The organism is Streptomyces sp. Root1310 (genome assembly GCF_001426425.1).
Lineage (GTDB): Bacteria > Actinomycetota > Actinomycetes > Streptomycetales > Streptomycetaceae > Streptomyces.
The window spans coordinates 228,148-285,818 of record NZ_LMEQ01000003.1 but is presented as its reverse complement, the minus strand read 5'-3'; the positions used below and the strand labels follow the sequence as shown (position 1 = coordinate 285,818).

Below are 57,671 nucleotides of genomic sequence, written 5' to 3'. Positions count from 1 at the left end.
GCGACGGTCCCGTCGTGGTCCACTCCTGCGCCCCTGACGTCCCGTTCGCCCTGCTGCGCCGGGCCGGCGCGGCGGCGGTCTCCTTCGACTTCTCACTTCTCACCGAGCGTGACGACGACACGATCGGCGAGGCGGTCGAGGCGGGTACCCGGCTGTTCGCCGGTGTCGTGCCGGGCGTGGATGCCCCATTGTCGGACCCTGCCGGTAGCGTCATGGGTGTCAGGACGCTGTGGCGCAGGCTGGGGCTGCGACCGGGGCTGCTCACCGAGGCGGTCACGCTCACGCCGTCGTGCGGTCTCGCGGGAGCTTCCCCCGCGTACGCGCGCCAGGCCCTCGCGCACTGCGTCCGGGCGGCGAGATCCCTCGCGGACAACCCAGAGTAACGGGAGGACGACACGGTGGCCGGCGACAGGCAAGCGGAGACGACGGTGCCCAGCGAGGCACGGGAGAAGCACGCGCAGCTGGCTGAGCAGATCGAGGAGCACCGCTTCCGGTACTACGTGAAGGACGCTCCCGTCATCAGCGACGCGGAGTTCGACCGCCTGCTGCGCGCCCTGGAGGCACTGGAGGAGGAGTACGCCGAGCTGCGGACGCCCGACTCGCCGACCCAGAAGGTGGCCGGCGCGTACGCGACGGAGTTCACGGCGGTCCAGCACCGCGAGCGGATGCTGTCGCTCGACAACGCCTTCGACGACCTGGAACTCGCCGCCTGGGCCGAGCGCGTCCACAAGGACGTGGGCAGCTCCGCGTACCACTTCCTGTGCGAGCTCAAGGTCGACGGCCTCGCCGTCAACCTCACCTACGAGAACGGCCGTCTCACGCGCGCGGCGACCCGGGGCGACGGCCGCACGGGCGAGGACATCACGCCCAACGTGCGCACCATCGCGGAGATCCCCGACCGCCTCACCGGTGACGGGGTCCCGTCCCTGGTGGAGATCCGGGGCGAGGTCTACTTCCCGATGGAGAAGTTCGAGGAGCTGAACGCCCGTCTGGTCGAGGCGGGCGACAAGCCCTTCGCCAACCCGCGCAACGCGGCCGCCGGTTCACTGCGCCAGAAGGACCCGCGCGTCACCGCCTCGCGTCCGCTGCACATGGTCGTGCACGGCATCGGCGCACTGGAGGGCTACGAGGGCCTGGCCCGTCTCTCCGAGGCCTACGACCTGCTCGGCACCTGGGGCCTGCCCACCTCCCCGCACAACAAGGTGGTCGGGGACCTCGACGAGGTACGGGCGTTCATCGCGTACTACGGCGAGAACCGGCACTCGGTGGAGCACGAGATCGACGGCGTGGTCGTCAAGCTCGACGAGATCCGGCTGCAGGGGCGGCTCGGCTCCACCGCGCGTGCGCCGCGCTGGGCGATCGCGTACAAGTACGCGCCCGAGGAGGTCAACACCAAGCTCGTCAACATCCGCGTGGGTGTCGGCCGTACCGGCCGCGTGACGCCGTACGCCCAGGTCGAGCCGGTCACGGTGGCGGGCTCGGAGGTCGAGTTCGCCACCCTGCACAACCAGGAGGTCGTCAAGGCCAAGGGTGTCCTGATCGGCGACACCGTGGTGCTGCGCAAGGCCGGTGACGTGATCCCGGAGATCCTCGGTCCGGTCGCCGACCTGCGTGACGGCAGCGAGCGCGAGTTCGTGATGCCGTCGGAGTGCCCGGAGTGCGGGGCGGAGCTGCGGCCGATGAAGGAGGGCGACATCGATCTGCGGTGCCCCAACGCCCGTACCTGCCCTGCCCAGTTGCGTGAGCGGGTGTTCTACCTGGCCGGCCGCAGGGCGTTGGACATCGACCACTTCGGTTACGTCGCCGCGGCCGCGCTCACCCGTCCGCTGGAGCCGGCCGACCCGCCGCTGCGGGACGAGGGCGACCTCTTCGACCTCACCATCGACCGGCTGCTGCCCATCCGGGCGTACGTCCTCGACCAGGACAGCGGTCTGCCCAAGCGGGACCCGAAGACGGGCGAGGAGAAGATCGCCACGGTCTTCGCCAACCAGCAGGGCGAGCCGAAGAAGAACGCGCTCGCCATGCTGGAGACCATCGCGGCCGCCAAGGAACGCCCGCTGGCGCGCATCCTCACGGGCCTGTCGATCCGGCATGTCGGACCGGTCGCGGCGGAGGCGCTGGCCCGCGAGTTCCGCTCGATCGAGCGGATCGAGCAGGCCTCCGAGGAGGAGCTGGCGGCCACCGACGGGGTGGGCGCCATCATCGCGGCCTCGCTCAAGGAGTGGTTCGCGCAGGAGTGGCACCAGGAGATCCTGCGCAAGTGGCGGGCCGCCGGGGTCCGTATGGAGGAGGAGGGCTCCGGGGAGGACGAGGGACCGCGTCCCCTCGAAGGGCTGACGGTCGTCGTGACCGGCACCCTCGAGCACTTCACCCGGGACGGCGCCAAGGACGCCCTGCAGAACCAAGGGGCGAAAGTGACCGGTTCGGTTTCGAAGAAGACATCTTTCGTTGTTGTGGGTGACAATCCGGGATCGAAGTACGACAAGGCGATGCAGTTGAAGGTGCCGGTTCTGAACGAGGACGGCTTCACCGTCCTGCTGGAACAGGGACCCGAGGCGGCGGCCGAAGTGGCCCTTCCGACCGAGGAGTAGCGGCGAGTGGCGGTTGAAGGTCACCCGATCGGCGCATACCAGATGCATACGGGTGGCCGGGACGCATTCGGGCAACCGTCGACGACCGCTGCCCGTGGAAGCCTTCCGCGGCCTACTGTTGAGACGTGCGCCTGCCGTGCCCAGCTGCGGTCGGGGCACCTCCGTGCTCCGGGTGAGCAGGGGGAAGGGTTCTCCAACACGGCGCCGCCCGGGGTTGTCGGGCAACGGGCCGCGTGGCGTGGGCACCGCCGGCTGTGAGAGGGACGGGAATGGAACCGACCGAGAGCGCCGCCCCGGACGCACGGCTGCGCCGACGCCGGGTCGCCGGCGTCTGGTGGGGGAGCTGGTGGACGGCGCGCTCCGAACGGCCTCCGGGCGCGGAGGCCTACGTGCCGCACACCGCGCCGTACGCGACGCCGCATTCCGGTCCGGACCTCCGCGTCACCTCCGCCCCGCATCCCGGGATGCCCGACACCGAGGCCGACCGGCACCTGTCCTGGCCCGCGCTGCCCGCCTCGGTCGTCTCCGCGGCCGCCTTCGCCCTCGGCGCCGGCTTCTACCGCGCCTACACCGGCCACCACGCGCTGTTCCCGTCCGGCACGGCCGGCTGGGCCCTGGCCGTGCTGGCCGGCGTCATCGTCGGCCACCTGGTCCTGCTCGGCCGCGCCCGCTGGTGGGGCGGCACCGGCTCCGGCGCCGCGCTCACCCTCGCCGTCCTGCTGCTGTACGGCTGGGTGCCGGCCGGACTGGTCAGCCTCACCGTCGTCGTCCTGGTCGGCATAGCCCGGCGCCACCGCTGGCGGCAGGGCGTCCTGCACGGCGCGGTGGACATCGTCGGCATCGGCGCGGGCGCGCTGCTGCTGGCCGCCTGCGGACCGATACCGTCCGTGGAGCGGCCCTGGACCCCCGACAACTGGACGGTCTACACCGGCCCCCAGGTGGTCCTGGTGGCCGTCGCCTATCTCGCGGTCACCCGTGTACTCCTGTGGTACCTGCACACCCCGCGCGCCGGCGGACTGCCCACCGTCGCCCGCACGGCCCTGGTCAGGCAGGGCCTGGTCGCCGTCGCCCTGCTCGGCATCGCGCCGCTGATCTGCGTGGTGGCCGTGGCCAAGCCGATCCTGCTGCCGCTGTTCGCCATCCCGCTCATCGCCCTCGACTCCACCCTGTGGATGGCCCGCGCCCGCGCCGAGGAACAGCTGCGCGACCCGCTGACCGGGCTGCCCAACCGCCAGTGGCTGCTGGAGCGCATCTGGACCGCCCTGGACGACGCGGAGCGCATCGGCGCCCGGGCCGCCCTGATGCTGATCGACCTCGACCGCTTCCGCTCGGTCAACGACACCCTCGGTCATCTCGCCGGTGACCGGCTGCTGCTCCAGATAGCCGAGCGGCTGAAGCTCGCCCTGCCCCGCGGGGCGGAGGTCGCGCGGCTCGGCGGGGACGAGTTCGCCGTCTTACTCCCCGTCGCCGACTCCACGACCTCGGCGTCACGGATCGCCCGCGGGCTGGTCGCCGACCTCGGCTCGCCGCTCGACCTCGACGGCCTCACCCTCGTCCTGGAGGCCAGCGCCGGCGTCGCCGTCTTCCCCGACCACGCCCTCGACGCGGAGGGCATGCTGCGCCGGGCGGACGTGGCGATGTACCAGGCCAAGCGGGACCGCACGGGCGTGGAGGTGTACGAGTCCAAGCGCGACTCCAACACTCCCGACCGGCTCGGACTGCTGGGCGACCTGCGGCGGGCGCTCGACGCGCACGAGGTCGAACTGCACTACCAGCCGAAGGTCCGCTTCGACGGGCAGGTGGCGGGGCTGGAGGCGCTGGTCCGCTGGGTGCACCCGGAGCGCGGGAAGGTACCGCCGGACGAGTTCATAGCGATCGCCGAGTCGTCCGGGCTGATGCCCCATCTGACGGAGTACGTGCTGGACAGGGCGCTCGGCCAGGTCGCGCGGTGGCGGGCCCAGGGGCTGTACGTGCCGGTCGCGGTCAACGTCTCCCCGCGTGACGTGCACACCCCGGGCTTCGCCGGCTCCGTCGCGGCCCGGCTGGCCCGGCACGGAGTGCCCGCGGGAGCGCTCCAACTCGAGATAACGGAGCACGTCCTGCTGGAGGACCCGCAGCGTGCCGCGGACACGCTGAACGGGCTGACCGGGCACGGCGTGAAGATGTCGCTGGACGACTTCGGAACCGGCTACTCCTCCCTGGTGCACCTGCGCCGGCTCCCCGTGAGCGAGCTGAAGATCGACCGCTCCTTCGTGGCCCGGCTGGCCGTCGACGCCGAGGACGCCGAGATCGTGCGCTGCACGGTCGACCTCGCCCATTCGCTGGGGCTGCTGGTGGTGGCCGAGGGCGTCGAGGACGACGAGACCTGGGAGCGCCTGCGGGACCTGGGCTGCGACGCCGTACAGGGCTGGCTGGTGGCCGCGGCGATGCCCCCGGAGGAGACGACGGCCTGGCTGCGGGCCCGCGGCTCACGCGGCTGGCAGCGTCCCGCGGCGGCCCTCCCGGCAGCCGCGTCCGACGAGTAGCGGGCGCCCGGGCCCGCGCGTTCACCCCTCCGCCCGCTGCCGTGCGCCGAGCCTCGGCGAGCGCGCCGGAGCCGAGGGAGCCGGGGGGAACCCGGCAGGCGAGCCGAACCGTTTCACGGGTATGCCGCCCCGCACCCTAGGATTGGGCCAAACCACACACTCACTCACTCCACCCCAGAGGAACGCTGCATGCCTGGCATCACGCGCGAGGAGGTCGCCCACCTCGCCCGGCTGGCGCGTCTGGAGCTGAAGCCCGAAGAGCTCGAACACTTCGCGGGACAGCTGGACGACATCATCGGCGCGGTCGCCCGCGTCAGCGAGGTCGCCGACCAAGACGTACCGCCGACCTCGCACCCGCTCCCGCTGACGAACGTCATGCGGGCGGACGAGGTCCGTCCGTCGCTCACCCCCGAGCAGGCGCTCTCCGGCGCCCCGGCCCAGGAGCAGCAGCGTTTCAAGGTGCCGCAGATCCTGGGGGAGGACTAACCGCCATGACGGACAACGTCAACATCATCAAGCTCACGGCCGCCGAGACCGCCGCGAAGATCGCCTCCGGCGAGCTCACGGCCGTCCAGGTCACCGAGGCGCACCTGGCGCGCATCGAGGCCGTCGACGAGAAGGTCCACGCCTTCCTGCACGTCGACCGTGAGGGAGCGCTGGCCCAGGCCCGCGCCGTCGACGAGAAGCGGGAACGGGGCGAGAAGCTCGGCCCGCTGGCCGGCGTCCCGCTCGCGCTCAAGGACATCTTCACCACCGAGGGCATCCCGACGACCGTCGGTTCGAAGATCCTCGAGGGCTGGATCCCGCCGTACGACGCGACGCTCACCAAGCGGCTGAAGGCCGCCGACGTCGTCATCCTCGGCAAGACCAACATGGACGAGTTCGCCATGGGGTCGAGCACCGAGAACAGCGCCTACGGGCCGACCGGCAACCCCTGGGACCTCACCAAGATCCCCGGCGGTTCCGGTGGCGGTTCCTCCGCCGCGCTCGCCTCCTTCCAGGCGCCCCTGGCCATCGGCACCGACACCGGCGGCTCCATCCGCCAGCCGGCCTCCGTCACCGGCACGGTCGGTGTGAAGCCGACGTACGGCGCGGTCTCGCGGTACGGCATGGTCGCCTTCTCGTCCTCCCTCGACCAGGGCGGCCCCTGCGCCCGTACGGTCCTGGACGCGGCGCTGCTGCACGAGGTCATCGCCGGGCACGACCCGCTGGACTCCACGTCCATCGACGCGCCCGTCCCGCCGGTCGTCGAGGCCGCCCGCAACGGCAGCGTCGAGGGCATGCGCGTCGGTGTCGTGAAGCAGTTCCGCGGCGAGGGCTACCAGGCCGGCGTCATCCAGCGGTTCGACGAGTCCGTCGCGCTGCTGAAGGAGCTGGGCGCCGAGATCGTCGAACTGGACTGCCCGTCCTTCGACCTCGCCCTGTCGGCGTACTACCTGATCGCGCCGTCCGAGTGCTCGTCCAACCTGGCCCGCTTCGACGGCCTGCGCTACGGCCTGCGGGTCGGCGACGACGGCACCAACTCGGCGGAGGCGGTCACCTCCCTCACCCGTGAGGCGGGCTTCGGCCCCGAGGTCAAGCGCCGCATCATGCTCGGCACGTACGCCCTGAGCTCCGGCTACTACGACGCGTACTACGGCTCGGCCCAGAAGGTCCGCACGCTCATCACGCGGGACTTCGAGAAGGCCTTCGAGCAGGTCGACGTGATCGTGTCGCCCACGACGCCGACGACCGCCTTCGCGATCGGTGAGCGTGCCGACGACCCGATGGCGATGTACCTGGCCGACCTGTGCACCATCCCGACCAACCTCGCGGGCAACGCGGCCATGTCGCTGCCCTGCGGTCTCGCCCCGGAGGACAACCTCCCGGTCGGTCTCCAGATCATCGCCCCGGCGCTGAAGGACGACCGGCTGTACAAGGTCGGCGCCGCCGTCGAGGCCGCCTTCGTGGAAAGGTGGGGGCACCCGCTTCTCGAGGAGGCTCCGTCGCTGTGAGCGCACTGAACAAGGCCAAGGGCTTCAAGAAGTCCAAGTCCGGTACGTACCTGTCCATCGCCGGGACCGCCTTCGGCGCGTTCGGCGTCGCCAAGCGGCTGAAGAAGGCCCGCGCCGAGAAGGACACCCTGGTCCTGATCGACGCCACCGTGTCCGCCGTCGCCATCGTCACCGGACTCGCCATCCTCTACCGCGAGCTGAAGCGGCTGGGCGACGACGACGTCCTGCTGGGCTGAGAGGGAAGTTTCACCGTGACCACCACGACCGACCTGGTGTCGTACGAGGACGCGCTGGCGTCGTACGACCCCGTCATGGGCCTCGAGGTCCATGTCGAACTCGGCACCAAGACGAAGATGTTCTGCGGGTGCTCGACCGAGCTGGGCGCCGAGCCCAACTCGCAGACGTGCCCCACCTGCCTCGGCATGCCCGGCGCGCTTCCGGTCGTCAACGCGATCGGCATCGAGTCCGCGATCAAGATCGGTCTCGCGCTGAACTGCGAGATCGCCGAGTGGTGCCGCTTCGCCCGGAAGAACTACTTCTATCCGGACATGCCGAAGAACTTCCAGACCTCCCAGTACGACGAGCCCATCGCCTTCGACGGCTACCTCGACGTACAGCTGGAGGACGGCGAGACCTTCCGGGTGCAGATCGAGCGCGCCCACATGGAGGAGGACACCGGCAAGTCGCTGCACGTCGGCGGTGCCACCGGCCGTATCCACGGCGCGTCCCACTCTCTGCTGGACTACAACCGCGCCGGCATCCCGCTCATCGAGATCGTCACCAAGCCGATCGAGGGAGCGGGCGCGCGCGCCCCCGAGGTCGCCCGGGCGTACGTCCGTGAGCTGCGCGAGCTCATCAAGGCGCTCGGTGTCTCCGAGGCCCGGATGGAGCAGGGCCAGATGCGCTGCGACGTGAACCTCTCGCTGCGCCCGCACGGCCGGGAGAAGTTCGGCACCCGGTCCGAGACGAAGAACGTGAACTCCCTGCGGTCCGTGGAGCGCGCGGCCCGCTTCGAGATCCAGCGGCACGCCGCCGTGCTCGACGGCGGCGGCACGATCATCCAGGAGACCCGCCACTTCCACGAGGACACCGGGTCGACGACCTCGGGCCGCGTGAAGGAGGAGGCCGAGGACTACCGGTACTTCCCGGAGCCCGACCTGGTGCCGATCGCCCCGTCCCGTGAGTGGGTCGAGGAGATCCGGGGCGGTCTGCCGGAGCTGCCGCTGGCCCGCCGCAACCGGCTGCTCGCCGAGTGGGGCATCTCCGCCAACGACATGCAGTCGATCCTGAACGCCGGCGCGCTGGACCTGATCATCGCCTCCATCGACGCGGGCGCCGACGCGGCCTCCGCCCGCAAGTGGTGGATGGGCGAACTGGCGCGCAGCGCCAACGATTCGGGCGTCCCGCTCGACGAGCTGGCGATCACGCCGGACCAGGTCGCCCGGGTCACCGAGCTGGTGAGCAAGGGCGATCTGAACGACAAGCTGGCCCGTCAGGTCATCGAGGGCGTCCTCGCGGGCGAGGGCACCCCGGACGAGGTCGTCGAGAAGCGCGGTCTGAAGGTCGTCTCCGACGAGGGCGCGCTCACCACCGCCGTCGAGGAGGCCATCGCCGGCAACCCGGGCATCGCCGACAAGATCCGCGGCGGCAAGGTGGCCGCGGCCGGCGCCCTGGTCGGCGCGGTGATGAAGGCCACGCGCGGGCAGGCCGACGCGGCCCGCGTCAAGGAGCTGATCCTGGAGAAGCTGGGCGTCAGCGAGGGCTGAGCCCGCCGTTCTCCCCGCGCCCGGGGGGAGTGCGCCGCACCGGCGTATTCCCCCCGGGCGTCTCTCTTCTCAGCCCGACGCGCTACGCTCGCCCGCCATGAGGGCACGAACCGACTCCGACACGCAGGACGACATACACGACGGCCCGCGGGCCGGAACGGCCGGAACGACCGAAGCCGCCGACGCGGCCGAACCGGACGAAACGGACGACGACACCGACGGCGACGCGGACGAGGAGCACGGCACCGAGGACGCCCGGCGGGCCCGCTGGACGGCGATCGGCACCGGAGCGCTGCTCACCCTCGCCGGACTCGCGGCGTCCCTCCTGCGCCTCGGCGGTTCCGCCCCCGCCTTCGTCCCGGCGGCCTACGCCCTCGGCGCCGCCGTCTGTGCCCTCGCCGCCCTCCTGGGCTCCCGCGGCCGTACCCGGCGCGCGCTGTGGCTGCTGATCGCCGGGGTGATGGTGATGGCGATCGGCGACCAGGCCGACTGACACGTGCCCGAGTGACACGTGCTCGGCCGCTACGTGCTCGGCCACCACGTGCCCGAGTGGCATGTGCCCGGCCACCACGTGCCGACCGGCACGTGCCCGACCGCCACGTGCCCGGCCCACACGTACCCAGCCGACATGTGCCCGGCCGACACGTGGCCGACGAGGCCTGACACCGCGGCCGTTATTGTCCTGTGATCTGCCTCCCACTCCTGTGAAAAGCCCCACGAACGCGGCAAACGATCACATTCGCCTGTAAGAGTGGCCTCGCATCGCTCACACGTTCTTTGCGGGCTGTTCAGTTCAGGCACGACTGTTCCCGGTCAAAGATCCACAATTCACCCTCCGGGAGCACGTCAAGTGGCAGCCCTCGCACGCTGGTGTGTTCGCAACCGCCTCATGGTGGTGCTGATCTGGCTCCTCGCTCTCGGCGGCACCGCGACCGCCGCGCTCGCCGTCGGCTCCGCGTACTCCAACGACTACGAGGTCCCCGGCACCGAGTCCGACCGTGCCACCCGGCTGCTCACCGAGGGCTTCCCCGGCCTCGGCGGCGACAGCGACACCGTCGTCTGGCACACCGCCTCGGGCTCCGTCCGCGCCGCCGACGTCGAACAGAGCATGAACCGCGCGCTGGAGAAGATCGCCGACCTGCCCGGCGTGGCCTCCGTCGCCGGCCCCTACGACGACCAGGGCAGATCGCGGATCAGCGAGGACGGGCACACGGCGTACGCCACCGTCACCTTCGAGGACCGCGCCGAGGACATCGACGAGGCCGAGGCGCGGGCCGTCGTCGACGCCGCCGAAGCCGCCGCGAACGACGGCCTCCAGGTCGAGCTGGGCGGCTCCGCGATCGGCCTCACCGAGTCCTCCGGCGGGCATCTCGCCGAGGTCGTCGGCGTGGTCGTCGCCGCGGTCGTGCTGTTCCTCGCCTTCGGTTCGCTCGCCGCCTCCGCCCTGCCCATCGCCACCGCCCTGGTCGGCGTGGGCACCGCGTACGCGGGCATCGCGCTGCTCGGGCACGCCATGACGGTCGCCGACTTCGCGCCCATGCTCGGCCTGCTGGTCGGGCTCGGCGTCGGCATCGACTACGCGCTGTTCATCGTGACCAGACACCGGCGCGGACTGAAGCGGGGGCTCACGGTCCCCGAGGCCGCCGCGAGCGCCGTCGCCACCACCGGTCGCGCGGTCGTCTTCGCGGGCGCCACGGTCTGCATAGCCCTGCTCGGCATGCTGATCCTGCGGCTGAGCTTCCTCAACGGGGTGGCGATCGCCGCCTCCCTGACCGTGGCCCTGACGGTCGCCGCCTCCGTGACGCTGCTGCCCGCCCTGCTCTCCTTCGTCGGCATGCGCGCCCTCAGCCGCCGCGAACGCCGCCGGCTCGCCGAACACGGGCCCCAGCCGGAGCTGCCGACCGGGCTCGCCGCCCGCTGGTCGGCGTTCGTGGAGCGCCACCCGAAACTGCTCGGCGCGCTCGCCCTCGTCGTCATCGCGGTCCTCGCCGTCCCCACCCTCTCCCTCCGCCTGGGCACCTCCGACCAGGGCAACGGCCCCGAGTCGGCCACCACCCGGCAGGCCTACGACCTCCTGGCCGAGGGTTTCGGCCCCGGGGTGAACGGTCCGCTGACCCTGGTGACCCGCGTCGCGGGCGCCGAGGACCGGCTCGCCCTGGACAACCTCGACACCGCCCTGCGCGCCACCGAGGGCGTGGCCTCGGTGACGCCGGTGACCTTCGGCTCCGGCGGCCGCACCGCGTACCTCACCGTCGTCCCCGACTCCGCCCCGCAGTCGCAGCGCACCAGCGACCTCGTCGACCGGCTGCGCACCGAGGTGCTGCCCCGCGCCGAGACCGGTACCTCCCTCGACGTGCACGTCGGCGGGGTGACGGCCGGCTACGACGACTTCGCGGACGTCATCGTCGGCAAGCTGCCGCTGTTCGTCGGCGTCGTCATCGGCCTGGGCTGTCTGCTGCTCCTGCTCGCCTTCAGGTCCGTCGGGATACCGCTCAAGGCCGCCGTGATGAACGTGGCCGCCGTCGCCGCCGCCTTCGGGATCGTCGTGGCCGTGTTCCAGTGGGGCTGGGGCAGCGAACTGCTGGGGCTCGGCCGCGCCGGGCCCATCGAGCCCTTCCTGCCGGTGATCATGGTGTCGGTGCTGTTCGGTCTCTCGATGGACTACCAGGTCTTCCTGGTCAGCCGGATGTACGAGGAGTGGCTGGAGACCGGCGACAACCGGCGCGCCGTCCGGGTCGGCCTCGCGGAGACCAGCCGGGTGATCAACTCCGCGGCGGTCATCATGATCTCGGTCTTCCTCGCCTTCGTGCTCAGCGGCGACCGGGTGATCGCCATGTTCGGCATCGCGCTTGCCGCCGCCGTCGCCCTGGACGCCTTCGTTCTGCGGACGCTGCTGGTTCCCGCCCTCATGCACCTGCTCGGCAGTGCCAACTGGTGGCTGCCCCGCCGGCTCGACCGGCACCTGCCGCGGATCAGCATCGAGCCGCCCGAGTGCCGTGCCGCCCATGAGAGGCTCACCGAGGTAGTGGAGGCACTGGAGAAGGAGCGGCGGCCGGATGTACGCGATATCGCTGGGTGACGACGGAGCCGAACTGCGCCCGCTGGAGCCCTGGCACGCCGAGGAGTTCCTGGCGCACCTGGAGCGCGGCAGGGAGTTCATCAACCAGTACGTCCCCTTCGGCTCGAAGGCCACCGACGTGGCCACCGCGCGGGAGACGCTCCAGCGGTACGCCGACATGCGCGCCGCCGACACCGGCTCGCTGCACGGCCTGTGGCTGGACGGCACGCTCGTGGGCGGTGTGCTGTTCCTGAACTTCGACGCCGAGGACGCGAACTGCGAGGTCGGCTGCTGGCTGGAACCCGCCGGTACCGGGCGCGGTCTGGTCACCCGGGCCATGCGGGTGCTGATCGACTTCGCGGTGGAGCAGCGCGGCATCCAGCGGGTCGAATGGATCGCCTCCGCGGGCAACACCCCCAGCCTGGACGTCGCCCGCCGGCTGGGGATGACCCGCGACGGCGTCCGCAGGCAGTCGTACCCCTATCGTGGGGTGCGGCACGACCTCGAGGTGTGGTCCGTGCTCGCCCAGGAGTGGCGCGACGCACGAGCGCGCGGCGCTCACAACGATCATTAAGGGACCTCTCAGAGAGCGTCCGTACGGTGCGAGGTATGGGAACCAAGACTGTGGACGAGGCCGGCACGGAATCCGGTACCGAGGCGAAGCGCGACGAGGAGAAGGTGGACGTCACGAAGAACCGGGCAGCGGACGGGGCGACCGAGGCGGAGGCCGTCGAGGACGACACCGCCGACGCCACCGCCGACGAGACCGAGGACGGTGACGAGGTCCTCGCCGAGGAGGGCACCGACAAGGCGGAGGGCTCCACCGGCGTCGGCCAGGGCGCCGGCGCCGTGGTCTCCGCCGCGCTCGGCCTCGTGTCGCTCACCGGCGGCTGGATCGGCACCGTCGCCGCCGCCCGCGAGACGCTGGTCGGCCAGCTCCAGACCTCGTCGAGCGCCAGTGTGGCCACCCAGATCAAGGAGGTCTACGGCGACGCCTGGCAGACCACCGCGCTGTGGGCCGGCCTCTTCGCGCTGACCGCGCTGATCATCGGTGTGGTCGTGCTGGCCCGGCCCGCCTTCGGCGCCCCCGGCCGGCCGCAGGCCCCCTGGATCAAGTCCGTCTCCTGGGCCGGCGTCGCGCTCGGCGTCATCGGCCTGCTGCTGGCCGTACTCAAGTACACCGACGCCCTGCTCGGACTGCCGTCCGCGAGCTGAGTACCCGCAGGTCACGAGGGGTCTTAGACGACCGTGAGCCATTCACGGACGCCCTAAGGCCCCTCAGTCGCGTCTAAGGCGCCGTCCGCCGCCGAAGATGCGGAACTCTCCCGATGTGGCGGACCCCCCTGGGCGACGAAGGTTGAGGCATCGCGGAAAGCGAAGCCGGAACAACCGACCTCTCAGGGGACACAGAATGTACGAGTACGAACTTCAGCAGGCCCGTTCCGCCGAACTGCGCCGCCGGGCCGAGCACGAGCGACTGGCCCGCGAGGTGGTCCGCGGCCGCCGCGCCGCCCGCCGCGAATCCGCCGCACGCGCCGCCGAGCGGGCAAACGGCGGAGCCGGGAGCGAGTCGCATAGTCACCTCCTCGATCGGCTCCGGTTCGCCCGGCCGGCGTGAACGCGGGGGCGGGAGAGGGCGGCCGCACGGGGGTCGGCCGCCCTCCCACCGGGGCCCCGGCGATATCCGCTGGGCCGTCGTCCCACCCGCGTGCGATGCTCGCCCCCGTGGAGACCCGGTCCGTCAGCCCCGTCTTCGTCGGCCGCGCCGACGAGTTGCACACCCTGAACGACGCGCTCTCCCGCGCCGCCGCGGGAGAGCCACAGGCGCTGCTCATCGGCGGTGAGGCCGGGGTCGGCAAGACCAGACTCGTCGAGGAGTTCGCCGCGGCCGCCCACCGGGAGGGCGCCGTCGTCGCGCTCGGCGGCTGTGTCGAGATCGGCGCCGACGGACTCCCGTTCGCCCCGTTCTCCACCGCGCTGCGCGCCCTGCGCCGGGCCCTGCCGGACGAACTGGCCGCCGCCGCGGCCGGCCAGGAGGAGGAACTCGCCCGCCTGCTGCCCGAACTGCGGGAGAAGGCCCCCGGCCGACGCCACGACGAGGAGGGCATGGCCCGCCTCTTCGAACTCACCGCCCGCCTCCTGGAGCACGTCGCCACCGAGCGCACGGTCGTGGTCGCCCTGGAGGACCTGCACTGGGCCGACGCCTCCACCCGCCACCTGCTGTCCTACCTGCTGCGCACCCTGCGCACCGGCCGCCTCGTCGTCCTCGCCACCTACCGCGCCGACGACATCCACCGCCGCCATCCGCTGCGCCCCCTGCTCGCCGAACTCGACCGGCTGCGCACCGTCCAGCGCCTCGAACTCGCCCGCTTCACCCGTGACGAGGTGTGCCGCCAGGTCGCCGGCATCCTCGCCGCCGAACCCGAGTCCGCGCAGGTCGACGACATCTTCGAACGCTCCGACGGCAACGCCTTCTTCGTCGAGGAACTCGCCGTGGCGGCACACGAAGGCTGCTGCACCGGCCTCACCGACACCCTGCGCGACCTGCTGCTCGTCCGCGTCGAGGCACTGCCCGAGAGCGCCCAGAAAGTCGCCCGGATCATCGCCGAGGGCGGCTCCACCGTCGAGTACCGGCTGCTCGACGCCGTCGCCCGGCTCGCCGAGGACGACCTCGTCGAGGCACTGCGCGCCGCCCTCGGCGCCAACATCCTGCTCACCACCCCCGACGGCGACGGCTACCGGTTCCGCCACTCCCTGGTCCGCGAGGCCGTGAGCGACGATCTGCTCCCCGGCGAACGCGCCCGTCTCAACCGCCGCTACGCCGAGGCCCTCCAGGCCGATCCGGCCCTCGTCCCCGCCGACGAACGCGCCATGCGGCTGGCCAGCTACTGGTACCACGCCCACGACCCGGCGAAGGCGCTCCCCGCCGTCCTCGACGCCTCCGTCGAGGCCCGCCGCCGGCGCGCATACAGTGAGCAACTCCGTCTTCTGGAAAGGGCGATGGAGCTGTGGGAGACGGCTCCCGAGGACATCCGGGCCGCCCTGCGCCCCGTCGACTACACGGAGGCCTATCCCCCCTGCGGCTGCGATCCGGCCACCACACCGCTGCGCTACCTCGACCTGATGGCCGAGGCCGCCGTCGCCGGCCGATACTGCGGGGAACGCGAACGCGCCCTGAAGATCACCAAGCGGGCGCTGCGCCTGCTGGAGGACGAGGACGATCCGCTGCGCTCCGCCTGGTTCTGGGTGCAGCGCTCCCGGCTGACGCACTCGCTGGGCCGGGGCAGCGGCATCGAGGAACTGGCCACCGCCCAGGACCTCCTGCGCGGTCTGCCGCCCAACGAGGTGCACGCCGAGGTGCTCACCCACATCGCCTGCTGGTCCTTGGTCCACGCCCCCGGCCCCGACGCCTACGGGGCTGCCGAGCGGGCCGTGGAGTACGCCCGCCTGGTCGGTGCCCGCGAGATCGAGCTCGACGCCCGCCAGGTCCTCGGCGTCCTCATGGTCGACGCCGGCCACATCGAGGCGGGACTCGCCGAACTGCGCGAGGTCAGGGAACAGGCGCTCGCCGAAGGCACCCCCTCCGTCGCGCTGAACGCCTACGTCAACCTCCCCTCCGAGCTGGAGGCGGTCGGCCGCTCCCGGGAGGCCGTGCCGATCCTGGAGGAGGCCGTCGCCTTCGCCGAGCGGCACGGACCGCCCGACAGCGAGGCCTGGGTGTGGGGCAACCTCACCGAGTCGCTGTTCTCCCTGGGGCGCTGGGACGAGGCCGACCGTGCCTGCACCGCCGCCGGACGCGTGGGCCAGGGCGTGGCGGTCCGAGGTTTCCACGCCACCCTCCGCGCCGAACTCGCCCTCGCCCGCGGCGATCTCGCCGAGGTCGAGCGTCAACTGGCCAATGCGCACGGCTTCTTCGGCTCCCATGAACACGCCCCACAGAACCACCTGCCCCTGACCCGCCTCGCCATCGGACTCGCCGCGGCCCAGGGCCGCCCGCTGGACGCCCGTGCCCACCTCGCGGGCGCGCTCGAACGGGACTTCCGGCCCGGCACCCAGCGCTACGCCTGGCCCCTGCTGCTCGCCGCGGCCACCGCCGAGGGCGACGCCCGCGCGACCCCCGCCGCCGACCCCGGCCGCGCCGACCTCCTCGACCGCCTGCGGGCGGCCGCCCGCAGGCTCGCCACCATCGCCCCCGTCTGGCAGGCCCACGAACGCTGGGTCCGCGCGGAACTCCTGCGCGCCGAGGGCCGGACCGATCCGGAGGACTGGTCCGAGGTGGTCGCCGCCTTCGAGTGCCTGGAACGGCCCTACGACCTCGCCCGCACCCGGCACCGCCTGGCCGAGGCCCTTCTCTCCGCAGGCGGCGACGGCGAACGCGACCGGGCCGCTGAGCTGCTGCGTCTCGTCCACGCGGTCGCCGCGCACCTCGGCGCCCGCCCGCTCACCGAAGCCGTCACCCTGCTCGGCCGGCGTGCCCGTCTGTCCCTGACCCCCGCGGCGGGTCCGCCGGACATCCCGGCCGACCCCACCGACCCGCTGGCGACGCTGGGCCTGACCAGCCGGGAGCGCGATGTGCTGCGCCTGGTCTCGGCCGGCCGCACCAACCGGCAGATCGCCGAGGTGCTGTTCATCTCCCCGAAGACGGCGAGCGTCCATGTCTCGAACATCCTGTCCAAGCTCGACGTGTCGGGCCGCGGCGAGGCGGCGGCGGTGGCCCACCGGCTGGGGCTGTTCCCGCCGGGGGCCGAAGAACGGCTGATCGCGCGATAATGGGACAGGCCATCGAGGAGGAGCCGCACAGGCCACCGACCGTGATCCGGCCCGGCATGGGAGAACGATGTTCAACGCATTCGAGGACCTCTTCGCGCCGGGCCGCAAGCACACCCGGGACGAGCAGAACCGGCTGGAACTGACCCGGGAGGACGTCGGCGACGCCGATCCCGGGCACGGACCGATAGACCTGGCGTCCGGAAAGGTCGTGGTGCGCCCCTCCGAGCCCGCCGCGGAGGACGGGTGATGCCGCTCGGGTGACGCCGCTCAGCTCACCTGCAGCTCCAGGATCCGGTCGTCCCCCTCCTTCGGGTCACCCCGGCCGTCGGTGTTGCTGGTCGTGACCCAGAGCTTGTCGCCGCCCGCGGACACCACCGTGCGCAGCCGGCCGTAGTCGCCCTGGAGGAAGGCCTGCGGGTCCGCCGAGGCCGCCGTGCCCTTCAGCGGGACGCGCCACAGGCGCTGCCCCCTCAGCCCCGCCATCCAGATCGAGCCCTCGGCGTAGGCGATACCGCTGGGCGAGGCGTCGGCGGTGTGCCACTGGGCCGTCGGGTTCCGGAACTTCGTGTCCTCGGACCTGCCTTCGGCCGTCGGCCAGCCGTAGTCGCCGCCCGGCACGATCGCGTTCAGTTCGTCCCAGGTGTCCTGGCCGAACTCCGCGGCGAACAGGCGCTGCTTGGAATCCCAGGCCAGCCCCTGCACGTTGCGGTGTCCGTACGAGTACACCGCGGAGTCCGGGAACGGGTTGCCGGCGGCCGGTTCGCCCTCCGGGGTCAGCCGGAGGATCTTGCCGCCGAGGGACTTCCTGTCCTGGGCCAGGCCCCGGTCGCCGCTCTCGCCGGTGCCGACGTAGAGCAGCCGGTCGGGACCGAAGGCGATCCGGCCACCGTTGTGGATCATGCCCTTGGGTATGCCCTTGAAGAGGGTGTCGGGCGCCCCCAGCTGGTCGCCCGCGGGCCGCGCGGGGTCGTAGATCATCCGGACGACGCGGTTGTCCGAGGCCGAGGTGAAGTAGGCGTAGACCATGTGGTCCGACGCGTAGTCGGGGGAGAGGGCGAGGCCCAGCAGGCCGCCCTCGCCGGCCGCCGAGACCCCCGGCACCTCGCCCAGTTCGGTCTTCTTGCCCGTCTCCGCGTCGACCCGGGTGATCGTGCCCTCGTCGCGGGAGGCGACCAGGAGGCCGCCCTCGGGGAGGGGCGCGAGGCCCCAGGGCGTGTTCAGGCCCTCCGCGACCGTGCGCACCACCTTGACCGTGCCCTTCGCGGGCGGGGTCTCCTCGGCCGACGGGGAGACCTGGGCCGCCGTACTGCTCGGGGACGGACTGGCCGAGGCGCCCGAGGACCCCCCGGCGCCGGAGGAGCAGCCGCCCGTCACCAGCAGAGCACTCGCGGCCAACACGGCTGAAACAGCTCGACGTTGCACGATCATGGTCCCTTCGACACGGCGGTTCCTGCGGCGGGCTTCACCTGTCCTACGCCGTTCACGCCTCGCGGGTTCCCGATCCGGGCCATCGCGACCCGAAAGCGGGACTACTCCCACGATCCCTGTGCCCCGGGCAGCCCCGCCACCTCCGCCAGATCCTGCGGCGTCAGACGCAGGCCGGCCGCCGCCGCGTTCTCCGTCACCCAGCGTTCCCGCTTGGCGCCCGGTACCGGGATCACGTGCCGGCCCTGTGCCAGCACCCACGCCAGCGCCACCTGCGCGGCCGTCACGGTCTCGCCGTGCCGGGCGGCGACCCGGCGCAGACCGACGACGATCGGCTGGTTCGCGGCCATCATCTCGGCGGTGAAACGCGGGTGCCGGGCGCGCATGTCGTCCGGTTCGAAGCCCTGGCCGGGAGTGAGTGTGCCGGTGAGGAAGCCGTTGCCGAGCGGCATCGCCGCAAGGAAGCCCACGCCACGCGCCGCGCACCAGGGCAGCAGGCTCTCCAGCGCCTCGGGCGACCACACGGACAGCTCCGCCTCCACGGCGCTCACGGGGAAGACCTGCTGGACGCGCCGCAACTGGCGAATCGTTCCGTCGTACAGTCCACCGGAGCGGCGACCACCTCGGGCACCCACCGCGCACAGCCCCAGCGCCCGCACCTTGCCCGCCTGGACGAGCTCGGCCATCGCGCCCCAGGTCTCCTCGACCGGGACCTCGGGATCGGCCCGGTGCAGTTGGTAGAGGTCGATGACGTCCGTCTGGAGGCGCCGCAGCGAGGCGTCGCAGGCCCGCTTCACATACCCCGGCCGGCCGTTGGCCACGATGTGCTGCTCACCGACGAGCAGACCGACCTTCGTCGAGACGAACGCGTCCTCGCGCCGCTCCTTCAACGCCCGCCCCACCAGCAGCTCGTTGGTGAACGGGCCGTACATGTCGGCGGTGTCCAGCAGGGACGAGCCCTCGTCCAGCGCCCGGTGCACCGCCCGGAGCGACTCGTCGCCCCGCTGCCGCGACCCGCTGTACGCCCAGCTCATCGGCATGCACCCGAGACCGACGGCACCCGCTCCGAGCGCCCCCGCGCCGATCGTCCTGCGCTCCACCTGCCCGTGACCCTCCCTCTCCCGAGCCCCCAACCTAACCTCTGCACGCGCGCGTACCTGACATAGCCTCCTGAGCATGAGCGCTGACGTCTGGCTTCCCATCCCGCCGGAAGAGATCGAGGGCCTCCCGGAGGGGCCGAACTACCGCTTCTGGAACGGTGAGGAGGACTTTCCGGCGGACCCGGCCGACTGCGTCTTCTACGTCGTCCCCTACATGAAGCCCGCCGGCCTCGGGCAGCGGCCGCTGCCCGCGATGACGTCACTGGAGGTCGTGCAGACCCTGTCCGCCGGCATCGACCACGTGGTGCCCGCCCTCGCGTCGCTGCGTCCCGGCGTGCGGCTGTGCAACGCGCGGGGGGTGCACGAGGCGAGCACGGCCGAGCTCACCCTCGCCCTGGTCCTCGCGTCGCTGCGCGGGATCCCCGACTTCGTCCGGGCCCAGGACCGGGGGGAGTGGCTCAGCGGGTTCCGCCCCGCGCTCGCCGACAAGAACGTGCTCATCGTCGGGTACGGCTCCATCGGCTCCGCCATCGAGGACCGGCTCGTGCCCTTCGAGGTGGCGCGGGTGGCGCGCGTCGCGCGCTCCTGGCGCACGACGGCGCGCGGCCCCGTGCATCCGATCGCCGAACTTCCCGCCCTGCTCCCCGAAGCGGACGTCGTCATCCTGTGCACGCCCCTGAACGACAGCACCCTCGGCCTGGTGGACGCCGAATTCCTGGCCTGGATGAAGGACGGCGCGCTGCTCGTGAACGTGGCGCGCGGCGGGGTCGTCGACACCAAGGCCCTGCTCACCGAGGTGGAGAGCGGGCGCCTCACCGCGGCGCTGGACGTCACCGACCCCGAGCCCCTGCCCCCGGGCCACCCGTTGTGGAGCGCGCCGGGCGTCCTCGTCAGCCCGCACGTCGGCGGGCCCACCTCCGCCTTCCTGCCCCGCGCCGTGCGCCTGCTGGTGGACCAGTTGGGCCGCTTCGTGAACCGGGAGCCACTGCGCAACGTGATCCTCACTACGGGCGCGGCGAACGGATCGTGACGGCCGGGGCGCTCCTGTAGGCCGGCTCCAGCACCCTCCGCAGTCCTCCGGACGCGGTCCGTACCTCTTCCGGGCGCATATGCCGATGATCGTCACGCAGCGTAGAGGAACTATGTCCCTGAGTGACGAGTCTGGTGTATCGTCCCGACAGGGGCTACGCCGCGCACGTTCGGCGTCAGGGATGGACATTTCAGACTTGCGAGGGGGGCGACGGGCGATGCACGGCCTATGGACGAACGATCCGACGCGGCGGAACCGCCGGCGGCGACCCTGGCGCTCCACCACGCGCCGACACGGTCACGGCACTCACCCCGGCCATCGCCACCGGTGCGGCGGCCACGGCAGGCACGCGCCACCGGCGGTCCGGGACCCGAGGGATCCGGGAGTGACGCGGACCGGGAGGACCCGGTGAGTCCGCCGCCGACCTCCGCGCCCCTCCTCGACGGAGCGCTGCGCACGCGGCCCTCGACGGGGACACCGCGCACCGCGTCGCCGTCCACCGGCGGCTCCGGGACCAACCTGGTCCACCAACTGCTGCTTGCCCTTCTGTGCGCCGGATACGCCGTCGGTTCCGCGCTCGGCTGGGGCTCCGACCGACTCGCACTGATCATGGGCGACTTCGGGCTGACGGCGGCGGCGGGCACCGCCGCCGTCTCCTGCCTCCTCTACGCGCGCAGCCGCCGCGTCCGTTTTCGACCCGCCTGGCTGCTGTTCTCGATCTCGTCGGCGATGGCGGCCCTCGGCAACCTCGTCTGGGGCTGGTACGAGGTGGTCCTGGGGCGGCCCGTGCCCAGCCCCAGCTTCGCCGACCTGTTCTTCCTGTGCTTCGCGCCCCCCGCCATCGTGGGGCTGCTCGTGCTCGCCACCCGGCCCATGACGAAGGCGGGCTGGGTCTGCCTGGCCCTGGACGCCTGGCTGATCGCCGGCTCGCTGCTCACCCTCTCCTGGAGCCTCGCGCTCGCCCAGGCGGCGAAGTTCGACGGACCGAGCGTGGCGCACGCCGCGCTGTCGCTCGCGTACCCGCTGCTCGACATCGCCCTGGTGAGCATGGTGCTGGTGCTGCACTTCCGGCGCACGTCGGTGAACCGCACGGCGGTCAACACGGCCGTCGGCGCGCTCGCGCTGACCGTCATGTGCGACGCCCTGTTCACGTCGCCGCTGCTGCACAACAACTACCGCTCGGGCCAGCTCCTCGACGCGGGCTGGTTCGCGGGCTCGCTGCTCCTGGCGTACGCGCCCTGGGCCGCCTCCCGCCAGCAACGGTCGGCCGCGGATGAGGGGCACACGCGTGTGGTGCACGAACACGTACCCGGTCCGCGCCCCACAGGGCGCCGCCCCCAGGGGCCGTCGCGCACGGCGCCCGCCCGGACAGCCGCGCAGCGCCCCGACCAGACGCCTCCCCAGGGAGGCGATCACAGCCGGTTTCCGGCCACCCGGCCCATCACCGGCTCCCTGGCCGCCCTCACGCCCTACCTGGCCGCCGCCGTCTGCACCCTGGGCATCCTCTACAACGTCCTCAACGGCCGCAGTGTCGACCGCGTGGTGCTGCTGACCGGCGGCACGGTCGTGCTCGCCCTCGTGGTGCGCCAGGGGATCATGCTGCTCGACAACATCACCCTCACCCAGGAACTGGCGCAGAAGGAGAACCACTTCCGCTCCCTGGTGCAGGGCTCCAGCGACGTCATCATGATCGCCGCGCCCAGCGGCGTCCTGCGCTACGTCTCCCCGGCGGCGGCCGGGGTCTACGGCCGGCCTGCCGAGGACCTGGTGGGTTCGGAACTGGCCGACCTCATCCACCCCGAGGACCTGGGCTGCGTGGTGCACGAGGTGCGCCGCTTCCTCGCCGCCGTTCCCCTGGAGGAACCCACCACGCGCATCGAGTGCCGCTTCCGCTCCGGCGACGGCGGCTGGCTCAATGTCGAGTCGACCGTCAACCGCCATCACGGCGGCCTGATCTTCAACAGCCGGGACGTGACGGAGCGGGTGCGGCTCCAGGCGCAGCTCCAGCACAACGCCGAACACGACCCGCTCACCGACCTGCCCAACCGCGCGCTCTTCACCCGGCGCGTCCAGCAGGCCCTGTCCGGCCGCCGCAGTTCCGACCGGGGCCCCGCCCTGCGCAACACGGCCGTCCTCTTCATCGACCTGGACGGTTTCAAAGCCGTCAACGACACGATCGGCCACGCGGCCGGCGACGAACTGCTGGTCCAGGCCGCCCGCAGGCTCCAGGACGCGGTCCGCAAGGGGGACACCGCCTCCCGGCTGGGCGGCGACGAGTTCGCGGCCCTGATCGTCGGCGACGGCACCCGCGACCGTGCCGCCCGGGAACGCCACATAGTGGAACTCGCCGACCGCCTCAGGCTCACGCTGTCGCAGCCGTACCTCATCGACGGCAACGAGGTGCGGGTCGCCGCCTCCATCGGCGTCGCCTTCGCCGAAGCCGGTCTGGGCGCCGGTGAGCTGCTGCGCAACGCCGACCTCGCCATGTACCGCGCCAAGGCGGGCGGCAAGGGCCGGGTCGAGCTGTACAAGCCGCAGATGCAGCAGGACGTCGTACGCAAGGCGGAGCTGGCCACGCGGCTGCGCGCCGCGCTGCACGACGGCGAGTTCGCGCTGCTGCACCAGCCCGTGGTGCGTCTGGAGGACGGCCGGATCTCGTCGGTCGCCGCCCAGGCCCGCTGGCGCTCCTCGCAGGGCGTGCTCTTCACGCCCGCCGAGTTCCTGCGGGTCGCGGAGGACAGCGACAAGACGGCGGAGCTGGGGCGCTGGGTGCTGGAGGAGGCCGTCGAACAGGCCGCCGACCGGGCCGCGAGCGGGCTCACCCTGCCGGTGGTCGTGCGGGTGGGCGCCCGCCGGCTGCTGGACCGGTCGCTGCCGCTGGGCTCCGTGGAGGCGCTGCTCACCCGGCACGGGCTGCCGTCGGGGTCCCTCGTGGTGGAGCTGTCCGACACCGACCCGAGGGTGCCGCTGGACGAGCTGGAGCGCCGCCTGGGGGCGCTGCGGCGCCTCGGGGTGCGGATCGCCCTCGACGGCTTCGGCAGCGGCTACGCGGCCCTCACGGCGCTGCGCAGACTCCCCGTCGACATGCTCCGGCTGGACCGCTCGCTGGTCGAGGGGGTCGTCGAGTCCGCGCGGCTGCACAAGATCACCAGTGGGCTGCTGCGGATCGCCACCGACCTCGGGCTCCAGTCCGTCGCCGAGGGCGTGGATCTGCCCGAACAGGTGGTCGCCCTGCGCGCGATGGGCTGTACGCACGGCCAGGGGATGGCGTTCTCCGGGCCGCTCGACGAGTACCGGCTGCGCCGGGCCCTCGCGACCGGCCGCTATCCGGTGCCGCACGGGCCGGCCGAGCCCGCGTTCGCGGGCGGCGGCGCCGGGGTGTACACCAGTGGTGTCCACGCCGGTGGTGTCGCCGGCGGTGTCACGGCCGTCCTGGGGAGCGGAAGTGCCCTTCGCTCACATGCTGAGACTCCCGTCCCACCCACTTGACAGTCGGTGCGCGCCGGGGGGAGGGTCAATGCCATGCGCACCCGAATTCTCGTACTTGGAAAGCGCGTCGGCTGAAGTTGGTGACGCTCCGGACGGACCCGGAACTCCCAGCGACCCACACCCGGCGCGCTCCCCTCGCTTGCCTTTTGGCACGAGGGGTTTTTTGTTGCACAAAACCTGCCGCGGCCCCCGGGCCGCGGCTCTGAAAGACCCTGAGCAAGACCCTCAGTAAAACCCTCAGCATCGAGAAGAGAATGCCGATGACCGAGCAGGCCACCGGGGCCCATCCGCAGCCGCGGCCCCGATCCGGAGGACAGCACTCCGCGACCGTCGAGCACGTGACGGGTGCGCAGTCCCTCATCCGTTCTCTCGAGGAGGTCGGGGCCGAGACGGTATTCGGCATTCCCGGCGGCACGATCCTGCCCGCCTACGACCCGATGATGGACTCGACGAGGGTCCGCCACGTCCTGGTCCGGCACGAGCAAGGCGCGGGTCACGCGGCCACCGGATACGCGCAGGCCACCGGCCGGGTCGGCGTCTGCATGGCCACCTCGGGGCCGGGCGCCACCAACCTGGTGACCCCGATCGCCGACGCCCACATGGACTCGGTGCCGCTCGTGGCGATCACCGGCCAGGTGGCGTCGAAGGCGATCGGCACGGACGCCTTCCAGGAGGCGGACATCGTCGGCATCACCATGCCGATCACCAAGCACAGCTTCCTGGTCACCAAGGCCGAGGACATCCCCCGGGTGATCGCGCAGGCCTTCCACATCGCCTCCACCGGCCGCCCCGGCCCGGTCCTGGTCGACATCCCCAAGGACATCCTCCAGGCGAAGACGACGTTCTCCTGGCCGCCGGTCATGGACCTGCCCGGCTACCGCCCGGTGACCAAGCCGCACGCCAAGCAGATCCGCGAGGCCGCCAAGCTGATCACCGCCGCCAAGCGGCCGATCCTGTACGTCGGCGGCGGTGTCCTCAAGGCCGGCGCCACCGCCGAGCTGAAGGTCCTCGCCGAGCTGACCGGCGCGCCCGTCACCACCACGCTGATGGCACTGGGCGCGTTCCCCGACAGCCACCCGCAGCACCTGGGCATGCCGGGCATGCACGGCTCGGTGGCCGCCGTCACCGGTCTGCAGAAGGCCGACCTGATCGTCGCCCTCGGCGCCCGCTTCGACGACCGTGTCACGGGCAAGCTCGACAGCTTCGCGCCGCACGCCAAGATCGTCCACGCGGACATCGACCCGGCCGAGATCGGCAAGAACCGCGCCGCCGACGTGCCGATCGTGGGGGACGCCCGCGAGGTCATCGCCGACCTGATCCAGGCGGTGCAGAGGGAGCACAGCGAGGGCCAGCAGGGCGACTACACCGCCTGGTGGAAGGACCTCAGCCGCTGGCGCGAGACCTACCCGCTCGGCTACGACCAGCCCGCCGACGGCTCGCTCTCCCCGCAGCAGGTCATCGAGCGCGTCGGGCAGCTCGCCCCCGAGGGCACGATCTTCACCGCGGGCGTCGGCCAGCACCAGATGTGGGCCGCCCACTTCATCCAGTACGACAAGCCCGCCACCTGGCTGAACTCGGGCGGCGCGGGCACCATGGGCTACGCCGTTCCGGCCGCGATGGGCGCCAAGGCCGGCGCGCCCGCGCGGACCGTCTGGGCCATCGACGGCGACGGATGCTTCCAGATGACCAATCAGGAACTCACCACCTGCGCCCTGAACAACATCCCGATCAAGGTCGCCATCATCAACAACGGCGCCCTCGGCATGGTCCGCCAGTGGCAGACGCTGTTCTACAACCAGCGCTACTCCAACACCGTGCTGCACTCCGGCCCGAACGACGTCAACCCGGACGCCCGCGGTACCCGCGTCCCCGACTTCGTGAAGCTGTCGGAGGCCATGGGCTGCTACGCGATCCGCTGCGAGTCCCCGGACGACCTCGACAAGGTCATCGAGGAAGCCAACTCCATCAACGACCGCCCGGTCGTCGTCGACTTCATCGTCCACGAGGACGCGATGGTGTGGCCGATGGTCGCCGCCGGCACCTCCAACGACGAGATCCTGGCCGCCCGGGACGTCCGCCCCGACTTCGGCGACAACGAAGACGACTGAGCGAGAGAGACGTAAGAAGACATGTCCAAGCACACGCTCTCCGTCCTGGTGGAGAACAAGCCGGGCATCCTGGCCCGGATCGCAGCCCTGTTCTCCCGTCGGGGCTTCAACATCGACTCGCTCGCCGTCGGCGTCACCGAGCACGCCGACATCTCCCGGATCACGATCGTGGTGAGCGTCGACGCCCTGCCGCTGGAGCAGGTCACCAAGCAGCTCAACAAGCTCGTCGAGGTGCTGAAGATCGTCGAGCTGGAGCCGGGACAGGCCGTTCACCGCGAACTCGTTCTGGTGAAGGTGCGCGCCGACAACGAGACGCGCTCGCAGATCGTCGAGATCGTCCAGCTGTTCCGCGCCAAGACCGTCGACGTCTCCCCGGAGGCCGTGACCATCGAGGCCACCGGCAGCAACGACAAGCTGTCCGCCATGCTCAAGATGCTGGAACCGTACGGCATCAAGGAGCTGGTCCAGTCCGGCACGATCGCCATCGGCCGCGGTGCCCGTTCGATCACGGACCGGTCGCTGCGCTCCCTCGACCGGTCGGCGTAAGTACGTAACCGGTCTTCGTACGAACGGATCCGGGCGGCCGGTGATCACCGACCGCCCGTATACCGAGACCCCGAAACTTCCCTTCCGCTCGCCGTCATACGGTGGGAAGCAACACCTGCACTCAAGGAGAGAACCCAAAGTGGCCGAGCTGTTCTACGACGCCGACGCCGACCTGTCCATCATCCAGGGCCGCAAGGTCGCGGTCATCGGATACGGCAGCCAGGGCCACGCCCACGCCCTGTCGCTCCGTGACTCCGGTGTCGACGTCCGGGTCGGTCTGCACGAGGGCTCCAAGTCCAAGGCCAAGGCCGAGGAGCAGGGTCTGCGCGTGGTGACCCCCGCCGAGGCCGCCGCCGAGGCCGACGTCATCATGATCCTCATCCCGGACCCGATCCAGGCCCAGGTCTACGAGGAGTCCATCGCCCCGAACCTGAAGGACGGCGACGCGCTGTTCTTCGCCCACGGCTTCAACGTGCGCTTCGGCTTCATCAAGGCCCCGGCCGGCGTCGACGTCGCCCTGGTCGCCCCGAAGGGCCCGGGTCACCTGGTGCGCCGCCAGTACGAGGAGGGCCGCGGCGTCCCCGCGATCGCCGCCGTCGAGCAGGACGCGACCGGCAACGCCTTCGCGCTGGCCCTGTCCTACGCCAAGGGCATCGGCGGCACCCGCGCCGGCGTCATCAAGACGACCTTCACCGAGGAGACCGAGACCGACCTGTTCGGTGAGCAGGCCGTCCTGTGCGGTGGCACCTCCGCGCTGGTCAAGGCGGGCTTCGAGACCCTGGTCGAGGCCGGCTACCAGCCGGAGATCGCCTACTTCGAGTGCCTGCACGAGCTGAAGCTGATCGTGGACCTCATGTACGAGGGCGGCCTGGAGAAGATGCGCTGGAGCGTCTCCGAGACCGCCGAGTGGGGCGACTACATCACCGGCCCGCGCATCATCACCGACGCCACCAAGGCCGAGATGAAGCAGGTCCTCGCCGAGATCCAGGACGGCACCTTCGCCCAGAACTGGATGGACGAGTACCACAGCGGTCTGAAGAAGTACAACGAGTACAAGGACGCGGACTCCGAGCACCTGCTGGAGACCACCGGCAAGCAGCTGCGCAAGCTGATGAGCTGGGTGAACGAAGAGGCGTAAGGCCTCGGGGCGGGGGGCCGGAGCGGATCGCTCCGGCCCCGTTGTCCATCCCGTCCACCACGGACGGGTGATCCTTCCGCGGAGGCGTGAGGCGACCGCCGTCGCGGCACTAGACTGCTGCACTACATACGCGTCAGGCCCACAGCGTCGTGCGTCTTCCACGCGGCTAGCCCCTCCTCCGCCTGCGGCCGTCGGGACGGCCGTCCGCACGCTTTGGACTTGTGAGGACTCACGTGAGCTCGAAACCTGTCGTACTCATCGCTGAAGAGCTGTCGCCCGCGACCGTGGACGCGCTTGGCCCGGACTTCGAGATCCGGCACGCCAACGGAGCGGACCGAGCCGAACTGCTCCCGGCCATCGCCGATGTCGACGCGATCCTGATCCGCTCGGCCACCAAGGTGGACGCCGAGGCGATCGCCGCCGCGAAGAAACTGAAGGTCGTCGCACGAGCCGGCGTCGGCCTGGACAACGTCGACGTTCCCGCCGCCACCAAGGCCGGCGTGATGGTCGTCAACGCCCCCACCTCCAACATCGTGACCGCCGCCGAACTGGCCTGCGGTCTGCTGCTCGCCACCGCCCGCCACATTCCGCAGGCCAACGCCGCGCTGAAGAACGGCGAGTGGAAGCGCAGCAAGTACACGGGTGTCGAGCTGGCCGAGAAGACCCTCGGTGTCGTCGGCCTGGGCCGCATCGGCGCGCTCGTCGCGCAGCGCATGTCCGGCTTCGGCATGAAGGTCGTCGCGTACGACCCCTACATCCAGCCCGCCCGCGCCGCGCAGATGGGCGTGAAGGTCCTGTCGCTGGACGAGCTGCTCGAGGTCGCCGACTTCATCACCGTCCACCTGCCCAAGACCCCCGAGACGGTCGGTCTGATCGGCGACGAGGCGCTGCGCAAGGTCAAGCCGAGCGTGCGCATCGTCAACGCAGCGCGTGGCGGGATCGTCGACGAGGAGGCGCTGTACTCGGCGCTGAAGGAGGGCCGCGTCGCCGGCGCCGGCCTCGACGTGTACGCGAAGGAGCCCTGCACGGACTCCCCGCTCTTCGAGTTCGACCAGGTCGTGGCCACCCCGCACCTCGGCGCCTCGACCGACGAGGCCCAGGAGAAGGCCGGCATCGCGGTCGCGCGTTCGGTGCGTCTCGCCCTCGCGGGCGAGCTGGTGCCGGACGCGGTGAACGTCCAGGGCGGTGTCATCGCCGAGGACGTCAAGCCCGGGCTGCCCCTCGCCGAGCGCCTCGGCCGGATCTTCACCGCGCTCGCCGGTGAGGTCGCGGTCCGTCTCGACGTCGAGGTGTACGGCGAGATCACCCAGCACGACGTGAAGGTGCTGGAGCTGTCGGCCCTCAAGGGTGTCTTCGAGGACGTCGTCGACGAGACCGTCTCCTACGTCAACGCCCCGCTGTTCGCGCAGGAGCGTGGCGTCGAGGTGCGGCTGACCACCAGCTCCGAGTCGGCCGACCACCGCAACGTCGTCACCGTGCGCGGCACGCTCTCGGACGGCGAGGAGGTGTCGGTCTCCGGCACGCTGGCCGGTCCGAAGCACCTCCAGAAGATCGTCGCGGTCGGCGAGTACGACGTCGACCTCGCGCTCGCCGACCACATGGTCGTGCTCAAGTACGAGGACCGTCCGGGTGTCGTCGGTACCGTGGGCCGCATCTTCGGCGAGGCGGGCATCAACATCGCCGGCATGCAGGTCGCCCGGGCGGCTGTGGGTGGCGAGGCGCTGGCCGTTCTGACCGTCGACGACACGGTGCCCGCCGGGGTGCTGGCGGAGGTCGCCGAGGAGATCGGCGCGACGTCGGCTCGTGCGGTGAACCTCGTCTGAGGTTGCCGCACGGTCTGGGGGCTGCCGCCCCCGGGCCCCCGCTTCGGCCCTGAAGGGGCCTCGTCCTCGAACGCCGGACGGGCCGGATTTGGGGCCGGACGGGCTCGATTGCCGAGTTTGGCTCGAAAAGAGGAGCCGGGCGGGCTGGTGTGATCCAGCTCGCCCGGCTCCCTTTTTTTGCCTGGGTTCACTTGCCGTCGTCGACCCGGATCCGCCGCAGCGTGACCGAGGCCGCCGCCGCCGCTCCGGCGAGGAGGAGCGCCCCGGCGATCGCCGCGCCGTGCATTCCGTTGGTGAACGCCTCGCGTGCCGTCGTCGTCAGGGCGTCTCCCGTGCGCCCCGGGAGACGGTCCGCCACCGCCAGGGCGCCGCCGAGCGTCTCGCGGGCCTCGGCCGGGGCCGTGGCCGGGATGCCGTGGCGGTAGAGCGCCGTGCCGATGGAGCCGAGGACGGCCATGCCGAGGGCGCCGCCGAACTCGGTGCCGGTCTCCAGCAGGGCGGAGGCGGAGCCCGCCCGTTCCACCGGGGCCGCGCTCAGCGCCAGGTCCGTCATCTGGGACAGGACCATGACGATCCCGCAGGCCAGGACCGCGCAGGCGGTCAGCACGAGCCACATCGAGTCCGTACCGGCGAGGGCCAGCAGCGCGTAGCCGCTCGCGCCGATCGCGAAGCCGGCGGTGACCACGTAGGCGCGGTTGACGCCCTTCTGGACCAGGGAGGTCGCGACCGGGGCCGCGAGGCCGATCGGCACCGAGGGGAGCAGGGCCCACAGGGCCGCTTCCAGCGCGCTCCTGCCGAGGACCGACTGGAGGTACTGGGTGGTGAAGAACGCCGAGCCCAGCATGCCGAAGGCGGAGACCAGGTTGAGGGCGAGTGCGGGGGCGAAACCGTGGCCGCGGAACAGGGCCGGGGAGATCATCGGTGAGGCAGTGGTGCGCTGGCGGTGGACGAAGAGGGCCGCGAAGAGCAGACCGACGGTGACCGAGACGACGTACTCCACGTGCCAGCCCTCGGACGGGATCTCCTTCAGGCCGTAGATCACGGGCAGTACGGCGGCCATCGACAGCGGGACGCTCGGCCAGTCGAAGCGGCCGGGGGCCGGGTCGCGGGACTCCGGCAGCAGGGCCGGGCCGAGAACCAGCAGCAGGACCATCGCGGGCAGGTTGACCAGGAAGACCGAGCCCCACCAGAAGTACTGCACCAGCAGCCCGCTCATCACCGAGCCGAGCGCGATGCCGCCCGTCATCACCGCGGACCACAGCCCGATCGCCTTCGCGCGCTGGCCCGGGTCGGTGAACATCGTGCGGATCAGGGCCATCGTCGCCGGCATCAGGGTCGCGCCGCCGATGCCGAGGACCGCGCGGGCCGCGATCAGGGTCTCGGCGCTGTTGGCGTACGCGGCGGTCAGTGAGGCGGCGCCGAAGGCGGCGGCGCCGATCATCAGCAGCCTGCGGTGGCCGATGCGGTCGCCGAGTGAGCCCATCGTCATCAGCAGGCCGGCCAGCACGAAGGCGTAGATGTCGAAGATCCACAGCTGCTGGGTGCCGGTCGGCCCCAGGTCCGCGCTGATCGCCGGGATGGCGAAGTAGAGGACGGAGACGTCCATGGAGACCAGCAGGAGCGGAAGCATCAGTACGCCCAGCGCGGTCCATTCACGGCGGCCGGCGCGGCCTGCCGGAGGTGCGGGGGTGCTCGCCGGGTTCGTCGTGCCGGTCGCTTCGGTCGCTTCGGTCGCCTCGGCCGTGTCGGTCGCGTCGGTCGGGTTCGTCGAGTGGGTCATGACGGTGACTGTACGAGCGTCTTAAACGCTTGTCTAGAACGTTTGTATAAGTCACGCGTATAGGACGGTTGTATGGATCGGGGGTAGGGTGGCGGGCATGGGACACCGTGAGGATCTGCTCGAGGGCGCCAAGCGCTGCCTGCTGGAGAAGGGGTTCCTGCGTACGACCGCGCGGGACATCGTCAAGGAGTCGGGGACCAACCTGGCGTCCATCGGCTACCACTACGGATCGAAGGACGCGCTGCTGGTGCAGGCGTACGTCTCGTTGATCGAGGGCGCCGGCGACGAGTTCGACCCGGGGTGGGGCGCGGGGGGCGAGGTGACGGCGGCCGCCGGGTCGCTCGAGCGCTTCCAGGAGGTGTGGGCGAGCATCATCGGGTCGGTGCCGCGCACGCGGGCGATCTGGCTGCTGAGCTTCGAACTCATCGTGCAGGGCGACCGGCTCCCCGAGGTGCGCAAGCTGCTGGCCGCGGCCCAGGAGGAGGGCCGGTCGGGGATCGTGCCCATGTTCAACGGCGTCCCGGAGGACGAGCTCGACAAGGAGACCGTCGACACGGAGGGCCGCTTCTACCAGACCCTCCTCAACGGGCTCATGGTCCAGTGGCTCTTCGATCCGGACTCGGCCACCGACGCGGCCCAGCTCACCGAGGGGCTGCGCCGGGTGATCGCGGGCACCGCGAAGGGCTGACCCCGGCGGGTCGCCCGGGCGGGCCCCGGGAGGGGCTCAGGGCAGCCGGGCCGCCTTGAGCGTCATGTGCAGGAGCAGCCGGTGCTCGCCGTCGTCCAGGTCCAGGCCGGTCAGCTGTTCCACCCGGGAGAGCCGGTAGTAGAGGGTCTGCCGGTGGATGCCCAACTCGGCCGCCGTGCGGCCCGCTTGGCCGGCGCAGTCGAGGTACACCTCGGCGGTGCGGGCGAGTTCGTGGTGGGCGGGCGTCAACAGGGTGCGGACGGCGGGGTCCTGGGCGGTCTCCTGGGGCAGGGCGGTCAGCAGGCGGTAGGGGCCGATGGACGCCCATCGGGCGACCGGGCCAAGGCCGGGCTCCGCGAGCGCCGCCCGTGCCGACGCCGACGCCTCCTGCCAGGCGGCGCCGAGTTCCGCGAGGCCCGCCCGGCCGGCGGCCACTCCCGCGGCGGACCCTCCCGCCCGCTCCAGCAGCCGGGCCGCCGCCGTCGTCGCCGGGGTGAGGGTGTCCGTCGAGCGCAGGCGGACCAGCAGGGCCAGGGACTGGGACGCGGTGCCCCACGGAACGGTGCACAGCGCCGTCGCCCCCGGCAGCGTGCGCAGCGAGGGCGCGTCGTCCGGGTCCGCGGACGGCCAGGGCGTCACGCACACCACCGTGTGCGGGCCGTCCGCGCGGGCGCCGAGGGCGGTGCGCAGCTCCGCCACCGCCATGTCCCGCTGCCAGTCGGGCTGAGCGGTGAGCACCGCCCGCAGCTCCCGGGTGAGGTCCGCGCCGTGCTGGGCCTCGTCGGCGAGCAGGGCGCCGATCCGGCCGGTCACCTCCATCGCGGCCGCCAGCTGCGCGTCCGAGGGCCCGGGGTCGTCGTCGAGCAGCCAGACATAGCCGAGGACGACCCCCCGGTGCCGCACCGGGAGGCAGACGCGCCCGCGGTACACCCCGGCCTCCGGGGTCGGCGGGATCCGGACCGGGCCGGTCGCGCGGGTGATGCCGAAGCCCTCGAACCAGGTGCGGACGGCGGCCGTGGAGCGCCGCGTCAGGATCGAGCGGGTGCGCACCGGGTCCAGCGCCGACGCGTCCAGCTCGCCCTCGCTGTCGTAGGCGCCGAAGGCGATCAGCTCGAAATCCCGGTTCTCCAGGGTCGCGGGGGCGCCGAGCAGCTCGGAGATCTCGTCGACGAGCTCCTGGTGGTCACCCGTGTGGTCGGCCGTCACCCAGGCATTCTCCCGCATGCCCGCCTCCCCTTCATACATCTGTCTGAGATCCATGACGCGGATGCGTGACAGGTGTCGATGGCCCACGATCGGAGGGATCCTTAGGTTTCACGGTGGTTCTCCGTGCCGTTCCCCGATCGTCGGGCGACGGCCTCGTATGGGTTGGTATGTGGAGGTGCCCCGTGCTGGGTCCCGTGATTCTCGCCGCTTCGCGCAGCGACCGGATGCGACGTCTGATCTCGGCGGCCCCGGTGACGAAGCAGGTCGTGGACCGCTTCATCCCCGGTGAGACGGTCGACGACATCGTCCCGATCGTCGAGGAGCTCACCGCCTCCGGGCTGGAGCTGACGATGGACGTCGTCGGCGAGGACATCACCACTCCCGAGCAGGCCGCCGCCGCCCGGGACGCCTACCTGGCGCTGATCGACCGGCTCGCGGAGCTGGAGCTCGGCGAGCGGGTCGAGATGTCCGTCAAGCTGTCGATGTTCGGCCAGGCGCTGGACGGGGGCCATGAGCTGGCCCTCGCCAACGTGCGCCCGGTGGTCGAGGCCGCCGCGGCCATCGGCACCACCGTCACCCTCGACGCCGAGGACCACACCACCCTCGACTCGATGTTCGCCATCCACGAGGAGCTGCGGAAGGACTTCCCGCAGACCGGCTGTGTCATCCAGGCCTACCTCTTCCGCACCGAGGCCGACGCCCGCCGCCTCGCGGCGAGCGGCAGCCGGGTACGGCTCGTGAAGGGCGCGTACAAGGAGCCCGCCGAGGTCGCCCACCAGCAGAAGCACGAGATCGACAAGGCGTACGTCCGGATCCTGCGCACGCTGATGGAGGGCGAGGGGTACCCCATGATCGGGTCCCACGACCCGCGCCTCATCTCCATCGCGCAGGAGCTCGCCCGCAAGGCCGGGCGCAAGCTGGACGAGTACGAGTTCCAGATGCTGTACGGCATCCGCGGCGACGAGCACCTGCGGCTGGCCGCCGAGGGGCACCGCATGCGCGTCTACACCGCCTACGGCACCGACTGGTACGGCTACTTCATGCGCCGGCTCGCGGAGAAGCCGGCCAACCTGCGGTTCTTCGTCCGTTCGATGATCAGCAAGGGCTGAGCCCGCACCCCCCGCCAGAAACACCCGCTCAGAAGGAGTAACGGAAGACATGGACGCGGTAACCCAGGTCCCCACCCCCGTCAACGAGCCGGTGCACGGCTACGCCCCCGGCTCGCCGGAGCGCGCCCGGCTGGAGGCCAAGCTCAAGGAGCTGGCCGACAACCCGATCGACCTGCCCTGCACCATCGGCGGCGAGCGGCGGATGGGCGGCGGTGAGCGCTTCGACGTCGTGCAGCCGCACAACCACAAGGCCCGGCTCGGCACCTACGCCAACGCCACGCGCCAGGACGCCCAGGACGCCGTCGACGCGGCCCTCGCCGCCGCGCCCGCCTGGCGCGCGATGTCCTTCGACGACCGCGCCGCGATCATCCTGCGCGCCGCCGAACTGCTCGCCGGCCCCTGGCGCGAGACGCTCGCCGCCTCCACCATGCTCGGCCAGTCGAAGACCGCCCAGCAGGCGGAGATCGACTGTCCCTGCGAGCTGGTCGACTTCTGGCGCTTCAACGTGGCCTACGCCCGCCAGATCCTGGCCGAGCAGCCCCCGGCGAACTCCCCGGGTGTCTGGAACCGTCTCGACCACCGCCCGCTCGAGGGCTTCGTCTACGCGATCACGCCGTTCAACTTCACGGCCATCGCGGGCAACCTGCCGACCGCGCCCGCGCTGATGGGCAACGTCGTCGTGTGGAAGCCGTCGCCGACGCAGACGCACGCCGCGGTGCTGCTCATGCAGCTGCTGGAGGAGGCCGGGCTGCCCAAGGGCGTGATCAACCTGGTCACGGGTGACGGCCTGGAGGTCTCCGAGGTCGCCCTCAACCACCGTGACCTGGCCGGCATCCACTTCACCGGCTCGACGAAGACCTTCCAGTACCTGTGGAAGACGGTCGGCGCCAACATCGAGAAGTACCGCTCCTACCCGCGCCTGGTCGGCGAGACCGGCGGCAAGGACTTCGTCGTCGCCCACCCGAGCGCGGACCGCGCGGTCCTGAAGACCGCCCTCACCCGCGGCGCCTTCGAGTACCAGGGCCAGAAGTGCAGCGCGACCTCCCGCGCGTACATCCCGGCGTCGATCTGGAACTCCGGTTTCAAGGAGGAGTTCGCGGCCGAGGTCGACTACCTCACGATGGGTGACGTCACCGACCTGTCGAACTTCGTCGGCGCCGTCATCGACGAGCGTTCGTTCGCCAAGAACAAGGCGGCGATCGACCGTGCGAAGGCGGACCCGACCTGCACGATCGTCGCGGGCGGTTCCTACGACGACTCGGTCGGCTACTTCGTCCGCCCGACCGTCGTCGAGTGCACCGACCCGGCGAACGAGGTCTTCACGACCGAGTACTTCGGCCCGTTCCTCGCCGTGCACGTGTACGACGACAGCTCGGCCGAGGCGTACGACGAGATGCTGACGCAGATGGAGTCGGTGTCGGACTACGCGCTGACGGGCTCGGTCATCTCCGGCGACCGCGCGGCCGCCGCGTACACGATGGAGAAGCTGCGCTACGCGGCCGGCAACTTCTACATCAACGACAAGTCGACCGGCGCCGTCGTCGGCCAGCAGCCCTTCGGCGGCGGCCGCGCCTCCGGCACCAACGACAAGGCCGGCGCGCCGCAGAACCTGATGCGCTGGACCCTGACCCGCGCCATCAAGGAGACGCTGGTCGCGCCGACCGACTACGCGTACCCGCACATGGGCTGACGCGTCGTCGTACCGCGGGGGGAAGCGGGACGGAGGAAGGGGCCGGGCGGCTGCCCGGCCCCTTCCCGTTCTCCGTCGGCGGATGGGTCAGCGGGTGCCGGCGCGGCCGAGGAAGTCGCCGATCAGCGCGGCGATCTGGCCCGCGTGTGTCTCCAGGGCGAAGTGCCCGGTGGGCAGCAGGTGGACCTCCGCGCGGGGCAGGTCGCGGCGGAACGCGAGCGCGCCGGCCGGGACGAAGATCTCGTCGCCGGCTCCCCAGACCGCCAGCAACGGGACCTGGCTGGTGCGGAAGTACTCCTGGAAGGCCGGGTAGAGGGCGAAGTTGGAGCCGTAGTCGGAGATCAGGTCGAGCTGGATCTCCGGCTGGCCGGGCCGGGCCATGAGGGCCGCGTCGTGCTCGTAGGCGTCGGGGCTCACGAGTTCCCGCTGGTCCGGCGGAACCCCGTGCAGGTACTGCCACCTGATCCCTTCCGGGCTGCTGATCTCGCGCACCGGCGCCTCGGTCCGCGGGGTCCGCTCCGCGATCAGCGCCCGTACCGGGGCCCAGGCCTGGGCCCCGAGCCCCTCCTCGTAGGCGTTGCCGTTCTGCGTGATGATCGCGGTCACCCGGTCGGGATGGGCGAGGGCGAGGCGCAGGCCGATGGGGGAGCCGTAGTCCTGGATGTAGAGCGCGAACTCCTTCAGGCCCAGTTGCTCGGTGAACTCCCCGGTGACGGCCGCCAGTTCGTCGAAGGTGTACCGGAAGTCGGCGGGCGCCGCCGACCGGCCGAAGCCCAGGTGGTCGGGGGCGATGACGCGATGGCGGTCGGCGAGCAGCGGGATGAGGTCGCGGAACATGTGGGAGCTGCTCGGGAAGCCGTGCAGGAGCAGCAGGACCGGTGCGTCGGCCGGGCCCGCCTCCCGGTAGTACACCTCGTGGCCGCGGACGGTGGTGGTGCGGTGACGGACCTGGCGGTCGGCGTGGAGGGTCATGGCATGAGTGCACCATGCGATGACCTAACTGGTCAAGAGAGTTTTAAGGGTTAGGTGAGTGACGTACCAGGATCTTCCTCGTGTTCCCGCCGCGCAGCATCAGCAGGAACGCGTCCACGATCCGCTCGAACCCGTCCACCACCGTCTCGTCCAGCGCCAGGGCCCCGCTCAGCAGATGCGGTACGGCGAACTCGTACAGCTCCTCCTGGACGTGCAGGTGGTCGCGCACCAGGAAGCCCTCGACGCGCAGGCTCTTCTCCACGAGGTCGGCGTGGTCGAACACCACCGGCGGGGCGTCGGGCGTGTTGTACTGCCCGACCGTGCCGACGCGCACCACCCGCCCCCGCTCGCGCAGCGCGCCGATCGCCGCCCCGAGGTGTTCGCCGCCCACGTTGTCCACGAAGACGTCGACTCCGGCGGGGGCGGCCTTCGCCAGCAGATCGGCGACCGGGCCGTCGTGGTAGTCGAAGGCGGCGTCGTAGCCGACCTGCCGGGTCAGGTACCGCACCTTCTCCGCCGTGCCCGCGCTGCCGATCAGCCGGCCCGCCCCGAGCAGTCGCGCGAAGCGTCCCGTCGCCGTGCCGACCCCGCCCGCCGCCGCGGAGACGAACAGGTCCTCGCCCGCACGCAGCCGGGCGATGCGGGTCAGGCCGACGTAAGCCGTCAGGCCCGTGCCGCCGAGGATGCTCAAATACGCCGAGAGCGGCACCCCTTCGTACCGGGGGAGCCGTCTGACCTCCTCGGGGCGGACCACCGCGTGGGTGCGCCAGCCCCGGCGGTGGAAGACGATCTCGCCCTCGGGGAGCGCCACCGGATCGCGGGTGGCGATGATCCGGCCGAGCGAGCGTCCCTCCAGCGGGGCGTTCAACTCGAAGTCGCCGTCCATCATTTCGCGGTGGTAGGGGTCGACCGACCAGTAGAGGTTCTCCACCAGGGCGGTTCCCGGGGCCGGTTCGGGGACCGGTGACTCGGCGAAGCGGAAGTGGCCGGGAGTGGGGAAGCCGGTCGGACGGCCGGTCTGCTGCACGGTGAGCGCGGTGCTGGTCATGGGAGGGGACCGTAGGCAGGAATGCGGGCGGCGGGCAGAGGGTTGCGCTCATGGAACGGGCCGATCCATGAGTCGCCCTCATGGCAGCAGGTGGGAGCCTCGCGTGAGCGCAGTCGATCTTGCGCCGCAGGAGTTGCGGACTCTGGTGGCCGTCGCGGACGAGGGAGGCTTCTCGGCCGCCGCCGCCCGGCTCGGAACCACCCAGTCGGCCGTCTCGCACGCGGTGCGCGGGATCGAGGCCAAGGTGGGGGTCGTCCTGTTCGAGCGCGGCCGGTTCGGCGCCCGGCCCACCCCGGCCGGCGCCCGCGCCGTCGTCCACGCCCGGCGTGTGCTGCGGTTGCTCCAGGCCCTGGTCGCCGAGACGCGGGCGGCCGGGTCGGCGGCTGCCGGAGCCTGCCGGGTCGAAGGACCGTTGCGCATCGCGGCCTTCCGCAGCGCGGCCCTGTATCTGCTGCCGCCCGTCCTGGAGCGGCTGGCCGTACGGCATCCGGGGATCGAGGCGACCGTGACCGTCGTACGGGAGGTGGGTCCGGGGACGGCGGGCGCGGTGGCCGAGGGGCGGGCCGACCTCGGGATCGCCACCTTCGGCACCAGCGCGCCGATCCCACCGGAGCTGGTGGGGGACGTGCTGCTGGAGGAGCCGTACGCGCTGGTGCATCCGGCGGGCCACGCCGACCCGCGCTCCCTCCCGCTCGTCGACTGGACGGAGAACTGCTCGTGCTCCACGCGCGCGTGGTGGGGCGCGCAGGACTGGATCCCCGCGGCGACCGTCCGCGCCGAGGACGACGGCGCGGTGCTCTCGATGGTGGGCAGCGGTCTGGGGATGGCGATCATGCCCGCGCTCTCCCTCACCCGGACACCTCTCGGGACGGAGGTCACCGACCTCGGCCCGGAGCGGCCCACCCGTCGGGTCGGCTATGTCACGACCCCCGAGCTCGCCTCGACCGCGGCTGTCCGGGCACTCGTCCGGGAGTTGAGGTCCGCCGCGAAACCGCAGGTCGGCACCGGGTGACCCGGGGGGCCGTCTCAGATAGTAGGAAGTCCGAGTAATTGTAGAGACAGGCGCGTGCTCCTCCCTTAGCTTTGTAGGAGCCGAACGTCTCGCTCGACCAAGCGAATGGCGGTCGTGAGCCGGGCCCCGCGCAGGCAACCCCTGCGGCCCGCTCCCCGCCCCATCCGGCGTCTCGTAACCCCCTTCCGCACTCCCTGGAATTCGAAGGAGTCGATTTCTCATGGCCGAGACGACCGTCCGCCGCCGAGTCCGTCACATCTCCCGTACGAGCGAGTCCGACCGGAAGAACGCCGCAGCGGCGCTCCAGCGTGCCCTCGACCGCCGTGACAACGGCGGCGAGACCGGCCACTGAGCCGAGCCGCCCCGCAGTCCGGGAGCCGCACCCGCACGGGGTGCGGCGCGGGCCCCGAACGGGACTTCGGAACCCGCGCCGTACCCCGACCCCGCACGACACCGCAGGTCCGCGCCACCAGCCTCGCGCCGCGACTTCTCTGTCCGTATGGCGGACGCTCCATGTCATCCCCTGGGACGAGGAGTACGGTTCCCGTATGTCTCGCAGCCTCAATCTCGCAGTGATTCCCGGTGACGGCATCGGCCAGGAGGTCGTGGCCGAAGGTCTCAAGGTCCTCTCCGCCGTCCTCCCGCAGGATGTGAAGCTGGAGACCGAGGAGTACGACTTCGGCGCCCGGCGCTACCACGCCACCGGTGAGACCCTCACCGACGCGGACGCCGAGGCGCTCAAGCGGCATGACGCCATCCTGCTCGGCGCGATCGGCGACCCGAGCGTCCCCTCCGGTGTCCTGGAGCGGGGTTTCCTGCTCAAGCTGCGCTTCCTCTTCGACCACCACGTCAACCTGCGTCCCTCGAAGCTCCTCCCGGGTGTCGCCACCCCGCTGGCCGGCCAGCCCGAGATCGACTTCATCGTGGTCCGCGAGGGCACCGAGGGTCCGTACACCGGCAACGGCGGCACGATCCGCAAGGGCACCCCGCACGAGGTCGCCACCGAGGTCTCCGTGAACACGGCCTTCGGTGTCGAGCGCGTGGTCCGGGACGCCTTCGCCCGCGCCCAGGCCCGTCCCCGCAAGAAGCTCACGCTGGTCCACAAGAACAACGTGCTGGCCTTCGCCGGTCACCTGTGGACGAACGTCTTCAACCGGGTGGCCCAGGAGTTCCCCGACGTCACCACGGACTACATCCACGTGGACGCCGCGACGATCTACCTCGTCACGGACCCCGCGCGCTTCGACGTCATCGTCACCGACAACCTCTTCGGCGACATCATCACCGACCTCGCCGCGGCCGTCTCCGGCGGCATCGGCGTCGCCGCGAGCGGGAACATCAACCCGTCCGGCGAGTTCCCGTCCATGTTCGAGCCGGTGCACGGCTCGGCCCCGGACATCGCCGGACAGGGCAAGGCCGACCCCACCGCCACCGTCCTGTCCGTCGCCCTGCTGCTGCGCCACCTCGGCTACGACGCCGAGGCGGTCCGCATCGAGGAGGCCGTCTCCGTCGACCTGGAGGAGCGCGGCTCGCTGCCCGCGCGCAGCACCTCCGAGATCGGTGACGCGCTCGCCGTACGCGTAGCCGGCTGACCCCGCGCTGCGCGAAACCTTTCGAAGCCGCCGGGTCGCATCCGCACCCGGCGGCTTCCGCATGTCCCCCGCCGGGTGCCACCATCAACCCTGGGTCGCATTCACGCCGTTTTGGCCCTCGTCCGCCGCTTGCGATAATCGAACGCGGAGCCGCGGTATGAGGCAATGCTCGGACGTCCTAGCACCGGCCACTGGCCGTACGGGCGTGAGCGCGGCCCGTCACTACAACCGGTGAAGGACAACCACTCATGACGACGCCCACGATCGAGCTCAAGCCCTCCGCCAGCCCCACCTCCGCAGCCGAGCGGCAGGCGATCCTGGCGAACCCCGGGTTCGGCCGCCACTTCACCGACCACATGGTGACGATCAAGTGGACCGAGGGCCGCGGCTGGCACGACGGTCAGCTCGTTCCGTACGCGCCGATCCCCCTCGACCCGGCCACCAACGTCCTGCACTACGCGCAGGAGATCTTCGAGGGCCTGAAGGCGTACCGCCGCCCCGACGGGTCGGTCGCCACCTTCCGCCCGGACCAGAACGCCAAGCGTTTCCAGCGCTCGGCCCGTCGCCTGGCCATGCCCGAGCTGCCGGTCGAGACGTTCATCGAGGCGTGCGACGCGCTCGTCGGCCAGGACAAGGACTGGGTGCCCGCGCACGGCGGCGAGGAGTCCCTCTATCTGCGGCCCTTCATGATCGCGACCGAGGTCGGACTGGGCGTGAAGCCCGCCAACGAGTACCTGTTCCTGGTCATCGCCTCACCGGCCGGCGCCTACTTCCCCGGCGGCGTCAAGCCCGTCTCCATCTGGGTCTCCGAGGAGCACGTGCGGGCCGTCCCCGGTGGCATGGGCGACGCCAAGACGGGTGGCAACTACGCCGCCTCCCTGCTCGCCCAGGCCGAGGCCGCCGCCCAGGGCTGCGCCCAGGTCTGCTACCTCGACGCGGTCGAGCGCAAGTGGGTCGAGGAGCTCGGCGGCATGAACCTGTACTTCGTGTACGGCGACAAGATCGTCACGCCGTCGCTCACGGGCTCCATCCTGGAGGGCGTCACCCGTGACAGCCTCCTCACCGTCGCCCGCGACCTCGGCTACGAGGCCGAGGAGGGCCGGGTCTCGGTCGAGCAGTGGCAGCGCGACTCCGAGAGCGGCGCCCTCAAGGAGGTCTTCGCCTGCGGCACCGCCGCCGTGATCACCCCGGTCGGCACGGTCAAGCGCACCGCCGGTGAGTGGCAGCAGTCGGGCGGCGAGCCCGGCGAGGTCACCCTCAGGCTCCGCCGGGCCCTGCTGGACATCCAGCGCGGCACGGCCGAGGACAAGCACGGCTGGATGCACGAGCTGGGCTAGTCGCCGCCCGTTCGTCCAGGGACGCTCCCGCCGGGGTCATCCCCGCCAGGGCCGTCCCCCTCAGGGCCACTCCGTCACGGGCCATCCCGTCCAGGGCCATCCCGTCCGGGGTGGCCCTGTGGCGTTCTCGGAGCTCGCCCATTTTTGAGCAGTACTCAAAACTTTCCGGTGGCGTCTTCTGATCATCAAGGAGAGCGTTTAGAGTGCTGCTCAAAGAAAGGCGAGCGACATGCGACTCACCCCCACCGAACGGGACCGGCTGCTGCTCTTCGGCGCGGCCGAGCTGGCCCGGGCGAGAAGGGCCCGCGGGCTCCGGCTGAACGTCCCCGAGGCGACCGCGCTCATCGCGGACACGGTGTGCGAGGCCGCCCGTGACGGCGCCCGGCTCGCCGAGGCGATCGAACGTGCCCGGTCGGTCCTCGGCCCGGACGACGTGCTGCCGGGCGTCGCGGACGTCGTCACCGAGGTGCATGTCGAGGCCGTCTTCGACGACGGCTCGCGGCTCGCGGTCGTCGGCGACCCGATCGCCGGGGGCACGCTCGGGGACCGGGCGCCGGGAGCCCTCCTGCCGGGGCCCGAGCACGCCGAGCCCGAGGCGGCCGTACGGCTGACGGTCACGAACACGGCGACCGTGCCCGTCTCCGTCACCTCCCACTTCCACTTCTTCGAGGCCAACCCGCGGCTCGACTTCGTCCGGGAGACGGCCTACGGCATGCGGCTCGCCGTCCCCGCCGGGTCCTCCGTGCGCTTCGGGCCGGGGGAGTCGTTCGAGGTCGGGCTCGTGCCGATCGGGGGCGAGCGGATCGCGATCGGCTTCGCGGGCCTGGTCGACGGGCCGCTGGACGCTCCCGGCGCACGTGAGGAGGCCCTGCGCCGGGCCGCGGCCTGCGGGTACCTGGGGATCGCCGCCGCGGGGGAACCGATGAGCCGCGACGCGGAGGAAGGCACCCGATGAGCCGCCCCGGAGGCCACCCCGCAGAGGCCCGGCGCCTCACCCCCCACGAGTACGCCGCCACCCACGGCCCCCGGGCCGGCGACCGCGTCCGTCTCGGCGACTCGGGGCTCGTCATCCGCGTCGAGTCCGACGCCCAGCTGCACGGTGACGAGTTCCTGGCCGGCTTCGGCAAGACCGCCCGCGACGGGCTGCACCTCAAGGCCGCCGCCGTCCGCGAGACCTGTGACGTCGTGATCAGCAACGTCGTCGTGATCGACGCCGTGCAGGGGATCCGGAAGGTGTCGATCGGCATCCGCGAGGGCCGGATCCACGCGATCGGACGGGCCGGTAACCCCGACACCCTCGACGGGGTGGACGTCGTCGTCGGCACGGGCACGTCCATCGTGTCCGGCGAGGGGCTGATCGCCACCGCGGGCGCCGTCGACACCCACGTCCATCTGCTGTCGCCGCGGATCATGGAGGCCTCGCTGGCCTCCGGGGTGACCACGGTCGTCGGGCAGGAGTTCGGGCCCGTGTGGGGTGTCGGCGTCAACTCGCCCTGGGCGCTGCGGCACGCGTTCAACGCCTTCGACGCCTGGCCGGTCAACATCGGTTTCCTCGGCCGGGGTTCGTCGTCGTCCGCCGCCCCCCTGGTGGAGGCCCTCGCCGAAGGCGGCGCCTCGGGCTTCAAGGTGCACGAGGACATGGGCGCCCACACCCGGGCGCTGGACACGGCGTTGCGGGTCGCCGAGGAACACGACGTCCAGGTCGCCCTGCACAGCGACGGGTTGAACGAGTGCCTGTCGGTCGAGGACACCCTGAGGGTGCTGGAGGGCCGGACCATCCACGCCTTCCACATCGAGGGCTGCGGCGGCGGGCACGTACCGAACGTGCTGAAGATGGCGGGCGTCGCGAACGTCATCGGCTCCTCCACCAACCCCACCCTCCCCTACGGCCGGGACGCCGTCGCCGAGCACTACGGCATGATCGTCTCCGTCCACGACCTGAAGACCGATCTGCCCGGCGACGCCGCCATGGCCCGCGACCGGATCCGGGCCGGCACCATGGGCGCCGAGGACGTCCTGCACGACCTCGGCGCGATCGGCATCACCTCGTCCGACGCCCAGGGCATGGGCCGGGCGGGCGAGACGGTCCGCCGCACCTTCGCCATGGCCGGCAAGATGAAGGCCGAGTTCGGCGCCCCGGACGGCGAGCACGACAACGAGCGCGTCCTGCGCTACATCGCCAAGCTGACCGTCAATCCGGCCATCGCCCACGGCCTCGCGCACGAGATCGGCTCCCTCGAGGTCGGCAAGCTCGCCGACATCGTGCTGTGGCGCCCGGAGTACTTCGGAGCCAAGCCGCAGCTCGTGCTCAAGTCTGGCTTCCCGGCGTACGGCGTGACCGGCGACCCGAACGCGGCCACCGACACCTGCGAACCCCTGGTGCTCGGACCGCAGTTCGGGGCGTACGGGGCCACGCCCGCCGACATCTCGGTCGCCTTCGTCGCCCGTGCCGCCCTCGACCAGGGCGGCGACTCGATGCCGACCCGCCGCCGCAGGGTCGCCGTCCGCGGCACCCGCGGCATCGGCCCCGCCGACCTGCTCCGCAACTCCCGTACCGGAGCGGTCGACGTCGACCAGCGCACCGGCCTGGTCACCCTCGACGGCGAGCCGCTGCGCTCCGAGCCCGCCGAGTCCGTCTCCCTCGACCGCCTGTACTTCCTCTGAGGACCGCTGATGTCTGCTGCCGCCGACGGCTTCCGCATGCCCGCCGAGTGGGCCCCGCACGAGCGCACCTGGATGGCGTGGCCGGGCCCCAACCCCACCTTCGACGACCCCGGCGACCTGGCCGCCTCCCGGGCCGCCTGGGCCTCGGTCGCCCGCGCGGTCCACCGCTTCGAGCCGGTGACCGTGGTGTGCGGGCCCGGACAGTCGGCGGACGCCCGCGCGCTCCTCGGTCCGGGCGTCGACACGGTCGAGCGCGAGCTCGACGACGCCTGGATGCGGGACATCGGCCCCACGTTCCTGACCGGCTCGGACGGGCGGCTCGCCGCCGTCGACTGGACGTTCAACGGCTGGGGCGCCCAGGGCTGGGCCCGCTGGGAGCACGACGCGAAGATCGCCGCGTACGTCTCCGACCTCGCGGGGGCACGCAGTTACACCTCGAAGCTGGTCAACGAGGGCGGCGCCCTCCACGTCGACGGCGAGGGCACGGTCCTGCTGACGGAGACCGTCCAGCTCGGCCCGGAGCGCAATCCCGGGTGGACGCGGGAGGAGGCCGAGGCGGAGATCCACGCCATGCTCGGCACCCGCAAGGCGATCTGGCTGCCCCGCGGGCTCACCGGCGACTACCCTCCGCACGGCTTCGGCACCCTCGGCCACGTCGACATCGTCGCCGCCTTCGCCCGCCCGGGTGTCGTCGTGGCCCACCACCAGCCCGACCCGGCCCACCCCGACCACGAGGTGACGAAGGAGGTCATCGGGCTCCTGAAGGCGCAGACCGACGCGCGGGGCCGCCGTCTGGAGGTCGTCGAGGTCGCCGCCCCGACCGTCCTGGAGGCCGACGGCCACTGGGCCGACTACTCGTACATCAACCACTACCTCTGCAACGGCGGCGTCGTGCTCTGCGGCTTCGACGACCCGCGCGACGAGCTCGCGGCGGGCGTCTTCCGCCGCCTGTTCCCGGAGCGCGCGGTCACCCTGGTCGACGCCCGTACGATCTTCTCCGGCGGCGGTGGCATCCACTGCATCACCCAGCAGCAGCCGAGGGTCTGACATCCGGGAACGAGACAGCTCCGGGAACGGGACGGATCCGGGAACGAGACAAAAAAGGGGGGCCGGGAATGGCCGCAGCGGCACGGGCACGCAGGAACGCGCCACCCCGCGAGGACGTCCTGGCCGCCGCCATGGAGATGATCGCCGAGAGCGGTCTGGAGAAGCTCACCATGGCGGGGCTCGGCCGTGAGGTCGGGATGAGCAGCGGCCATCTCCTCTACTACTTCCACTCCAAGGACGAACTCCTGCTGCGCACCCTGGAATGGAGCGAGGGCCGGCTCGGCGCCGAGCGGGCCCGGCTGCTGGCCCGGGCGGCCCCCGCCCGCGAGCGCCTCGACGCCTATGTCGACCTGTACGTCCCCGACGGCCACCGCGACCCGCACTGGACGCTCTGGCTGGAGGTCTGGAACCGCTCGCAGAACGCCGCCGTCGACGCGGCCGCCCGGGACCGCCAGGCGGCCATCGAGGGCGCCTGGCACCGGGACCTGGTCGCCCTGCTGGCGGAAGGGGTGTCGCGGGGCGAGTTCCGGCGCGTGGACCCCGACCGGTTCGCGTCCCGGCTGCGCGCCCTCCTCGACGGCTTCTCCATCCATGTGGCCATCGGACTGCGGGGCACGGGCCGGGAACAGGTCCTCGGGCACGTCCGCGAATTCCTGGCCGAGAGCCTGCTCGTGGCGGCCTGAGCCGGCGGACACATGAGAACGCGCTGCTCGCATCCTGAGACAGTCGGTGAGCAATCGGACGGTCTGTGCCAGACTGCCGCCGTGCTCTCGTTCGCCATGATTATTGGCAGCAGGCGCGCCGGTCCGCAGTGACCGCTCCGTACGACCAGGTACGAGCGGCCATCGTCGTCCTCGACCCGCGCGCAGACCTCTCGCACCCGCGAGGGGTTTTTCGCTTTTCTGGCCCACCCACAGCCGGGAGCGAGAGCGCGAGGGAGCATGGGGGGTGGTGGAGCCGGTCATTCCGGTAACGACCGAGATCCGACACAGGAGCCTTCAGACCATGACCGAAACCAGCGAACCCGACGACTCGTTCCACGTCTTCGACACCACCCTGCGCGACGGCGCGCAGCGTGAGGGCATCAACCTCACCGTCGCCGACAAGCTGGCCATCGCCCGGCACCTGGACGACTTCGGCGTGGGCTTCATCGAGGGCGGCTGGCCGGGCGCCAACCCGCGGGACACCGAGTTCTTCGCCCGCGCCCAGGAGGAGATCGACTTCAAGCACGCCCAGCTGGTCGCCTTCGGCGCCACCCGCCGGGCAGGCGCGAAGGCCGCCGATGACCCGCAGGTCAGGGCGCTGCTGGAGTCGGGCGCCGGGGTGATCACGCTGGTCGCGAAGTCCCACGACCGGCACGTCGAGCTGGCTCTGCGCACGACGCTGGACGAGAACCTGGCGATGGTGAGCGACACGGTGTCGTTCCTGAAGGAGCAGGGCCGTCGGGTCTTCGTCGACTGCGAGCACTTCTTCGACGGCTACCGCGCCAACCCGGAGTACGCGAAGGCGGTCGTCCGGGCCGCCGCCGAGGCCGGCGCGGACGTGGTCGTCCTCTGCGACACCAACGGCGGCATGCTCCCGGCGCAGATCCAGGCGGTCGTCTCCACGGTCCTCGCCGACACCGGCGCCCGGCTCGGCATCCACGCCCAGGACGACACCGGCTGCGCCGTGGCGAACACCCTGGCCGCGGTGGACGCGGGCGCGACGCACGTCCAGTGCACGGCCAACGGCTACGGCGAGCGGGTCGGCAACGCGAACCTGTTCCCGGTGGTCGCGGCCCTGGAGCTGAAGTACGGCAAGAAGGTGCTGCCCGAGGGCCGGCTGCGCGAGATGACCCGCATCTCGCACGCGATCGCCGAGGTCGTCAACCTGACGCCGTCCACGCACCAGCCGTACGTGGGAGTCTCGGCCTTCGCCCACAAGGCCGGCCTGCACGCCTCGGCGATCAAGGTCGACCCGGACCTCTACCAGCACATCGACCCCGAGCAGGTCGGCAACACCATGCGGATGCTGGTGTCCGACATGGCCGGACGGGCGTCTGTCGAGCTCAAGGGCAAGGAGCTCGGTGTCGACCTCGGCGATGACCGTGAACTGGTCGGCCGGGTCGTGGAGCGGGTCAAGGAACGCGAGCTCAAGGGCTACACCTACGAGGCGGCGGACGCCTCCTTCGAGCTGCTCCTGCGGGCCGAGGTCGAGGGCCGGCCGCTGAAGTACTTCGAGGTCGAGTCCTGGCGGGCCATCGTCGAGGACCGCCCCGACGGCACCCACGCCAACGAGGCCACGGTCAAGCTGTGGGCCAAGGGCGAGCGCATCGTCGCCACGGCGGAGGGCAACGGCCCGGTCAACGCCCTGGACCGCTCCCTGCGCGTGGCGCTGGAGAAGATCTACCCCCAGCTGGCCAAGCTCGACCTGGTCGACTACAAGGTCCGCATCCTGGAGGGCGTCCACGGCACCCAGTCCACCACCCGCGTCCTGATCTCCACGACGGACGGCACGGGCGAGTGGTCCACGGTGGGCGTCGCGGAGAACGTGATCGCCGCCTCCTGGCAGGCCCTGGAGGACGCCTACACGTACGGCCTGCTGCGGGCCAAGGTGGAGCCCGCCGAGTAGAGGGCACCCGGCGGGAGCCCTCGGCGAGCCGTTCGGACTCGCCGGGGCCCCGCACCCGGCCGACGGCCCGGGACCCAGCACAGCCGCCACTGCCGGGCCCGGCTCGGCTGCCACTGCCGGGCCTGGCCCGGCCGCCACTGCTGGACCTACCGCAGCTGCCACTTCTGGTTGGCGGCGCCCGTGCACGCCCAGATCTGCGCCCGTGCCCCGTTCGCCGACGAGTTGTCCGTGACGTCGAGGCACTTGTTCGCGGCCGTGTTCACGACATCGCCGGTGCCGGCGTTGTACGACCACCGCTGGGCGCCGGTTCCGTTGCAGTCGTACAGCTGCACCTTCGCCCCGTCCGCCGTCGACGCCGAGGCCACGTCCAGGCACTTGCCGAGTGCCTGGACCGATCCGTCCGTCTGCACGGTCCACCGCTGCGCCGCCGAGCCGTTGCAGTCGTACAGCTGTACCGCCGTCCCGTTGGCGCTCGAACCACCGGCCACGTCAAGGCACTTGCCCGCGAGACCGGTGAAGGCTCCTGCCTGGGCGCCGCCGCCCGATGGCGTCCCCGACCAGGTGAAGGTCGCCGACGTGTTGCCCGGCAGCGTGTACGTCGCGTGCTGCGCGCCCCAGTTGATCGTCACCGTCTTCGCGGTCGACGCGTCGTTGAAGGCGATCAGCGCCTTGGAGCCGTCGGGGTTGCGCCATGCCACGTTCGGCACGGACGCCGACGCCGTCGACGCGATCCGCTGCGCGCCCGGCCGGACGAACTTCGTCAGGTGCCCCATCGTGTAGTACTCGATCGTGTAGTCGACGGTCCCGCTCGCCCCGTCCCCGTTGTGCACGGTGACCAGCCCGTCGCACGTCCCGCAGCCGCCGTTGTGCGGCCCCCGGTTCTGGTCCACGGCCAGCGACCACTTCGTCACCGACTTCGCCCAGTTGCGGGTGTAGTTCACGATGTCGAGCATGTCCTCGCGCTGCTGGTCGGCGATCCACGTCCCGCCGGAGTGCTCGGTGCCGAAGGCGTCCAGCTGCGGGTACAGGTTGTGCACCGACGTCTGCTTCGCCACGTCCCCGCCGTAACCGTGCCAGGCGATCCCGCCGAAGTTCGGGTGCGAGCGGACCGCCGCGTCGTCCACCGTCTGCGCCGCGTACGCGTCGTAGGTGTCCCAGTTCCAGTCGTGCGCCAGCACCTTCGTCGACAGCCCCGCCGCCGCCAGCTTCGGCAGCAGCTCGCTCTTCGTGAAGTACGCCAGTCCCGACGCGTTCCAGCTCATCGACGGGTAGCCCGAGCAGCACGTGGGCTCGTTCTGCGCCGTCACGTAGGCCACCGGTACGCCCTGGTCCCGGTACGCCTGGAGGTACTTCACGAAGTACGAGGCGTAGGCCCCGTAGTTCTCCGCCTTCAGCCAGCCCCCGTTGAGCTGCCCGCTGTCCTTCATCCAGGCGGGCGCCGTCCACGGCGACGCCATCACCGTCAGCGCCGGGTTCAGCTCCCGGGCCCGCCGGGTCAGCGGCACCACGTCCGCCAGATCGTGCGCGATCGAGAACTCCGACAGGTCGGCGTCCGTCTGGCCGGCCGGCACGTCGTCGTAGGTGTAGCCGAAGCGCGCGAGGTCCGAGCCGCCCATCGGATTGCGCAGGAACGACAGCCCGATGCCCTCGGTCGGCGAGAACAGCTTGCGCAGGGTCGCCTCCCGGGTCGCCGCGGACAGCGCCCCGCTGCCGTTCATCAGCCAGGCCGCGGTGTCGGTGAAGGACGCGCCGCCGCCGGTGAAGGTCTGGTACCCGGTGTTCTCGTCGACGGTGATGTTCTCGCCGCTGCCGCCGGCGCCCGCCTGGAAGGCGAAGGCGGGCTGGGCCTGAAGACCGCGGACCACGTGCCGCCCGCCGGCGTCGTCCGTGGTGGTGAGCCAGGCCGTGACCTGCTCGCCCGCCGCGTGCGCGGGCGCGACCGCCGCGGTGATCCCGGCGGAGGTGAGCAGACCGGCGAGGAGCAGCCGGAGGACGCGAGTGGATCTCCTCATGGAGCGCCGCCCTTTCGAAGGTGGGGGATGGGGGCGTGCGAGCCGTGAGTAAATGACGGCTTCCAGGTCGCGTCAAGGGGTTGCGTGTTCATCTGTCGAACGAACAACGGCCCTGATCCGGACGGGTGTTGCGGCCGTACCAGTTCCGGTGTGAAGTCTTGACGGCGCTACGGCCCACCAGTTAACTCACGGCGTGATCTAAGTCATGAGTGGACCACGAGAGTAGAGGGACGTCGCATGCGAAGAACCGCCCTGCTCGCCTCCGCCACCCTGCTGGCCGCACTGCTCCCGATGACCACCGCCGCGGGCGCGTCCGGCGCCGACGACCCCGACCCCGCACCCGTCCCCGTCGACCGCTTCGAGGGCGAGGTCCCCTTCGCGAGCCCGCCCGCCGAGGGACTCTTCACCTGGGGCGGCGACGGCGACGACGCGCCCGCCCTCGGGCTGACGTCCCGGGCGGACGCCCCCGAGGGCGGCAAGGTCCTCACCGGCAGCTACGACATCAGCGGCTACGGCGGCTTCACCCACGACTTCGCCTTCGCCGAGCCCGCCCACGACTGGTCCGCCCACCGGGGCATCCGCTTCTGGTGGGAGGGCCGCGACAACGGCAGGAAGATCGCCTTCGAGATCAAGGACGGCGGCGCGAACGGAGAGGCGTCCGAGCTCTGGACCACCTCATTCACGGACGACTGGACCGGCTGGAAACAGGTCGAGATCCCCTTCACCGACTTCACCTATCGCACGGACTACCAGCCCGTCGGCGGCATCGACCAGGTCCTCGGCCTCACCGAGACCTGGGGATACGCCCTCACCCTCCCGGTCGGCGTCAAGGGCGACTTCGCCATGGACGGCGTCGAGCTGTACGGCCGCGCGGACCAGTCGCTGCGCGCCGCCGTCACCACCGGCGCGGCCGTCTACCCGGTCGAGGAGGGCCGGGCGGCCGCCGTCGAGCTCACCGTCGCCACCACCGGCGCCGCTCCCCTCGGCGACCCCGTCACCGTCGCCTACGAGACCGCCGCTACTGGAACCGCCGAGCCGGGCAAGGACTACACGCCCGTCACCGGCACCGTCACCTTCCCGGCGGGCACCCCCTCGGGCGCCACCCGCACGGTCACGGTCCCCACGCTCAAGGACAAGCGGGCCGAGTCCGCCGAGACCGTCCCGCTCCGGCTGACCGTCACCGGCGCCAGGCCTCCGGCCGAGAACCCGCAGGTCGTGGTCGACGCGCACGGACTGCCGTACCTGAACGCGAAGTTGCCGGTGAAGAAGCGCGTCGCCGATCTCCTGTCACGGATGAGCCTCGCGGAGAAGGCCGGTCAGATGACCCAGGCCGAGCGCGGCGCGATCGGCACCGGCGCAGACATCGCCTCCTACGACCTCGGCTCGCTGCTCTCCGGCGGCGGCTCCACGCCGACGCCCAACACCGCCGACGCCTGGGCGAAGATGATCGACGGCTACCAGCTCCGGGCGCAGGCCACCCGGTTCCAGATCCCGCTGATCTACGGCGTGGACGCCGTGCACGGCCACAACAACCTGGTCGGCGCGACGGTCATGCCGCACAACATCGGCATCGGCGCCACCCGCGACCCCCGACTGGCCGAGCGCACCGGCGCGGTGACCGCCGCCGAGGTCCGGGCCACCGGCGTCCCCTGGGACTTCGCCCCCTGCCTGTGCGTGACCCGCGACGAACGCTGGGGCCGCTCGTACGAGTCCTTCGGCGAGGACCCGGCGCTCGTGGAGTCCATGGAGACGGTCGTCCAGGGCCTGCAGGGCGCCCGCGACGGCCGGGACCTCAAGGACGGCGACAAGGTCCTCGCCACCGCCAAGCACTTCGTCGGGGACGGCGGCACCGAGTACGGCTCCTCCACCACCGGCAGCTACACCATCGACCAGGGCGTCACCAAGGTCACCCGGCAGCAGCTGGAGGCCGTCCACCTCGCTCCGTACCGGACGGCGGTGGACCGGGGCGTCGGATCGGTGATGCCCTCGTACTCGTCGCTCGACATCCTCGGCGACGGCCGGGGCCCGGTGAAGATGCACGCCCGCGCCGACATGATCAACGGTGTGCTGAAGGGCCGGATGGGCTTCGACGGCTTCGTGATCAGCGACTGGAACGCCATCGACCAGCTCCCCGGCGACTACGCCTCCCGGGTCCGCGCGGCGGTGGACGCGGGCGTCGACATGATGATGGTGCCGTACTCGTACAAGGAGTTCACGGCGACCCTGATCGACGAGGCCGGGGCCGGGCGGATCACCGAGCGGCGGATCGACGACGCCGTCGCGCGCATCCTCACCCAGAAGTTCGCGCTGGGCCTCTTCGAGAAGCCGTACGCCGACACCGGCGGCGCGTCCGCCATCGGCTCCGCAGGGCACCGGGCCGTCGCCCGCCAGGCGGCCGCCGAGTCGCAGGTGCTGCTGAAGAACTCCGGCGGGGTCCTGCCGCTGAAGAAGAACCAGAAGGTGTACGTCGCCGGTTCCAACGCCGACGACATCGGCAACCAGACCGGCGGCTGGACCATCACCTGGCAGGGCGCCTCCGGCGACATCACGCGGGGCACGACGATCCTGGACGGGATGCGGAAGGCCGGCGGCGACGTCACCTACTCCCGGGACGCCTCGGCGTCGACGGCCGGGTACGACGTCGGTGTCGTGGTCGTCGGCGAGACCCCGTACGCCGAGGGCGTCGGCGACGTCGGCAACGGCAACGACCTGGAGCTGACGGCAGCCGACCGGGCGGCCGTGGACAAGGTGTGCGCCGCGATGAGATGCGCGGTGCTGATCGTGTCCGGGCGGCCCCAGCTGATCGGTGACCGGCTCGCCGGCATCGACGCGCTGGTGGCCTCCTGGCTGCCGGGCACCGAGGGCGACGGCGTGGCCGACGTCCTGTACGGCAGGCGGCCCTTCACCGGACAGCTTCCGGTGACCTGGCCGAAGACCCAGGCCCAGCTGCCGATCAACGTCGGCGACGCGGCGTACGACCCGCAGTTCCCCTACGGCTGGGGTCTGACGACGCTGAACCGAGTGCCGGAGGGCGGCGCGACGACCCTGAAGGGGCTGGGGGCCGCGGCCGCCGTCGCCGAGCGGGCCGGTGCCGACGAGGTGGGACGGGCGCTGGTCACGAAGGCCCGGCTCATCGTCCAGCGGAAGGTGGGCCAGGCCGTGACGGCGGCGGTCGCCAAGCCCTTCGCCGACGCGGACCACCTGCTGCTGACCGGCCGGTACGGAAAGGCGGTGGAGCGGCTGACGGCGGCGTACCGGGCCGCGGCCTAGCCACCGCGTTCCCGACCGCCCGAAAGGGCCGCTTTCGATGGCTTTCGGGTAGCTTCGAAGTATGAAGGTCGCTCTATCGACCCGAAGCTTCGCCGGACCGCTGATCGCACTGGCGCTCGCCGTCCTGACCGCTCTGGCGGTCCTGACGGCGGGCGCTCCGCGCGCTTCCGCGGCCACGAGCGTCTCGGCGATCGCCGCGTCCCTGCGCGAGAGCCCGGTCTACGTCGATCCGGAGGCCGCCGCCCAGCTGTCGCAGGCGGAGGCGCACGCCCTCCAGCAGCAGATCGAGGGCGCCGACAAGCCGCTGTTCATCGCCGTCCTGCCCGCCGGCTACCCCACGGCGGACCTCTTCACGGACCTGCGCACCGCCACCGGCGTGACCGGCCTGTACGCGATCCGCCTCGGTGACCGCTTCGACGCCCGCGCCGACTCCTCGGTCCTGTCCCGCACGGCCGTCCGCAACCTGGTCGCCAGTGTCCAGGGCGAGGACGACGCCCACACCCAGCTGACCGACTTCACCGACCGTGCCCTCGCGAACATGGGCGGCTCGGCGCCGAAGAGCTGGAGCTCCTCGGGCGGCGGTGACGGGATCTCCTCCACCGCGCTGATCACGGCGGGCGTGGTGCTGGTGGCGGGCGGCGCGGGCGCCTACACCCTCGTGCGGCGCAACCGCCGGCGGCACGCGGCGGAGCAGCGGGCCGCCCTCGACCGGCTGCGGGTCGTCGTGGACGAGGACATCACGGCCTTCGGCGAGGAACTCGACCGGCTGGACTTCCGCCCCTCGGAGCCCGGCGCCGACGACCCCATGCGCGCCGACTACGAACGCGCCCTGGACGCCTATGAGCAGGCGAAGTCGTTCATGGCGGCGGCGACCAGACCCGAGGACGTCCGCCCCGTCACCCAGGCGCTGGAGGACGGCCGCTTCGCCCTCGCGCAACTGGCCGCCCGCCGTGCCGGCCTGCCGCTGCCCGAGCGCCGGCCGCCGTGCTTCTTCGATCCCCGCCACGGTCCCTCGGTCACCGACGCCGGCTGGACGCCGCCCGGCGGGGCCACCCGCGAGGTCCCGGTCTGCGCCGCGGACGCGACCCGCCTGGCCGACGGCCGCGACCCGGTGATCCGCGAGGTCGACAGCGACTACGGCCGCCGCCCGTACTGGGAGGCCGGCCCCGCCTACGGCCCCTGGGCGGGCGGCTACTTCGGCGGCGGCCTCCTGCCCGGCCTCCTCGTCGGCACGATGCTCGGCGGCATCATGGCCGCCCCGTCCTACGCCTCCGACTACGGCAGCGGCTACGGCGACTTCGGCGGGGGGTACGACGGAGGCGACGTCTCGGGCGCCGACTTCGACCCCGGCGACTTCGGCGGCTTCGGCGGCGGGGGAGGGGACTTCGGCGGAGGCGGCGGGGGCGACTTCGGGGGCGGGTTCTGAAGCCCGGTCCGGCGCGGCCGGTTCAGCCGCGTAAGGCGTCGTGCCGAGCGGTCCCGGCGGCTGCCCTGCGGCGGCAGTCGGCGGCGGAGTCGGGTGCGCCCGCGCGGTCGTAGGCGTCGGCGGCGGCCGTCCACGCGGCCCCCGCGTCGTCGTCCCGCCCGACGGCGGCCAGCAGCGTGGCGACGTTCAGGTGCGTCTCCGCGACGCGGTACCAGTCGTCCACCTCGACGAGCAGGGTGGCGGCCCGCCGGAAGGCGGTCAGCGCGGCGCCGATCTGGCCCAGGTCTGCGAGCGCGGTCGCCAGGTTGTGCCAGGTGATGCCCTCCCACAGGGGGTTGCCCTGGTCGGCGTAGATCGAACGGGCCTGGAGAAAGGCCTTCTTGGCGTCGCGGTGGCGGCCGAGCGCGGCCAGCACCAGGCCCTCGCCGTTCCAGGTGTTCGCGACGCCGTCCTGGTCGCCGAGCTCCGCGAAGACGCGCCGGGCGCCGGTGAAGGCGGTGAGCGCCTCGGCGAACCGGCGGAGGTCGTACAGGGCGTTGCCGACGGCGCACGAGGCGGTGGCCGCGCCGTGCGGGACGCGCAGCTCCGTGTAGATCGCGAGTGCCTGCTGGGACGCGACGATCGCCTCGGCACGTCTGTCCAGCTTCATCAGCGCGTTGGCGTGGTGGGTCAGGGCCGACGCCTCGTGCATGCGGTCGCCGCACCGTACGGCGGCCTCCCGGGCGGCCCGGGTCACCGCCGCCGCGTCGCCGAGGTACCGGCGCTGCTGGAGGTAGCCGGACAGGCTCAGGCCCACCGCCACGACATGCTTCGCGCAGCCGGGCCGGTCGGTCCAGGCGGTGGCGCCCACGAGTCCCGCCCACTCGGCGTCCAGCCAGGCCAGCGCCGCCTCGCGGCCCTCGAACACCTCCTCGTCCGTCATCGCGGACCGGCTCGCCCTCCACTGGACGTCGGCGGCTCGGGCGTGGTGGGCGTAGTGGGCGAGCAACCGGGCGCGCGCGACGTCGTTGTCCCGCTCGGCCGCGGGGTCGCCCCGGCCGATGCCGAGGGCGTGGGCCCGCACCAGATCGTGCATCCGCCACCGGGTGCCGTCCGCGGACGGTGTCACGAGCGAGGCCGAGTCCAGGTCCTCCAGCAGTCTCAGCACGGCGGACTCGGTGAGGTCCGTCAGCACGGCGGCGGTCCGTGTGCTCACGTCGTTCACCGGCGCCTGCCCCAGCAGCCGGAACAGCCGCCGCTGGTCCGGGCCCAGCCGGGCACAGCTGACGTCGAACACCGATCGCAGATCACGTGCGCCGCCGGCGCCGTGGCTCAGGGTGCCCAGCAGGTCCTGGGCCTCCCGCAACTCCTCGACCAGCGCCGACACGGGACGGCGTCGACGGCGGCGCAGCTGTGCCGTCGTGACCAGCAGGGCGAGCGGCAGATGGCCGCAGAGCGCGCAGAGTTCCCGCAGGGCGTCGGGCTCACGGGCGGCCCGGTCGTCGTCCGGGTCGGTGTTCCGCAGCAGCCGCTCGACCAGGGCGACGGCCGCGTCGGGTGCCAGCTCGTCGAGCCGGACCAGCCGCGTGGGCAGCCAGTCCAGGGTGTCGCGCGAGGTCAGCAGGACGCGGTGCCGGCCCTCGCCGGGCAGGAGGGGTTCGATCTGGCCCGGGTCGGAGACGTTGTCGAGGACGACGAGCACCGGTTCCCGCCCGGCGAGCTGCGAGCGGTACAGCCCGTACTGGTCGGCGGGTGTGGCGGGCACGTCCGCGTCCCGTACGCCGAGCGCCCGGAGCAGGGACAGTACGGCCTGGTCCGCGGTCATCGGTGAGCTGTCGTATCCGCGCAGATCGACGAAGAGCGCGCCGCCCGGGAACCAGCCCCGCTCGCGGGCGGCATGGGCCGTGTGCACCGCGAGGGCCGTCTTGCCGATGCCGCCCAGACCGGCGACGGCGGAGATCAGTAAGGGTTCGCCGTCCGGTCCCGTACCGGGGCCGAGCGCGGCCAGCAGCTGCTCGACGGCGGTGTCACGCCCGGTGAAGGCGGCCGGCCGGACGGGCAGGGCTGCGGTCGCCGTGGGGGCGGGGCCATGGTGGTGGTGTTCCGCCATGCCGGTGACGGGGCCGTAGTAGGTCCCCCCGCTGAATCCGACGTGATCACCGCTCAGCACGCCCCGTATCAACCCCCGTGTCCGTGAAGAGACTTGACGGTTCAGGACGGTACCGCACCGCCACGGGCCCGGCACGCGTCGGTGCCGGGCCCGTGGTCGTACGACGGGGGGTGTGCGTCAGAGCGAGGCCGCCGCCGAGGCGATGGCCGAGGCGAAGGTGGAGACCTCGGAGTAGACGCCGGGGGCGTTGGCCCGGGCGCAGCCGATGCCCCAGCTCACGATGCCGACCTGGATCCAGGCGTTGTTGGCGTCCCGGCGGAACATCGGGCCGCCCGAGTCGCCCTGGCAGGTGTCGGTGCCGCCGGCCGCGTATCCGGCGCAGATCTCGTCACTGGCGACGAGGCCGCTGTAGCCGCTGTACGTGCGACAGGTCGCGTCACTCACGAACGGCACGGTGGCCTTGAGCAGGTAGCGCTGCTGGGCGCCCCCCTCGGAGGCCGAACCCCAGCCGGCGATGGTGAAGGTGCCGGTGTTGTACTGCGTGGTGGTGGCGATCTTCAGGGTGGACTGGGTGGTGATGGGCGAGGCGAGCTTGATGAGCGCCCAGTCCTTGCCGTTGCCGTTGTAGCCGGGGGCCCGGTACACGTAGGTCGACTTCACCTGGACCCGGCCGGTGGTGGACTGGAGGTCCACGACGCCGGCGGTGGCGGTGATGCTGGTGTTGGCGCCGGTCCCGCTGACGCAGTGCGCGGCGGT

Annotated in this window: 43 protein-coding genes (2 of these 43 only partly in view); 34 read left to right on the top strand and 9 right to left on the bottom strand. The window is 71.8% G+C overall.

Annotation, left to right across the window (positions count from 1 at the left end; translation table 11 throughout):
- The 14 genes from ASD48_RS12310 to ASD48_RS12245 form a co-directional block, all read left to right on the top strand.
- A protein-coding gene (locus ASD48_RS12310) for a methionine synthase (RefSeq protein ID WP_057601588.1) crosses the window boundary here: on the top strand, positions 1-383 show its final stretch. It extends 619 nt beyond the left edge of the window; 383 of the gene's 1,002 nt are visible here — the last part of the coding sequence; the start codon falls outside the window, past its left edge; its stop codon occupies positions 381-383.
- Positions 384-398: 15 nt separating this feature from the next.
- Positions 399-2,591 carry an NAD-dependent DNA ligase LigA gene (gene ligA / locus ASD48_RS12305; protein ID WP_057601587.1) on the top strand — a complete coding sequence of 731 codons (2,193 nt, stop codon included), beginning with the start codon at positions 399-401 and terminating at the stop codon, positions 2,589-2,591.
- Between the two features lie 269 nt (positions 2,592-2,860).
- Positions 2,861-5,116, top strand: coding sequence for a bifunctional diguanylate cyclase/phosphodiesterase (locus tag ASD48_RS12300; protein ID WP_057601586.1), 2,256 nt, complete (start codon positions 2,861-2,863; stop codon positions 5,114-5,116).
- Between the two features lie 189 nt (positions 5,117-5,305).
- Positions 5,306-5,602 carry an Asp-tRNA(Asn)/Glu-tRNA(Gln) amidotransferase subunit GatC gene (gene gatC / locus ASD48_RS12295; RefSeq protein ID WP_007384860.1) on the top strand — a complete coding sequence of 99 codons (297 nt, stop codon included), beginning with the start codon at positions 5,306-5,308 and terminating at the stop codon, positions 5,600-5,602.
- Positions 5,603-5,607: 5 nt separating this feature from the next.
- A complete protein-coding gene (gene gatA, locus ASD48_RS12290) occupies positions 5,608-7,110 on the top strand; it encodes an Asp-tRNA(Asn)/Glu-tRNA(Gln) amidotransferase subunit GatA (RefSeq protein WP_057601585.1) in 1,503 nt (500 codons plus the stop codon).
- A complete protein-coding gene (locus ASD48_RS12285) occupies positions 7,107-7,346 on the top strand; it encodes a hypothetical protein (RefSeq protein WP_020131415.1) in 240 nt (79 codons plus the stop codon). The genes gatA and ASD48_RS12285 overlap by 4 nt, the downstream gene beginning before the upstream one ends.
- Positions 7,347-7,361: 15 nt before the next feature.
- On the top strand, positions 7,362-8,876 hold the full coding sequence (gene gatB, locus ASD48_RS12280; protein WP_057601584.1) for an Asp-tRNA(Asn)/Glu-tRNA(Gln) amidotransferase subunit GatB: 1,515 nt from the start codon (positions 7,362-7,364) through the stop codon (positions 8,874-8,876).
- A 97-nt stretch (positions 8,877-8,973) separates the two neighbouring features.
- On the top strand, positions 8,974-9,369 hold the full coding sequence (locus ASD48_RS12275; protein WP_057601583.1) for a hypothetical protein: 396 nt from the start codon (positions 8,974-8,976) through the stop codon (positions 9,367-9,369).
- Between the two features lie 357 nt (positions 9,370-9,726).
- On the top strand, positions 9,727-11,955 hold the full coding sequence (locus tag ASD48_RS12270) for an MMPL family transporter (RefSeq protein ID WP_057601582.1): 2,229 nt from the start codon (positions 9,727-9,729) through the stop codon (positions 11,953-11,955).
- Positions 11,933-12,508 (top strand): GNAT family protein, encoded by a 576-nt coding sequence (locus ASD48_RS12265; RefSeq protein WP_057601581.1) that lies wholly within the window; start codon positions 11,933-11,935, stop codon positions 12,506-12,508. Before ASD48_RS12270 ends, ASD48_RS12265 begins: the two co-directional genes overlap by 23 nt.
- A 35-nt stretch (positions 12,509-12,543) precedes the next feature.
- Positions 12,544-13,149 carry a hypothetical protein gene (locus tag ASD48_RS12260; RefSeq protein ID WP_057601580.1) on the top strand — a complete coding sequence of 202 codons (606 nt, stop codon included), beginning with the start codon at positions 12,544-12,546 and terminating at the stop codon, positions 13,147-13,149.
- 196 nt (positions 13,150-13,345) lie between these two features.
- Positions 13,346-13,552 (top strand): hypothetical protein, encoded by a 207-nt coding sequence (locus ASD48_RS12255; RefSeq protein WP_057601579.1) that lies wholly within the window; start codon positions 13,346-13,348, stop codon positions 13,550-13,552.
- 95 nt (positions 13,553-13,647) lie between these two features.
- Positions 13,648-16,704: a helix-turn-helix transcriptional regulator gene (locus ASD48_RS12250; protein WP_057601578.1), complete on the top strand. Its 3,057-nt coding sequence runs from the start codon at positions 13,648-13,650 to the stop codon at positions 16,702-16,704.
- 67 nt (positions 16,705-16,771) lie between these two features.
- A complete protein-coding gene (locus tag ASD48_RS12245) occupies positions 16,772-16,951 on the top strand; it encodes a DUF6191 domain-containing protein (RefSeq protein WP_057601577.1) in 180 nt (59 codons plus the stop codon).
- 20 nt (positions 16,952-16,971) lie between these two features.
- Here the strand turns inward: ASD48_RS12245 and ASD48_RS12240 are convergent, their stop codons facing one another.
- Together ASD48_RS12240 and ASD48_RS12235 are read right to left on the bottom strand one after the other, a co-directional pair.
- Positions 16,972-18,132: a PQQ-dependent sugar dehydrogenase gene (locus ASD48_RS12240; protein ID WP_057601576.1), complete on the bottom strand. Its 1,161-nt coding sequence runs from the start codon at positions 18,130-18,132 to the stop codon at positions 16,972-16,974.
- A gap of 101 nt (positions 18,133-18,233) precedes the next feature.
- The gene (locus tag ASD48_RS12235; protein ID WP_057601575.1) at positions 18,234-19,229 is read right to left on the bottom strand and encodes an aldo/keto reductase; all 996 of its coding nucleotides are present in this window, start codon (positions 19,227-19,229) and stop codon (positions 18,234-18,236) included.
- Positions 19,230-19,305: 76 nt separating this feature from the next.
- Between ASD48_RS12235 and ASD48_RS12230 the strand changes: the two genes are divergently transcribed.
- The 6 genes from ASD48_RS12230 to serA all read left to right on the top strand — a co-directional run bounded on the left by ASD48_RS12230 (position 19,306) and on the right by serA (position 29,363).
- A complete protein-coding gene (locus ASD48_RS12230; protein WP_057601574.1) occupies positions 19,306-20,259 on the top strand; it encodes a 2-hydroxyacid dehydrogenase in 954 nt (317 codons plus the stop codon).
- Positions 20,260-20,667: 408 nt separating this feature from the next.
- Positions 20,668-23,748, top strand: coding sequence for an EAL domain-containing protein (locus tag ASD48_RS12225; protein ID WP_057601573.1), 3,081 nt, complete (start codon positions 20,668-20,670; stop codon positions 23,746-23,748).
- Positions 23,749-24,008: 260 nt separating this feature from the next.
- Positions 24,009-25,856 carry an acetolactate synthase large subunit gene (locus ASD48_RS12220; protein ID WP_107104301.1) on the top strand — a complete coding sequence of 616 codons (1,848 nt, stop codon included), beginning with the start codon at positions 24,009-24,011 and terminating at the stop codon, positions 25,854-25,856.
- A 21-nt stretch (positions 25,857-25,877) separates the two neighbouring features.
- Entirely contained in the window at positions 25,878-26,402 is a 525-nt protein-coding gene (gene ilvN, locus ASD48_RS12215; RefSeq protein WP_057601571.1) for an acetolactate synthase small subunit, read from the top strand.
- Between the two features lie 139 nt (positions 26,403-26,541).
- Positions 26,542-27,540: a ketol-acid reductoisomerase gene (ilvC, locus tag ASD48_RS12210; RefSeq protein ID WP_057601570.1), complete on the top strand. Its 999-nt coding sequence runs from the start codon at positions 26,542-26,544 to the stop codon at positions 27,538-27,540.
- Between the two features lie 233 nt (positions 27,541-27,773).
- Positions 27,774-29,363 (top strand): phosphoglycerate dehydrogenase, encoded by a 1,590-nt coding sequence (gene serA / locus ASD48_RS12205; RefSeq protein WP_057601569.1) that lies wholly within the window; start codon positions 27,774-27,776, stop codon positions 29,361-29,363.
- Between the two features lie 187 nt (positions 29,364-29,550).
- Here the strand turns inward: serA and ASD48_RS12200 are convergent, their stop codons facing one another.
- Positions 29,551-30,993, bottom strand: a complete 1,443-nt coding sequence (locus tag ASD48_RS12200; RefSeq protein WP_242432578.1) for an MFS transporter — start codon at positions 30,991-30,993, stop codon at positions 29,551-29,553.
- 247 nt (positions 30,994-31,240) lie between these two features.
- Here ASD48_RS12200 and ASD48_RS12195 point away from each other — a divergent pair, with 247 nt between their 5' ends.
- A complete protein-coding gene (locus ASD48_RS12195; protein WP_057601644.1) occupies positions 31,241-31,831 on the top strand; it encodes a TetR/AcrR family transcriptional regulator in 591 nt (196 codons plus the stop codon).
- 36 nt (positions 31,832-31,867) lie between these two features.
- Here ASD48_RS12195 and ASD48_RS12190 read toward each other — a convergent pair whose 3' ends face one another.
- Positions 31,868-33,055 carry a helix-turn-helix domain-containing protein gene (locus tag ASD48_RS12190; protein ID WP_057601567.1) on the bottom strand — a complete coding sequence of 396 codons (1,188 nt, stop codon included), beginning with the start codon at positions 33,053-33,055 and terminating at the stop codon, positions 31,868-31,870.
- Between the two features lie 164 nt (positions 33,056-33,219).
- Between ASD48_RS12190 and ASD48_RS12185 the strand changes: the two genes are divergently transcribed.
- Positions 33,220-34,146: a proline dehydrogenase family protein gene (locus ASD48_RS12185; protein WP_057601566.1), complete on the top strand. Its 927-nt coding sequence runs from the start codon at positions 33,220-33,222 to the stop codon at positions 34,144-34,146.
- Positions 34,147-34,195: 49 nt separating this feature from the next.
- Positions 34,196-35,836: an L-glutamate gamma-semialdehyde dehydrogenase gene (pruA, locus tag ASD48_RS12180; protein WP_057601565.1), complete on the top strand. Its 1,641-nt coding sequence runs from the start codon at positions 34,196-34,198 to the stop codon at positions 35,834-35,836.
- 87 nt (positions 35,837-35,923) lie between these two features.
- On the opposite strand, the gene ASD48_RS12175 is transcribed toward pruA, so the two are convergent.
- Together ASD48_RS12175 and ASD48_RS12170 are read right to left on the bottom strand one after the other, a co-directional pair.
- Positions 35,924-36,808: an alpha/beta hydrolase gene (locus tag ASD48_RS12175; protein WP_057601564.1), complete on the bottom strand. Its 885-nt coding sequence runs from the start codon at positions 36,806-36,808 to the stop codon at positions 35,924-35,926.
- Between the two features lie 43 nt (positions 36,809-36,851).
- Positions 36,852-37,856 carry an NADP-dependent oxidoreductase gene (locus ASD48_RS12170; RefSeq protein WP_057601563.1) on the bottom strand — a complete coding sequence of 335 codons (1,005 nt, stop codon included), beginning with the start codon at positions 37,854-37,856 and terminating at the stop codon, positions 36,852-36,854.
- Between the two features lie 103 nt (positions 37,857-37,959).
- On the opposite strand from ASD48_RS12170, the gene ASD48_RS12165 reads away from it, so the two are divergent.
- From ASD48_RS12165 to cimA, 9 genes are all read left to right on the top strand, one after another.
- Positions 37,960-38,868, top strand: a complete 909-nt coding sequence (locus ASD48_RS12165) for a LysR family transcriptional regulator (protein ID WP_057601562.1) — start codon at positions 37,960-37,962, stop codon at positions 38,866-38,868.
- A gap of 220 nt (positions 38,869-39,088) precedes the next feature.
- On the top strand, positions 39,089-39,220 hold the full coding sequence (locus tag ASD48_RS45950) for a hypothetical protein (RefSeq protein ID WP_099935881.1): 132 nt from the start codon (positions 39,089-39,091) through the stop codon (positions 39,218-39,220).
- A 196-nt stretch (positions 39,221-39,416) separates the two neighbouring features.
- Positions 39,417-40,460: a 3-isopropylmalate dehydrogenase gene (locus ASD48_RS12160; protein ID WP_057601561.1), complete on the top strand. Its 1,044-nt coding sequence runs from the start codon at positions 39,417-39,419 to the stop codon at positions 40,458-40,460.
- Between the two features lie 248 nt (positions 40,461-40,708).
- A complete protein-coding gene (locus tag ASD48_RS12155) occupies positions 40,709-41,797 on the top strand; it encodes a branched-chain amino acid aminotransferase (protein WP_057601560.1) in 1,089 nt (362 codons plus the stop codon).
- 229 nt (positions 41,798-42,026) lie between these two features.
- Complete coding sequence (gene ureA / locus ASD48_RS12150; RefSeq protein ID WP_057601559.1) at positions 42,027-42,752, top strand: urease subunit gamma; 726 nt, start codon at positions 42,027-42,029, stop codon at positions 42,750-42,752.
- Positions 42,749-44,461: an urease subunit alpha gene (locus tag ASD48_RS12145; RefSeq protein WP_057601558.1), complete on the top strand. Its 1,713-nt coding sequence runs from the start codon at positions 42,749-42,751 to the stop codon at positions 44,459-44,461. Before ureA ends, ASD48_RS12145 begins: the two co-directional genes overlap by 4 nt.
- Before the next feature lie 9 nt (positions 44,462-44,470).
- On the top strand, positions 44,471-45,508 hold the full coding sequence (locus tag ASD48_RS12140) for an agmatine deiminase family protein (protein WP_199875763.1): 1,038 nt from the start codon (positions 44,471-44,473) through the stop codon (positions 45,506-45,508).
- A 68-nt stretch (positions 45,509-45,576) separates the two neighbouring features.
- On the top strand, positions 45,577-46,191 hold the full coding sequence (locus tag ASD48_RS12135) for a TetR/AcrR family transcriptional regulator (RefSeq protein WP_057601556.1): 615 nt from the start codon (positions 45,577-45,579) through the stop codon (positions 46,189-46,191).
- A gap of 322 nt (positions 46,192-46,513) precedes the next feature.
- Complete coding sequence (cimA, locus tag ASD48_RS12130; RefSeq protein WP_057601555.1) at positions 46,514-48,118, top strand: citramalate synthase; 1,605 nt, start codon at positions 46,514-46,516, stop codon at positions 48,116-48,118.
- A 146-nt stretch (positions 48,119-48,264) separates the two neighbouring features.
- On the opposite strand, the gene ASD48_RS12125 is transcribed toward cimA, so the two are convergent.
- Positions 48,265-50,130: a lectin gene (locus ASD48_RS12125; RefSeq protein WP_057601554.1), complete on the bottom strand. Its 1,866-nt coding sequence runs from the start codon at positions 50,128-50,130 to the stop codon at positions 48,265-48,267.
- 237 nt (positions 50,131-50,367) lie between these two features.
- On the opposite strand from ASD48_RS12125, the gene ASD48_RS12120 reads away from it, so the two are divergent.
- Both ASD48_RS12120 and ASD48_RS12115 read left to right on the top strand, forming a co-directional pair.
- The gene (locus ASD48_RS12120) at positions 50,368-53,400 is read left to right on the top strand and encodes a glycoside hydrolase family 3 N-terminal domain-containing protein (protein ID WP_057601553.1); all 3,033 of its coding nucleotides are present in this window, start codon (positions 50,368-50,370) and stop codon (positions 53,398-53,400) included.
- A 61-nt stretch (positions 53,401-53,461) separates the two neighbouring features.
- Positions 53,462-54,826 carry a hypothetical protein gene (locus ASD48_RS12115; RefSeq protein ID WP_057601552.1) on the top strand — a complete coding sequence of 455 codons (1,365 nt, stop codon included), beginning with the start codon at positions 53,462-53,464 and terminating at the stop codon, positions 54,824-54,826.
- 22 nt (positions 54,827-54,848) lie between these two features.
- Here ASD48_RS12115 and ASD48_RS12110 read toward each other — a convergent pair whose 3' ends face one another.
- Positions 54,849-56,975 carry a tetratricopeptide repeat protein gene (locus tag ASD48_RS12110; RefSeq protein ID WP_057601551.1) on the bottom strand — a complete coding sequence of 709 codons (2,127 nt, stop codon included), beginning with the start codon at positions 56,973-56,975 and terminating at the stop codon, positions 54,849-54,851.
- A gap of 117 nt (positions 56,976-57,092) precedes the next feature.
- Positions 57,093-57,671: the 3' portion of a serine protease gene (locus ASD48_RS12105; protein WP_057601550.1), read on the bottom strand. It continues 207 nt past the right edge of the window; only the last 579 of its 786 coding nucleotides appear in the window; its start codon lies beyond the right edge, outside the window — the gene reads right to left on this strand; it ends in the stop codon at positions 57,093-57,095.

Excerpts from the sequence above, each read along its gene's own strand:
- ASD48_RS12300 (WP_057601586.1), top strand. The coding sequence starts at position 2,861 with ATGGAACCGACCGAGAGCGCCGCCCCGGACGCACGGCTGCGCCGACGC.
- gatC (WP_007384860.1), top strand. The coding sequence starts at position 5,306 with ATGCCTGGCATCACGCGCGAGGAGGTCGCCCACCTCGCCCGGCTGGCG.
- gatA (WP_057601585.1), top strand. The coding sequence starts at position 5,608 with ATGACGGACAACGTCAACATCATCAAGCTCACGGCCGCCGAGACCGCC.
- ASD48_RS12275 (WP_057601583.1), top strand. The coding sequence starts at position 8,974 with ATGAGGGCACGAACCGACTCCGACACGCAGGACGACATACACGACGGC.
- ASD48_RS12265 (WP_057601581.1), top strand. The coding sequence starts at position 11,933 with ATGTACGCGATATCGCTGGGTGACGACGGAGCCGAACTGCGCCCGCTG.
- ASD48_RS12260 (WP_057601580.1), top strand. The coding sequence starts at position 12,544 with ATGGGAACCAAGACTGTGGACGAGGCCGGCACGGAATCCGGTACCGAG.
- ASD48_RS12255 (WP_057601579.1), top strand. The coding sequence starts at position 13,346 with ATGTACGAGTACGAACTTCAGCAGGCCCGTTCCGCCGAACTGCGCCGC.
- ASD48_RS12250 (WP_057601578.1), top strand. The coding sequence starts at position 13,648 with ATGCTCGCCCCCGTGGAGACCCGGTCCGTCAGCCCCGTCTTCGTCGGC.
- ASD48_RS12245 (WP_057601577.1), top strand. The coding sequence starts at position 16,772 with ATGTTCAACGCATTCGAGGACCTCTTCGCGCCGGGCCGCAAGCACACC.
- ASD48_RS12240 (WP_057601576.1), bottom strand. The coding sequence starts at position 18,132 with ATGATCGTGCAACGTCGAGCTGTTTCAGCCGTGTTGGCCGCGAGTGCT.
- ASD48_RS12230 (WP_057601574.1), top strand. The coding sequence starts at position 19,306 with ATGAGCGCTGACGTCTGGCTTCCCATCCCGCCGGAAGAGATCGAGGGC.
- ASD48_RS12220 (WP_107104301.1), top strand. The coding sequence starts at position 24,009 with ATGACCGAGCAGGCCACCGGGGCCCATCCGCAGCCGCGGCCCCGATCC.
- ilvN (WP_057601571.1), top strand. The coding sequence starts at position 25,878 with ATGTCCAAGCACACGCTCTCCGTCCTGGTGGAGAACAAGCCGGGCATC.
- ASD48_RS12200 (WP_242432578.1), bottom strand. The coding sequence starts at position 30,993 with ATGCTTCCGCTCCTGCTGGTCTCCATGGACGTCTCCGTCCTCTACTTC.
- ASD48_RS12195 (WP_057601644.1), top strand. The coding sequence starts at position 31,241 with ATGGGACACCGTGAGGATCTGCTCGAGGGCGCCAAGCGCTGCCTGCTG.
- ASD48_RS12190 (WP_057601567.1), bottom strand. The coding sequence starts at position 33,055 with ATGCGGGAGAATGCCTGGGTGACGGCCGACCACACGGGTGACCACCAG.
- pruA (WP_057601565.1), top strand. The coding sequence starts at position 34,196 with ATGGACGCGGTAACCCAGGTCCCCACCCCCGTCAACGAGCCGGTGCAC.
- ASD48_RS12175 (WP_057601564.1), bottom strand. The coding sequence starts at position 36,808 with ATGACCCTCCACGCCGACCGCCAGGTCCGTCACCGCACCACCACCGTC.
- ASD48_RS12170 (WP_057601563.1), bottom strand. The coding sequence starts at position 37,856 with ATGACCAGCACCGCGCTCACCGTGCAGCAGACCGGCCGTCCGACCGGC.
- ASD48_RS45950 (WP_099935881.1), top strand. The coding sequence starts at position 39,089 with ATGGCCGAGACGACCGTCCGCCGCCGAGTCCGTCACATCTCCCGTACG.
- ASD48_RS12160 (WP_057601561.1), top strand. The coding sequence starts at position 39,417 with ATGTCTCGCAGCCTCAATCTCGCAGTGATTCCCGGTGACGGCATCGGC.
- ASD48_RS12155 (WP_057601560.1), top strand. The coding sequence starts at position 40,709 with ATGACGACGCCCACGATCGAGCTCAAGCCCTCCGCCAGCCCCACCTCC.
- ureA (WP_057601559.1), top strand. The coding sequence starts at position 42,027 with ATGCGACTCACCCCCACCGAACGGGACCGGCTGCTGCTCTTCGGCGCG.
- ASD48_RS12145 (WP_057601558.1), top strand. The coding sequence starts at position 42,749 with ATGAGCCGCCCCGGAGGCCACCCCGCAGAGGCCCGGCGCCTCACCCCC.
- ASD48_RS12140 (WP_199875763.1), top strand. The coding sequence starts at position 44,471 with ATGTCTGCTGCCGCCGACGGCTTCCGCATGCCCGCCGAGTGGGCCCCG.
- ASD48_RS12135 (WP_057601556.1), top strand. The coding sequence starts at position 45,577 with ATGGCCGCAGCGGCACGGGCACGCAGGAACGCGCCACCCCGCGAGGAC.
- cimA (WP_057601555.1), top strand. The coding sequence starts at position 46,514 with ATGACCGAAACCAGCGAACCCGACGACTCGTTCCACGTCTTCGACACC.
- ASD48_RS12125 (WP_057601554.1), bottom strand. The coding sequence starts at position 50,130 with ATGAGGAGATCCACTCGCGTCCTCCGGCTGCTCCTCGCCGGTCTGCTC.
- ASD48_RS12120 (WP_057601553.1), top strand. The coding sequence starts at position 50,368 with ATGCGAAGAACCGCCCTGCTCGCCTCCGCCACCCTGCTGGCCGCACTG.
- ASD48_RS12115 (WP_057601552.1), top strand. The coding sequence starts at position 53,462 with ATGAAGGTCGCTCTATCGACCCGAAGCTTCGCCGGACCGCTGATCGCA.